This window comes from Streptomyces sp. T39 (assembly GCF_008042045.1).
Classification (GTDB): Bacteria; Actinomycetota; Actinomycetes; order Streptomycetales; family Streptomycetaceae; genus Streptomyces.
The window spans coordinates 2,038,395-2,095,940 of record NZ_RDBP01000012.1; the positions used below are offsets into that span (position 1 = coordinate 2,038,395).

Genomic DNA, 57,546 nt, shown 5'->3' on the forward strand with positions numbered 1-57,546 from the left:
CCCTCGTGCGTACGGGTCCGCGGAATCAGCCGGTGCGCTCCGCCCGGCGCCGGCTCCGGCGCCACAGCGCCTTCTGCACCAGCAGGGTCGCCGTGCCGGCGAGCACGATGCCCGCGAGGTTCAGCAGGAGCTGCTCGGTCGAGCCCCACGCCTGCGCGTACTCGCGGTAGCTGAAGGCGACGGCGGCGTTGGCCGCTGCCGGGACGGTCGTCACCGAGATGGCCACGCCGACCAGGGCGCCCGACTTGGCCGACGTCAGCGAGAGCATGCCGGCCGTTCCGGCGAGGGCGGCGACGACGAAGGAGAAGGCGTCCGGGTCGTAGATGAACCGGGTGTTGGGCCGGTCGCCCTCGACCTGTTCGTCGGTGAACAGGCCGAGCGCGTCCATCAGCAGGCTGAAGCCGACGGTCACCAGCATCGCGGCCGCGAAGCCGGCGAGCAGGGCGATCAGGCAGCGCCAGGCGAGGCGCGGTGTCCGCCGCACCAGGGCCGTGCAGATCCCCGCCAGCGGTCCGAACTCCGGGCCGACGGCCATGGCGCCGACGATGAGGATCGCGTTGTCCAGGACGACGCCGCAGGCGGCGATCATCGTGGCCAGCATCAGGAACGCCAGATAGGTGACGCTGAGCGTCGACTCCTCGTGCGTGGCGTCCGAGAGCTGCTCCCACAGCACCGCGTCGGCGGCCTCCCCGGGCGCATCCTTCTCCGCGCGGTCGGCACGCGCGGACAGGGACAGCCCGATCTCGTCCACGGACACCGAGCCGGACTTGTCGATCCCCATGTTCCGCAGCTCGGACAGGACCGCGTCGCCGGCCTCCCGGGCGACGTCGCACAGCACGAGGTCCCCGCGCGGATCGCGGGCGGCCCCTTCGAGGACCACCAGATGGGCGGTGCCGACGGTCTTCTCCAGCAGTCCGGTCACCTCGGCCGTGAGGTCGGCCGGTGTGATCACTCGCAGGTGCAGCACGCGGGTCCCCCTAGAGCTTGCGCAGCGACAGCCGCTGGACCTTGTGGTCGGGCCCCTTGCGCAGCACCAGTGTGGCGCGTCCCCGGGTGGGGGCCACGTTCTCCAGCAGATTGGGCTTGTTGATGGTGCGCCACATGGTCCGTGCGTAGTCCAGGGCCTCCTCCTCGGAGACCTGGGTGTACTTGCGGAAGTAGGAGAACGGGTTCTGGAACGCCGTCTCGCGCAGCTTGCGGAAGCGGTTCAGGTACCAGGTCTCGATGTCCTCGGGCCGGGCGTCGACGTACACGCTGAAGTCGAAGTAGTCGGCGAGCCCCACCCGGGTGCGGCCGTCCTGGCCGGGCAGCGCCGGCTGGAGGACGTTGAGCCCCTCGACGATCAGGATGTCCGGCCGGCGCACGGTCAGCCGCTCGTCGGGCACGATGTCGTAGATCAGGTGGGAGTAGACCGGCGCGGTGACCTCGTCCTTGCCCGCCTTGATGTCCGCGACGAACCGGGTCAGCGCCCGGCGGTCGTACGACTCCGGGAAGCCCTTGCGCGACATGAGGCCGCGGGCCCGGAGCTCCTTCATCGGCAGCAGGAAACCGTCGGTGGTCACCAGCTCGACGCGCGGGTGCTCCGGCCAGCGGGCGAGCAGCGCCTGGAGCAGCCGGGCCACGGTGGACTTGCCGACGGCCACGGAGCCGGCGACTCCTATGACGAACGGCGTCCCCCGCTGGGCGCCGTGCCCGTTGCCCGCGTCCCCGAGGAAGGTGTTGAGCGCGCCCCGCAGCTCGGCGGTGGCCTGCACGTACAGGTTCAGCAGCCGGGAGAGCGGCAGGTACACGTCCCGGACCTCGTCGAGGTCGATGACGTCGCCCAGGCCCCGCAGCTGCTCGACCTCCTCGGCGGTCAGCGGCAGCGGGGTTTTCTCGCGCAGGGCGCTCCACTGTGCGCGGGTGAGGTCGACGTACGGCGTCGACGGAGGCTCTGCCCGGCGGTGGGAGCTTCGTGGCGGCGAAGAGATCACACGGCCCATTGTCGGGGCTGGGCCCCGGTTGTGGGGGGTGGGCTGGGTCACGCCGGTGCGCCCCTGCCCCGTGCGCGGGGGCGGTCCGGGCGGAATGTCAGTGGCGTGCGTCACGGTTGTGGAAGAGGTGGGCGCCGACCCGCGACGTCCGCGACACCGCGAGGTCACGAGGGGACTCCCATGACGTACGCGATCCAGGCGGAGGGCCTGGTCAAGCGGTTCAAGGACACCGAAGCCCTGGCGGGCGTGGATCTGGCGGCCCGGACCGGTTCGGTGCTCGGCCTCCTCGGCCCGAACGGCGCGGGCAAGACGACGGCCGTGCGGATCTTCGCCACCCTGCTGCCGCCCGACGGGGGCCGCGCCACGGTGGCGGGCCACGACGTGGTCGGCGAGGCGGGCGCCGTGCGCTCCCTCATCGGTCTGACCGGCCAGTACGCGGCCGTCGACGAGAATCTCACCGGCACCGAGAACCTGCTGCTCATCGGCCGTCTGCTCGGAATGGGCCGGCCGGACGCGCGGGCACGCGCCCGGGAACTGCTGGACAGATTCGGTCTCTCGGACGCGGCGGGGCGGGCCGCGAAGACGTACTCCGGCGGGATGCGCAGGCGCCTCGACCTGGCGGCCAGCCTGGTCGGTCGGCCCAGCATCCTCTTCCTCGACGAGCCCACCACGGGGCTCGACCCGCACAGCCGCGGAGAGCTGTGGGACATGCTGCGTGCCCTGGTGGCCGAGGGCACCACCGCGCTGCTCACCACCCAGTACCTGAACGAGGCCGATGTGCTGGCCGACGACATCGTGGTCATCGACAAGGGGCGGGTGATCGCCCAGGGTACGCCCGACCGGCTGAAGAACGAGGTGGGCGGCCAGGTGCTGGAGGTCCGCCCGCTCGCCCCCGGCGACCTCGCCGCCGTGCACGGGCTCGTCGCCCGGGCCGCGGGGCCGGGCACCCGGATCGAGGGCGAGGCGGTCACCGCCCCGGTCAACGATCCGGAGCTGATGCCCGCGGTGGTCCGCCGGCTCGACCGCGAGGGCATCGCGGTCGGCGAACTGGCGCTGCGGCGCTCCTCCCTGGACGAGGTCTTCCTCGCGCTCACCGGCCACCGGGCCGCCCCGCGCGACGGCAACGGGTCCGGTGCGGGGGGCGGGGACGGCGACGCGGACGCGGGGTCCGGCGGTGCGGCGGGCCCGGCGGCGACGGCCCAGGCGGTGGGTTCGCGATGACCGGCGCGACGCTCACCGCCCCGCTCACGGCATCCGGCCGGGTGCGGCCGCTGGCGTGGGCAGGCCAGACCTTGACGATGGCGTGGCGCAGTCTCGTGGCGGTCAAGCACAACCCGCTGGAGCTGGTGGACTACAGCGTCACGCCGATCATGTTCGTCTTCCTCTTCACCTATGTGCTGGGCGGGCAGATGGCCGGCTCGACCGACGCCTATCTGGAGTACGCGCTGCCCGGGATCATCGTGCAGAACACCCTCTTCATGACGGTGTACACGGCGATGGCCCTCAACACGGACCTGACGAAGGGCGTCTTCGACCGGCTGCGCAGCCTGCCCATCGCCCGTTCCGCGCCGCTCATCGGCCGCATCACCGCGGATCTCGCCAAGCACGTGTGGGCCATGCTGCTGATGATCGGCATCGGCGTGCTGATGGGCTTCCGGATCACCGGCGGGTTCGGCGGATTCCTGCTCGGCGCCGTGCTGCTGATCGTCTTCGCGGCGGCCGTCTCCTGGACCGCGGTGCTCATCGGCATGCTCGCCGGCGACGCGGAGAAGGTGCAGGCGTTCGCCTTCACCCTGATCTTCCCCATCACGTTCACCAGCAGCGCGTTCGTCGTCGTCGACACGATGCCGGGCTGGCTCCAGGCGTGGAGCGACGTCAACCCGGTCACCCATCTGTCCGACGCCTACCGGGGTCTGCTCGTCGGCGGCCCGGTGGCGGAGCCGGTGCTGTGGTCGCTGGTCTGGGCCGTGGGCATAGCGGCGGTGTTCTGCCCGCTGGCGATGCGGGCGTACCGCGCCAAGGTCTGAGCCCCCGTCCGTCTCGGTGCCGGGCCGGTCCCCGCGCCGTAGGCTGCCGACATGTGCGGAATCGTGGGTTACGTCGGCGGACAGTCGGCGCTGGATGTGGTCGTCGCGGGTCTGAAGCGGCTCGAGTACCGCGGATACGACTCGGCGGGTGTGGCGGTGCTCGCCGACGGAGGACTCGCCGCGGCGAAGAAGGCGGGCAAGCTCGTCAATCTGGAGAAGGAACTGACGGAACGGCCGCTGCCGGCCGGCTCCACCGCCATCGGGCACACCCGGTGGGCCACGCACGGCGGGCCCACGGACGTCAACGCCCACCCCCACCTCGACAACGCGGGGCGCGTCGCCGTCGTCCACAACGGCATCATCGAGAACTTCGCCGCGCTGCGGGCGGAGCTCGCCGAGCGCGGGCACGACCTGGCCTCCGAGACGGACACCGAGGTGGTCGCCCACCTGCTGGCCGAGGCGTTCTCGTCCGTGGGGGACCTCGCCGAGTCGATGCGCCTGGTGTGCCGGCAGCTGGAGGGCGCCTTCACCCTGGTGGCCGTGCACGCGGACGAGCCCGACGTGGTCGTCGGCGCCCGGCGCAACTCCCCGCTGGTGGTGGGCGTGGGGGAGGGCGAGTCCTTCCTCGCCTCGGACGTGGCGGCGTTCATCGCCCACACCCGGTCGGCCGTCGAACTGGGGCAGGACCAGGTCGTGGAGCTCCGGCGGGACGGCGTGACCGTGACCGGCTTCGACGGGGAGCCCGCGGAGGTGCGGGCCTACCACGTGGACTGGGACGCCTCGGCGGCGGAGAAGGGCGGATACGACTACTTCATGCTCAAGGAGATCGCCGAGCAGCCGAAGGCCGTCGCCGACACCCTCCTCGGCCGCATCGACGCCTCGGGGGCGCTGAGCCTCGACGAGATCCGCATCCCGGCGAACGTGCTGCGCGAGGCGGACAAGATCGTCATCGTCGCCTGCGGCACCGCCTTCCACGCCGGGCTGATCGCCAAGTACGCGATCGAGCACTGGACCCGCCTGCCGTGCGAGGTGGAGCTGGCGAGCGAGTTCCGCTACCGGGACCCGATCCTCGACCAGCGCACGCTGGTCGTCGCGATCTCGCAGTCCGGCGAGACCATGGACACGCTGATGGCGCTGCGCCACGCGCGCGAACAGGGCGCGCGGGTCCTGGCGATCTGCAACACCAACGGCTCGACGATCCCCCGCGAGTCGGACGCGGTGCTCTACACCCACGCCGGGCCGGAGGTCGCCGTCGCCTCCACGAAGGCGTTCCTGACGCAGGTCGTCGCCTGCTATCTGGTCGCCCTGTACCTGGGGCAGGTGCGCGGCACCAAGTGGGGCGACGAGATCCGGGCCGTGATCCGCGACCTGGCGCAGATCTCCGGCGCGGTGGAGCGGGTGCTGGAGACCATGGAGCCGGTGCGGGAGCTGGCGAGGTCGCTGGCCCACAAGAACACGGTCCTCTTCCTCGGCCGCCACGTGGGCTACCCGGTCGCGCTGGAGGGCGCGCTGAAGCTCAAGGAGCTGGCCTACATGCACGCGGAGGGCTTCGCGGCCGGTGAGCTCAAGCACGGTCCGATCGCCCTGATCGAGGAGGACCTGCCGGTGGTGGTGGTCGTGCCGTCGCCGCGCGGCAGGTCCGTGCTGCACGACAAGATCGTCTCCAACATCCAGGAGATCCGGGCCCGTGGCGCACGGACCATCGTGATCGCCGAGGAGGGCGACGAGGCCGTCGTCCCGTACGCGGACCATCTGGTCCGGATCCCGGCGACCCCGACGCTGCTCCAGCCCATGGTGGCCACGGTGCCCCTCCAGGTGTTCGCCTGCGAGCTGGCGACGGCCCGGGGCAACGAGGTCGACCAGCCGAGGAACCTGGCGAAGTCGGTGACGGTGGAATGAGCGACGGCGGAACGAGCGCGGCGACACGCGCGGGAAGGGCGGGGGAGACCGGCTGATGATCATCGGGGTGGGGATCGACGTCGCGGAGATCGACCGGTTCGCCGAGTCGCTCCAGCGCACACCGGCCATGGCCCGGCGGCTCTTCGTCGAGCACGAACTGCTGCTGCCGAGCGGGGAACGCCGGGGGTACGCCTCCCTCGCGGCCCGGTTCGCGGCGAAGGAGGCGCTCGCCAAGGCCCTCGGCGCGCCCGCCGGGCTGCTCTGGACGGACGCCGAGGTCTACGTGGAGGACACCGGCCGCCCCCGGCTCCGCGTCCGCGGCACGGTCCGGGCGCGGGCGGCCGAACTGGGCGTCCGCTCCTGGCACGTGTCGCTCAGTCATGATGCGGGCGTGGCGTCCGCGGTGGTGATCGCGGAGGGGTAGCCGGCCCGGATGCCGCCCCTCCGACGTGCCGGGCCGGGACGCCGCGTCGGCGGCGCCCGGCTGGGGCAGACTCAGGGGCATGCGTAGTGCGTACAGCGTCGAAGCGGTCCGGCACGCCGAGGAACGGCTGATGGCGCGGCTGCCGGAGGGTGCTCTCATGCAGCGGGCCGCCGCCGGCCTGGCCGCTGCCTGTGCCGGGCTGCTGGGCAGGGTGTACGGGGCCCGTGTCGTGCTGCTCGTCGGCAGCGGGGCCAACGGCGGCGACACCCTCTTCGCCGGCGCCCGGCTGGCACGGCGCGGCGCCGGGGTCGCCGCCGTGCTGCTCGCCCCCGAGCGCACCCACGGGGCGGGCCTGGCGGCCCTGCTGGCCGCGGGCGGCCGGGTGGCTGACGACCCGTTCGAGCCGCTGGCCGCGGCCGATCTCGTCCTCGACGGCATCACCGGCATCGGCGGCATCGGCGGACTCCGCCCGGACGCCGTGCCGGTCGCCCGCGCCGCCCGCGGCTCCGACGCCGTCGTCGTCGCGGTCGACCTGCCGAGCGGGGTCGAGGCGGACAGCGGGGAGGTCCGGGGCGAGGCGCTGCGGGCGGATCTGACGGTCACCTTCGGCACCTACAAGCCCGGGCTGCTGGTCGATCCGGCACGGGAGTACGCCGGAGCCGTCCGGCTGGTGGACATCGGCATCGGGGACGAACTGCCGTCCGTCGCCGGTCTGGAGGCGCTCCAGCACGCGGACCTCGCCCGGATGCTGCCGCTCCCGGCGGCCGAGAGCGACAAGTACCGGCGGGGTGTCGTCGGCGTCGTCGCCGGTTCCGCGCGCTACCCGGGCGCGGCCGTGCTGGCGGTGGCGGGCGCGCTGCGGGGCGGAGCCGGGGCCGTGCGCTACGTCGGCCCGGCCGCGGACGCGGTCGTCTCCCGCTTCCCGGAGTGCCTGGTCAGCGCCGGGCCGCCCGGGAAGGCGGGCCGGGTCCAGTCCTGGGTCGTCGGCCCCGGCATCGGCGAGAACGCCGATGCCGTGCGCGAGGTGCTCGCCACCGGCGTACCCGTCCTCGTCGACGCGGACGGGCTGCGCCTGCTGGACGCCGGGGACCTGAGCGGCCGGGAGGCGCCCACGCTGCTGACCCCGCACGCGGGGGAGGCCGCCGCGCTGCTCGGCGTGGCACGCGAGGAGGTGGAGGCCGCCCGGCTCGCCTCGGTGCGGGAACTGTCCGCGCGCTACGGGGCGACGGTGCTGCTCAAGGGCTCCACCACGCTCGTCGCGGACCCCGACGGTCGCGCGCCGGTGCGGGCCAACCCGATGGGATCGCCGTGGCTGGCGACCGCCGGCAGCGGCGACGTGCTCTCCGGGCTGGCCGGCTCGCTGCTCGCCGCCGGGCTGGACGCCCGGGACGCGGGGTCGGCCGCGGCCTACCTGCACGGCCTCGCGGCCCGGCTGGCCGCCGCCCGCGGCACCCCCCTCACCGCCGACGACGTGGCCGCGACGCTTCCTGCCGCATGGCACGACGTCCGGGAGCCCGGAGGGGGCGGGGTCGCCCGGCGCGACGCGCGAGGGGGGTCCTGAGCGGCCGCCTCGGGGGCCGTGGCGGGGTCGGAACGTCCCCGCCACGACCCGGCTCCGACCCGGAGCGGGCGGGGCCACGACGGTGAGATCGCCGGTGCGACGGCCGTGCCGTCACGACCGGTGGACGCGATACGCCCGGCGCGCGCGGGGCTCCGGGGGCGGTCGTTCCGGCCCCCGCCGGGTCCGGATCGCCGGTGTGCGGGCTGCCCTGAGCCCCAGGGGGCCCGGATCGGCTGGTGCGCGCGGCCCGGGAAGTGGTCGCTGCGGCCCCCGCGGGCCTGGAACGCCTGGTGCTCGGGGCTCCGGGGAGCTGTTGTCCGGCTCGCTCGGCCGGGATCGCCCGGTGCGCGCGGCCGGGGGGAAGCGGTCGTTCCGGGCCTCGCCGGGTCCGGATCGCCGGTGTGCGGGCTTCCGCGGGATCGTTGCCCTGAGCCCCAGGGGGCCCGGATCGGCTGGTGCGCGCGGCCCGGGAAGTGGTCGCTGCGGCCCCCGCGGGCCTGGAACGCCTGGTGCTCGGGGCTCCGGGGAGCTGTTGTCCGGCTCGCTCGGCCGGGATCGCCCGGTGCGCGCGGCCGGGGGGAAGCGGTCGTTCCGGGCCTCGCCGGGTCCGGATCGCCGGTGTGCGGGCTCCCGCGGGATCGTTGCCCTGAGCCCCACGGGGCCCGGACCCCGCCCCGGCGGGCGCGGGCCTCGGGGAGCCGTCGTCCCGCCCCCGCCGGGCCCGGCACCCCCGGTGCCGCTGCCTGCCGCGTCGCCGGAATGGCCGAATGGCTCCGTGATGAGCGGGTTGCGGCGTCCTGTGCCGACCGCACCGGACGCCCCGAGCCGGTCCAGCGGGGGTTGGGCAGCGGCTTCTGAGAGACTGGCCGCGATGAGCCAGACACCGCCGCCGCACCCCGCACCGCCACGCGCCCGGGCCGAGATCGATCTCGCCGCGCTGCGCGCCAACGTCCTTGCGCTGCGGGCCCGTGCGCCGCACTCCGCCCTGATGGCCGTGGTGAAGTCGGACGCGTACGGCCACGGCATGGTGCCCTGCGCCCGGGCCGCCCTCGACGCCGGGGCCGGGTGGCTCGGCACGGCGACGCCGCAGGAGGCGCTGGCGCTGCGCGCGGCCGGCATCGGCGGCCGGATCATGTGCTGGCTGTGGACCCCGGGCGACCCGTGGCGCGCGGGCATCGAGGCCGACCTCGACATGTCCGTGAGCGGCCTGTGGGCGCTGCGCGAGGTCACCGCCGCGGCACGGGAGGCCGGCCGGCCCGCCCGGATCCAGCTCAAGGCCGACACCGGCCTCGGCCGCAACGGCTGCCAGCCCGCCGACTGGCCCGCCCTGGTCGCCGCCGCCCGTTCCGCCGAGGACGAGGGCCTGGTCACGGTCACCGGCCTGTGGTCGCACTTCGCCTGCGCCGACGAGCCGGGGCACCCCTCGATCGACCGGCAGCTGCATCTCTTCCGGGACATGGTCGACCACGCCGAGAAGGCCGGTGTGGAACCGGAGGTGCGGCACATCGCCAACTCCCCGGCCACGCTCACCCTGCCGGAGTCCCACTTCGACCTCGTCCGGACCGGCATCGCGATGTACGGCGTCTCCCCGGCCCCCGAACTGGGCACCTCCGCCGAGCTCGGCCTGCGGCCCGTGATGACGCTCGCCGCGTCCGTCGCCCTGGTCAAGCACGTGCCCGCCGGTCACGGGGTCGGCTACGGGCACCACTACGTCACCGACGCGGAGACGACCCTCGGTCTGATCCCGCTCGGTTACGCCGACGGCATCCCCCGGCACGCCTCCGGCCGCGGGCCGGTTCTCGTCGGCGGCGGCTGGCACCGGGTCGCCGGCCGGGTGGCCATGGACCAGTTCGTGGTCGATCTCGGCGGGCAGACGGTCGACGAGGGGACCGAGGCGCTGCTCTTCGGCCCGGGCGACCGGGGCGAGCCGACCGCGGAGGACTGGGCGCAGGCCGCGGGGACGATCGGGTACGAGATCGTCACGCGGATCGGGGCGAGGGTGCCGCGCGTCCATCTCCACGAGCAGCCCCACGACCCGGGCCACGCGCGGCCGGCAGTCGTCGACGAGTAGGAGAGGCACGGTGAGCGAGACCAGCACGGGGGACGCCGTCGTGGCCGCCGCGGCGGCCACGGGCGCCTGGCGCAGGGCGGGAGGCGTCGCCGGCACGGCCATAGGCGTCGTCGCCGCCGGCGCGGCGGCCGGTGTGGCGCTGGAGCGGCTCACCGTGGGCCGGGGCATGCGCAAGAAGGCCCGGCTCGCGCTGGACGCCACCGGCCCGTACGGGTCCCTGCGCGGCGTGCCCGGCACGGCGGTGGCCGACGACGGGACCGAGCTCCACTACGAGGTCGAGGACGTCGACCCCCAGGTGGCCGCTCCGCGCCGCCGGCGGCTGTTCGGACGCAAGTCGCCCGCGCCGGTCACCGTGGTCTTCAGCCACGGCTACTGCCTCGGCCAGGACTCCTGGCACTTCCAGCGGGCGGCCCTGCGGGGTCTGGTGCGCACGGTCTTCTGGGACCAGCGCAGTCACGGGCGTTCGGCACGGGGCGCCGCGCAGTCCGGCCCCGACGCCGTGCCGGTCTCCATCGACCAGCTCGGCCGGGACCTGAAGGCCGTGATCGACGCGGCGGCGCCCGAGGGCCCGCTGGTGCTCGTCGGCCACTCCATGGGCGGCATGACGATGATGGCGCTCGGTGCGCACTACCCCGAGCTGGTGCGCGAGCGGGTGGCCGCCGCCGCCTTCGTCGGGACCTCGGCGGGCCGTCTCGGCGAGGTCAACTACGGACTGCCGGTGGCGGGCGTCAACGTGGTGCGCCGGGTGCTGCCCGGGGTACTGCGGGCGCTCGGCTCCCAGGCGGAACTGGTGGAGCGCGGGCGACGGGCGACGGCGGACCTCTTCGCCGGGCTGATCAAGCGGTACTCGTTCTCGTCGAGGGATGTGGACCCGGCCGTGGCGCGGTTCGCGGAGCGGCTGATCGAGTCGACGCCGATCGACGTGGTCGCCGAGTTCTACCCGGCGTTCACCGAGCACGACAAGTCCGCCGCCCTGCCGGTCTTCGCCGGCCTGCCCGTCCTCGTCCTCGCGGGGGACAAGGACCTGGTCACGCCGACCGCGCACAGCGAGGCCATCGCGGACCTGCTGCCCGAGGCCGAGCTGGTCATCGTGCCCGACGGCGGCCACCTGGTGATGCTGGAGCATCCGGAGGCCGTGACCGACCGGCTGGCGGACCTGCTCGTGCGAGCCGGGGCCGTGCCGGCAGCGGCTAACGTTGGCACGTATGGAAGCACTGCACAGCCCGGGGGCTGAACCGGCCGTCCGTTCCGCCCGTGTGTCCGTCGAATCGCCGCAGCGGATGCAGGACCTGGGGCGCTCCCTCGCCAAGCTGCTGCGCCCCGGTGACCTGGTGATGCTCACCGGTGAACTGGGCGCCGGCAAGACGACCCTGACGCGCGGCCTGGGCGAGGGGCTGGGGGTGCGCGGCGCCGTGACCTCCCCGACCTTCGTGATCGCGCGGGTCCACCCGTCCCTGACGGGCGGCCCGGCGCTGGTCCACGTCGACGCGTACCGGCTGGGCGGGGGCCTCGACGAGATGGAGGACCTCGACCTCGACGTGTCGCTGCCGGAGTCGGTGGTGGTCGTGGAGTGGGGCGACGGCAAGGTGGAGGACCTGACCGACGACCGGCTGCACGTGCTGATCCACCGGGTCACGGGGGACACGGACGACGAACACCGGGACGTGACGCTCCGCGGTCACGGGGCCCGGTGGGCCGGGGTGGACCTGGAGTCGGCCACGGCCTGATCCGGGGCGTCCGGGGGCGTGATCGGGACAGGCGCGCCGTACGTTCCGACAAGACGTCGGGAAAATGTTGCGCGGCCCGCCTCACGCGTGATGACATGGTGCGGAGAGCTGGTTAGGTTCACCTAACCAAGGCGGCCCCCGGAGCCCCCAGGAGGCGTTGATGCCGGCATCCGAGCGCGCAGCACAGTCCGCACAGCCCCGTCAGCCGTCCCCGTCCGCGGGGTCCTCCCCGTCGCCCGCTCCGCTGTCGATGCGCGATCTGCTGGCCTCGTGCGCCGCGGCGAGCGCCGTGTCGACACCGCCGCGCGACGTGCCCCGTGCACCGGTGCGGCACGGCGACCGGACGCCGCGGCAGGACGCCGCGTAGCCGGGGCGTCCGATTCGTACAGCCGTCCCCTTACGGGTACCGGCTGTCCCGGTCCGTCAGGGGGGCATGCGGGCCCGCCCGGACCGGGCGGGGTGGCGACGACGGCCTACGGGACGACGACGACCTTCGCGCCGATCGCCGCGAACTTCCACATCGCGTCCCCGTCGGCCCGCTTCATCCGGACCCCGCCCGTCTTCTTGGAGGGGTCGGGGCTGGCCATCGAGCCGTCCACCGCCGCACTGAAGCCGATGGAGACGCCGCCGACGGTCGCGAAGCGCACGACGTGCTCGATCGGGGTGCCGTCCGAGCCGGGGACCTTGCCGGAACGGGAGGTGACCGCGTAGGTGCCGGGCTTCGGGTGCACCGTCGAGGGCATGACGGCGAAGGTGCGGGGCTCGCCCTTCGCGTCCACCAGCCATACGCGCCGGTCTGCGAGCGCGTACACCACCCGCACGCCGGTGCCCGAGTCGGCCGGGACGGCGAGCGGGTCCGCCGGCTCGGCCTCGGGGCTCCCGGAGGCGCTGACGGTCGGGGCGGCGCTCTGCGAGCTGGGGGCGGCGAGATTGTCGGGGACGTTCGCCGAGGCCTGATAGGCGAGGAACCCGACGGCCGCCAGCGCGGCCGCCGTGAGCCCGGCCACGAGTCCCGAGCTGCTGCGTGCCACCGTGCCCACCCTTCGCATCCGTGTTCCGGTCGTCGTCCCGGTCACGGTGACGTTAGCAGCAGCCGTCCCGTTCGACGGGCACCGTGCCCCTCCCCCGGGAGCCGTAGGCTGTTTGCGTGCTCTTGCTCGCCATGGATACCGCCACTCCCGCCGTCACCGCCGCCCTCCACGACGGCACGTCCGTCGTCGCCGAGTCCAGCCGGGTGGACGCCCGCCGGCACGGGGAGCTGCTGCTGCCCGCCGTCGACCGCGTCCTCGCCGAGGCCGGGGTGGAGCTCGCCGCCGTCACCGGCCTCGTCGTCGGCGTCGGCCCGGGACCGTACACCGGCCTGCGCGTCGGCCTGGTGACGGCGACGACCTTCGCCTCGGCGCTGGGGATCCCCGTCCACGGGGTGTGCACGCTGGACGGACTCGCGTACGCCTCCGGCATCGACGGCCCGTTCGTGGTGGCCACCGACGCGCGCCGCAAGGAGGTCTACTGGGCCCGCTACGACGACGCCCGTACCCGGGCGACCGACGCGGCCGTGGACCGCCCGGACGACATCGCCGAGCAGGTCGCGGGCCTGCCGGCGGTCGGCGCCGGTGCGGTGCTCTACCCGGGGACCTTCCCGGACGCCCGCGGCCCCGAGCACGTCAGCGCGGCGGCGCTCGCTGCGCTGGCCGCCGAGCGGCTGCGCGCGGGCGCGGAGTTCCTGCCCCCGCTGCCCCTGTACCTGCGCCGCCCCGACGCGCAGGTCCCCAAGAACTACAAGGTGGTCACCCCCAGGTGAGCGCCGCCGTCCTGCGCGAGATGCGCTGGTGGGACCTGGAACCGGTGCTGGAGCTGGAGCACGAGCTGTTCCCGGAGGACGCCTGGTCGCCGGGGATGTTCTGGTCCGAGCTCGCCCACTCCCGCGGCCCGCGGGCCACCCGCCGCTACGTGGTCGCCCACACCGCCGGCCGGATCGTCGGCTACGCGGGACTCGCGGCGGCCGGCGGGCTCGGCGACGTGCAGACCATCGCCGTCGAGCGCGGCCAGTGGGGCACCGGGCTCGGCGCACGGCTGCTGACCGACCTGCTCCAGCACGCCACCGCCTTCGAATGCGAAGAGGTCCTGCTCGAAGTGCGCGTGGACAACACCCGGGCCCAGAAGCTCTACGAACGCTTCGGCTTCGAGCCCATCGGCTTCCGCCGCGGCTACTACCAGCCCGGCAACATCGACGCCCTCGTCATGCGACTGACCGTACAAGGAACAGAGACCACTGATGGCTGACGAACCGCTCGTACTCGGCATCGAGACCTCCTGCGACGAGACCGGCGTCGGCATCGTCCGCGGCACGACCCTGCTCGCCGACGCCATCGCCTCCAGCGTCGACACCCATGCCCGCTTCGGCGGCGTGGTGCCCGAGATCGCCTCGCGCGCCCATCTGGAGGCGATGGTCCCGACCATCGAGCGCGCCCTGAAGGAGGCCGGTGTCGGCGCCCGCGACCTCGACGGCATCGCGGTCACGGCGGGGCCCGGGCTGGCGGGCGCGCTGCTGGTCGGCGTCTCGGCGGCCAAGGCGTACGCGTACGCCCTCGGGAAGCCGCTCTACGGGGTCAACCACCTCGCGTCGCACATCTGCGTGGACCAGCTGGAGCACGGCCCGCTGCCCGAGCCGACGATGGCCCTGCTCGTCTCCGGCGGCCACTCCTCGCTGCTGCTCGCCCCCGACATCACGGCCGACGTCCGCCCCATGGGCGCGACGATCGACGACGCGGCGGGGGAGGCGTTCGACAAGATCGCCCGGGTGCTGGACCTCGGCTTCCCCGGCGGCCCGGTGATCGACCGGCTGGCCCGGGAGGGCGACCCGCGGGCCATCGCCTTCCCGCGCGGGCTGAGCGGGGCGAAGGACCCGGCCTACGACTTCTCCTTCTCCGGCCTGAAGACGGCCGTGGCGCGCTGGATCGAGGCGAAGCGGGCGGCGGGCGAGGAGGTCCCGGTCCGGGACGTGGCGGCGTCCTTCCAGGAGGCGGTCGTCGACGTGCTCACCCGCAAGGCCGTGCGGGCCTGCAAGGACGAGGGCGTCGACCACCTGATGATCGGCGGCGGCGTGGCGGCCAACTCCCGGCTGCGCGCGCTCGCCGAGGAGCGGTGCGAGCGGGCCGGCATCCGGCTGCGGGTGCCGCGGCCGAAGCTGTGCACCGACAACGGGGCGATGGTCGCCGCCCTGGGCGCCGAGATGGTCGCGCGCAACCGTCCGGCCTCGGACTGGGAGCTGTCGGCGGACTCCTCCCTGCCGGTGACCGAGTCCCATGTGCCGGGCGGTCACCACCACGGCCACGACCACGTCCACGAGGTGAGCAAGGAGAACCTGTACCCGTGACGGTCGTCGCGCTGATGTGGGAGGCCCGGGCGGCCGACGGCCGGGGGCCCGAACTGCTGGAGTGGGCCCGCTCCCGGGAGCTGGCCCGTGACCCCCTGCGCCGCGAGACGCTGCGGGCGCCGGGGGACAGGGTGCTGGTCATCACGTGGTGGGAGGCGCCGGACACGGCCGCCGAGCTGCCCGAGCTGCCCGAGCCGGCGGCGGACCTGATCACCCGGCCGGTCCACCGCTGGCGCTTCGAGTCGCTCGGCTGACGGGCACCGCCGCGCGGCGCCGCGCGGCGGGCCGCCCGGGACGGGGCCACCAGGGGCCGCGACGCGACGCGCCACGCCGTCCCCGAGCGGCGGGCCCGGCCATCCGGAAAGAATTCCGCGAGAATCCTCGCCGCCCGTGTCGATCCGGCGGTCCGCCGTTCGACGCAGGGGTGAGAGCGGGGAACGGTCCCGCCCGCGCACGATGGAGGAGTCACCATGCCGCGCTTCCTTTCGATGATCCGCATCGACGAGAACGAGATGGCCGGAGCCGAGTTCCCGGAAGGGTTCGACGAGCGGATGGGCAGTCTGCTGGAGGAGATCACCAAGGCCGGCGTCATGCTGGACACGGCGGGGCTGATGCCCACGTCCCAGGGCACCCGGGTGAGCTGGTCCGGCGGCAAGGTGTCGTACACCGACGGTCCCTTCACCGAGACCAAGGAGGTCGTCGGCGGCTACGCCCTGATGCAGTGCAAGGACATGCCCGAGGCCGTCGAGTGGGCCCGGCGCTTCCTCGAGGTCCACCCCGCCGACTGGTCGGTGACCTGCGAGGTCCGCGAGATCCAGGCGGACTGAGTTTGCCCCCGCACGGGGCGGCTGCTCTGATGGGTGGCCGTGACGGCACCAGGAGCGCAGAAGACGGCCGAGACGGTCGAGGCGGTTTTCAGGATCGAGTCCGCGCGGATCATCGCCGGTGTCACCCGGATCGTGCGGGACGTGGGGATCGCCGAGGAGATCGCCCAGGACGCCCTGGTCGCCGCCCTGGAGCAGTGGCCGGAGTCGGGTGTCCCGGACAGACCGGGCGCCTGGCTCATGGCCACCGCGAAGCACCGGGCGATCGATCTCGTGCGCCGCAAGGAGACGTACGCGCGCAAGCTCGCCGAGGTGGGGCGCGCCCTGGAGGACGCGCCGCCGCCGCCCGAGCCCGCCGGGCCGGACGACATCGACGACGACCTGCTGCGGCTCATGTTCACGGCGTGCCATCCGGTGCTGTCGACCGACGCCCGGATCGCGCTGACGCTGCGTCTCCTCGGCGGTCTGACGACCGAGGAGATCGCCCGCGCCTTCCTCGCCGCCGAACCGACCGTCGCGCAGCGCGTCGTGCGCGCCAAGCGCGGTCTCGCCCGGGCCGGCGTCGCCTTCGAGGTGCCGTACGGCGCCGACCGGGACGAGCGGCTGGGATCCGTCCTGGAGGTCGTCTACCTGATCTTCAACGAGGGGTACGCGGCCACCGCCGGCGACGACCTCGTCCGCCCGGCGCTCTGCGAGGACGCGCTGCGGCTGGCCAGGGTGCTCCAGGGCCTGATGCCCGCCGAACCGGAGGTGCACGGGCTGGCGGCCCTGCTGGAGTTCCAGGCGTCCCGCATCCCGGCGCGCACCGGGCCGCGGGGCGAGCCGGTGCTCCTGGCGGACCAGAGCCGCTCGCGGTGGAACCGCCTGCTGATGCGCCGCGGTGTCGAGGCGCTCCACCGCGTCGGCGGCGGCCCGTACGGCCCCTACGCGCTCCAGGCGGCGATCGCGGCCTGCCATGCGAGGGCGGCGCGCTACGAGGACACCGACTGGGTCACGATCGCCGCCCTCTACGGGCAGTTGGCGCGCCTCGTCCCGTCCCCGGTGATCGAGCTGAACCGCGCGGTCGCGCTCTCCATGGCCGAGGGCCCCGAGGCCGGTCTCACGCTGGTGGACGCCCTGACCGGTGAACCGGCCCTGAAGGACTACCACTTGCTGCCGAGCGTCCGGGGCGACCTGCTGGCCCGGCTGGGCCGACTCGACGAGGCGGGCGCCGAGTTCGAGCGGGCCGCCGGGCTGGCCCGCAACGCCCGCGAGAGGGAACTGCTGCTCGACCGGGCCGCCCGCGCCCGCGCGGGGCGGCCCTGAAGCCCGCCGGTCGCGACGGGCCCCGCCGGCCCTGAGGGGCCCGCCCCGGCCCGGGCCGGCCGCCCGCCGGGGTCACGGCGAAGGGCCGTGCACGGGCCCCGATAAGGTCGCCCCATGTCCCGCCGTGATCAGCTGCCGCCTCCGCCGCCGCCCGAGGGAAGCCGCGCGTGGCCGCACCGGTACGCACTGCTCGCCGACCGGGCGCGGGCCCTGGAGGAACTGCACCGGCGGAGCATCGGGGTGTCCGTGCTGGCCGGACTGTGGGCGCTGGCGGGGGGCTTCGCGGCCGGCTGGGTGCTGTTCGCCGTGGCGCTGCGGGTGTACGTCGAGGGCGTGGACCCGCTGAGCGTGCTGTTCGCCGGCGTACTCGCCGTACTGGGCGTCGGGTTCATGGTGCCCACGGGACTGCTGATCGGCTTCGGACTGGCGCGCGACGGCAGGGTGCGCCGCCGGCTGCGGGCGTGGAGCGCGCTGGACGCAGATCCTCCGCGGGATGCCGCGTACGTCACGCCGGGCCTCGGACTGACCTGGCTGCTGCCGTCGTTCGTGCTGTGCGCGTGCGGCCTGTGGCTCTCCTTCGTGGTCCCGGCGACCGCCCGGCGCGGGGAGGACACCCTGCCGGGTGTGGTGCTGCTGATGGGCCTCGGCGCCATCGCCTGGCTCACCGGTCTGATCGGCACGGCCAAGGCGGTCGCCCACTACCGCTGGGCCCTGCGGCTGCTGCCGCGCGCCGTCCGCCCGGACGCCGCGGCGCCCGGGCACTGACCCCGGGGAGCCGCCGGACGGCCCCCGCCGGGGCGAGGACGCCCGGTACGGCGGTCCGCCGCGCCTGCGGAGCCGCCGGACGCCTCCGCCACGAGGGCACACGGTCACGCGGTCACGCGGTCAGTCAGGGCGCCGGGCGATCGACCGGACCGGACGCCCCGGGCCCGGCCGCTCGCACCGGCCGGCCCACCAGCATCGCCGGCGCCCCCTCGACCCGGGTGAGGAACACCGTCGCGGCCTCGGGCCCCTGCGGCTTGACCCTGCGGCGCAGTTCCTCCGGCTCGACCGCCGAGCCGCGCTTCTTGACCGTCAGGTTCCCCACCCGGCGCTCGCGCAGCAGGGCCTTCAGCTTCTTGACGCCGAAGGGGAGTTCGTCGGTGATCTCGTAGGCGGTCGCGAACGGTGTCGGGTGGAGCGTGTCCGAGGTGATGTACGCGATCGACGCGTCGATCAGCCCGCCCGCCACCTCCTGGGCCACCTCGGCGACCAGATGGGACCGGATGACGGCGCCGTCCGGTTCGTAGAGGTAGCGGCCGAGCGGGCGGACGGCGGGGTCGGGCAGCCCGCGGCCGGTCAGCGTGTGCGGGCCCGGCAGGAGGGTCGCCCGGTTCGTGCCCGGGGACGTGCCGAACCAGAGCACCGCCTCCTTCACGTCCCCGCCGTCGGAGATCCACTCCGCCTCGGCGCCCTCGGGGACGGCCTCGTGCGGGATGCCGGGTGCGACCTTCAGGGCGGCGTGCGGGCGGGCGCGGGCTGCCCCGACCGCCCAGGACAGCGGCGGCGAGTACGCCTCGGGGTCGAAGATCCTGCCGCGTCCGCCGCGCCGCGCCGGGTCCACGAACACCGCGTCGCAGCCGGAGGTGTCGACGTCCGTGACGTCCGCGCAGCGGACCTCGATCAGGTCCGCGAGGCCGAGCGCGGCCGCGTTGGCACGGGCGGTCTCGGCGGTGAGCGGGTCGCGGTCGACGGCAAGGACCGCGATGCCCGCGCGGGCGAGGGCCAGGGCGTCGCCGCCGATGCCGCCGCAGAGGTCGGCCACGCTGCGCACCCCGAGCGCCGCGAAGCGCGCGGCACGGTGCTCGGCGACCGTGCGGCGGGTGGACTGCTCGACGCCGTTCGGGGTGAAGAACATCCGCCCGGCGTCCTCGGCGCCGAACTTCGCCGCCGCCCGCTGCCGCAGCCTCGCCTGGCCGAGGGCCGCCGAGACCAGGGCGGCGGGATGGTCGCGGCGCAGCCGGGTGGCGACGGCCAGTTCGTCGGCCGGGTCGTAGGAGGCCAGCGAGGAGAGCAGGGCGCTGCCCTCCTCGGTGCGCAGGGCGGAGAAGGCGGCGAGCGGATCGAGGTCGTTCACCGGGCCATTGTCGGCCAGGCGGGGGACGGACCGCGCCGGGAGGCGGTGTCTGCGGAGCCGCGAGGGGGTCGCGCTGACAGGATGCGACGCCATGCAGCTAGTAGGACAAAAGGTAAATGTGGGAGCGCGTCGCATCCGTGTGATCGTCGCCGCGCTCGTGGTCGCCGCCCTCGGTGCGGGCTGTGCCGCCGAGGGCTCGGGGGGCACGCGCCCCGCGAGTCCCTCGGCGGACGCGGGGGCGGCACGCGGTCCGGGTGCGCAGGAGGACGCCGGCACGTCCGGCGCCCTTGCCGCGTACGTGGAGAAGGTCCGGCGCACGCAGGCCCTGCGCGCCGCCGCCGCCAGGAAGTGGGGCCTGGCGAGGACGCCGCTCGCCGCACCCCCGCCGCCGGCGGTGAAGCCGAGGATCACCACCCGCAAGGGCTTCGAGGTCAAGGGCGGCGAGAACCTGCCGCCCGTCTTCACCACCGTGCCCACCAAGGAGAAGATCGTCTTCCTGACGATCGACGACGGTGCGGAGAAGGACCCCGAGCTGCTGCGGATGATGACCGAACTCCGGATCCCGTACAGCGCCTTCCTCAGCGACTACGTCATCGACGACGACTACGGATACTTCGCGAAGATGCGGGACAGCGGGGTGGCGCTGCACAACCACACGCTCAACCACCGCTATCTGCCGGGCCTCTCCTACGCCCAGCAGCAGCGGGAGATCTGCGGTCAGCAGGAGAAGCTCCAGAAGCGCTACGGCACCAGGCCCCGGCTGTTCCGCCCGCCGTACGGCAACTACAACGGCGACACGCTGCGCGTGGCCAGATCCTGCGGTGTCGAGGCGGTGCCGCTGTGGGCGTCCGAGGCGTTCCCCGACCACATGGAGTGGCGCGAGTGGGACCGCGACCTGCACCCCGGCGACATCATCCTGACCCACTTCCGCGGCAAGGACGACTGGAAGGGCAGCATGCCGGACATGATCCGGCGGGTGATGAAGACCGTGACGGAGAAGGGTTACGCCGTCGCGAAGCTGGAGGACTACGTGTGAGGCCGGCCGCCGCGCCCGCGGAACCCCGGACGGCGTGACCGCGTCGTCCGGGCGGGCGCGCGACACCCTCGCCGGAGGGGGTCGGCGGGGGGTCGGCGGGGGGCCGGATCAGGACGGCGCGCGCGGCCGGATTGGCACTCCGCTTGACCGAGTGCTAATCGCGGTCATAGTCTCGCTCCTGGCACTCACCACTGGAGAGTGCCAACACAGCGACGGGCAGGTCCGGCACCCGCGACGACGGATCCACCTGGTCGCCACCTCAGACAGTTAACCCCGTGAGATCTCCGAAGGGGGAGGTCGGATCGTGACGACCGCCAGCTCCAAGGTTGCCATCAAGCCGCTCGAGGACCGCATCGTGGTCCAGCCGCTCGACGCCGAGCAGACCACGGCCTCTGGCCTGGTTATTCCGGACACCGCCAAGGAGAAGCCCCAGGAGGGCGTCGTCCTGGCCGTTGGCCCGGGCCGCTTCGAGAACGGCGAGCGTCTTCCGCTCGACGTGAACGTCGGCGATGTCGTGCTCTACAGCAAGTACGGCGGCACCGAAGTGAAGTACAGCGGCGAGGAGTACCTCGTCCTCTCGGCTCGCGACGTGCTCGCGATCGTCGAGAAGTAATTCACCGATTTACATCGATCTGCGCCCCTGGTCACCCTGCTAGTTGCCGGGCGGCGAGGGGCGCAGTTCGTTTCGAGAGGACTTGAGAAGCTCCATGGCGAAGATCCTGAAGTTCGACGAGGACGCCCGTCGCGCCCTCGAGCGTGGCGTCAACAAGCTTGCCGACACGGTCAAGGTGACGATCGGCCCCCGCGGCCGCAACGTCGTCATCGACAAGAAGTTCGGCGCTCCCACCATCACCAACGACGGTGTCACCATCGCCCGTGAGGTCGAGGTCGAGGACCCGTACGAGAACCTTGGCGCGCAGCTGGTGAAGGAGGTGGCGACCAAGACCAACGACATCGCGGGTGACGGTACGACCACCGCCACCGTGCTGGCCCAGGCCCTGGTCCGCGAGGGTCTGCGCAACGTCGCCGCGGGTGCCTCCCCGGCCGCCCTGAAGAAGGGCATCGACGCCGCCGTCAAGGCCGTCTCCGACGAGCTGCTCGCGACCGCGCGTCCCATCGACGACAAGAGCGACATCGCCGCCGTCGCCGCGCTCTCCGCGCAGGACCAGCAGGTCGGCGAGCTCATCGCCGAGGCGATGGACAAGGTCGGCAAGGACGGTGTCATCACCGTCGAGGAGTCCAACACCTTCGGTCTGGAGCTGGACTTCACCGAGGGCATGGCCTTCGACAAGGGCTACCTGTCCCCGTACATGGTGACCGACCAGGAGCGTATGGAGGCCGTCCTCGACGACCCGTACATCCTGATCCACCAGGGCAAGATCTCCTCGATCCAGGACCTGCTGCCGCTGCTGGAGAAGGTCATCCAGGCCGGTGGCTCCAAGCCGCTGCTGATCATCGCCGAGGACGTCGAGGGCGAGGCCCTGTCGACCCTGGTGGTCAACAAGATCCGCGGCACCTTCAACGCGGTGGCCGTCAAGGCCCCCGGCTTCGGCGACCGCCGCAAGGCGATGCTGGGCGACATGGCCACCCTCACCGGTGCCACCGTCATCGCCGAGGAGGTCGGCCTCAAGCTCGACCAGGCCGGTCTGGACGTGCTGGGCAGCGCCCGCCGCGTGACCGTCACCAAGGACGACACCACCATCGTCGACGGCGGCGGCGACTCCGCCGACGTGACCGGCCGTGTCAACCAGATCAAGGCCGAGATCGAGTCCACCGACTCCGACTGGGACCGCGAGAAGCTCCAGGAGCGCCTCGCGAAGCTCGCCGGCGGCGTGTGCGTGATCAAGGTCGGCGCCGCCACCGAGGTGGAGCTGAAGGAGAAGAAGCACCGTCTGGAGGACGCCATCTCCGCGACCCGCGCCGCGGTCGAGGAGGGCATCGTCTCCGGTGGTGGCTCCGCGCTCGTCCACGCCGTCAAGGTCCTCGAGGGCAACCTCGGCAAGGAGGGCGACGAGGCCACCGGTGTCGCCGTCGTCCGCCGCGCCGCCGTCGAGCCGCTGCGCTGGATCGCCGAGAACGCCGGCCTCGAGGGCTACGTCATCACCTCCAAGGTGGCGGAGCTCGACAAGGGCAACGGCTTCAACGCCGCGACCGGCGAGTACGGCGACCTGGTCAAGGCCGGCGTCATCGACCCGGTCAAGGTGACCCGCTCCGCCCTGGAGAACGCCGCCTCCATCGCCTCCCTGCTGCTCACGACCGAGACCCTGGTCGTCGAGAAGCCGGCCGAGGAGGAGGCCGACGGCGGTCACGGCCACGGCCACAGCCACAGCCACTGACGCGACGCCGGTGCGGCACGCCGCACCGGTACCGGGCCCCCTGTTCCCGCGGTCACGCGGGGGCGGGGGGTCCGGTGCGTTCCGCGCCGAAGGGCCGGCGCCCTTCGTGCCGTCCGCGGGCCGGGGGTTCAGGCCGCGCCGAGCTGCTTCATCAGCCCGAGCAGGTCGAAGTGCCACCAGCCTTCCCGGATCTTCCCGCCCTCGAAGCGGAAGACCGTCGTCCCGGTCATGGTGCACTCGTCACCGCTCGCCGGGATGCCCATGAAATCGGCCTTGTGCTTGCCGTTCCAGGTCCAGAGGAGCACCACGTCGTCGCCCTCGCACACCTGCCGGTCCAGCTCGAAGGTGAAGTCGAAGGCGTCGCGCCACATGCCGACGTCGCGGCGGATCACGTCGGGGCCGGTCTCGGCGGCCGCCTCGCTGGCGACGTCGTGGTCGGTGTAGTCGGCGGCGAACATCTCGCCGATCGCGTCCATGTTCCCGCCGACGGCGACCTCGTGGAAGAACCGCCGCGCCACCGCCGCGTTGAGCTGCTCCTCGCGGACGACGTCCAGGTCGGTGAAGGACGGCATGCCGTCGCAGAGCGCCACCATCTCCTGGAACATCGTGTCCGTCTCGGGGAGGTGGGAGTTCTCCATCGCCTCCTCGTAGGAGTTGAACTCCACGATGTCGACGTAGTGCCTGCTGTCGGTGCGGTCCTTGCCGGTGACCGCGTGGCCGGTGGTCCGCTTCCCCCTGGTCTGCTCGACCCACCGCTCCATCACGCTGTTCATGCCGTCGAAGTCGGCGGTCTTGTAGTCGATGATCTGCACGAATTTCATGGCGCCTCCCGCCACAGGGGATGCCTCCATTTTAGTGACGCAGATCACATGTGCCCGGCCGTCTCACCGCGGGCCGTACTTGCGCCCCGTCCGTGACGTCAGCCCGCCCAGCAGCCCGCGCGGCGTCAGTTTCACCACGCCCATCAGCGCCTTGTACCGCGGGTCCGGGATGGAGAGCGTCCGGCCCCTCGCCAGGTCCGCCAGCGCCGCCGACACCAGCTTGTCGGCGTCCAGCCACATCCAGCCCGGGATGTTGTCCGTCCCCATCCCGGCGCGCTCGTGGAACTCGGTCCGCACGAAGCCGGGGCAGAGCGCCATCAGCCGCACGCCCGACCCCGCCATGTCGCGCGCCGCGCCCTGCGTGAACTGCACGACCCACGCCTTGGACGCGCCGTAGGTGCCGCGCGGGACGAACGCGGCGACCGAGGCCACGTTCACCACGCCGCCGCGCCCGCGCTCCCGCATCGGCCCGGCCGCCGCGGCGGTCAGCCGCAGCACCGCCTCGCAGTGCACCTTCAGCATCGTCAGCTCGTCGGCCATGGTGACCTCGAGGAAGCGGCCCTTGTTCCCGAAGCCGGCGTTGTTGACGAGCAGGTCCACCGGGTGCCGCGTGTCCCCGAGGCGCTGCTCGACGGCCCGGATGCCCTTCTCCGCCGACAGGTCGGCGGTCAGGACCTCCGCCTCGATGCCGTGCCGGTCGTGCAGCTCGGTCGCCTGTTCCCGCAGCCGCGCCGTGTCACGGGCGACCAGTACGAGGTTGTGCCCGTCGGCCGCGAGGCGCCGCGCGAACGCGGCGCCGATGCCCGCGGTCGCTCCCGTGATCAGTGCAGTCGTCATGGACGGCACGTTAGTGGTCCCCGCGCGGGCGCCGCGTACGGGCCTCCCCGCTGCGGGGCCTCAGGCCGCCCCGGCGCCGTCGCCCGCCCCGTACTTCTCCACGTAGGCGAGCGCGTCCCGCAACTGCTCCGGATGGAGCGCGTCACCCGCCGCGAGCACCCGGGGCAGCAGCGAACGCTCGACCGTCTCCGCACGGAAGGACATCGCGACGGTGACGTCGTGCGCGGGGCGGTGCACGATCTCGACCGGGTCGCCGGTGCGGATCTCGCCGGGCGTGATCACCCGCAGATACGCACCGGGGGCCGCGGCCCGGGTGAAGCGCCGCACCCACCCGCGCTCGCCGAGGTGGCCGCCGAAGGTCCGGCACGGTATGCGGCCGCTGGTCACCTCCAGCACCAGATCGGCGCCGACGCGCCACCGCTCGCCGATCAGGGCCCCGGTCACGTCGAGTCCACCGGTGGTGAGGTTCTCGCCGAACGCGCCGTTCGCCAGCGGCCTGCCCAGTTCGCGCTCCCAGGCGTCCAGGTCCTCGCGGGCGAAGGCGTACACCGCCTGGTCGCTGCCGCCGTGGTGGCGCAGGTCGGAGATCTCGTCGCCGGCCAGTCCGCTGCCGCCGCTGCCCTTGGGGCCGGGATCCGTCACCAGGACGGGGCCGTCGGCCGGTCGCTTGTCGATGCCGGTGGTACCGGTGGCGGCGTGTTCGGACGGGGTGAGGAGACCGGTGTTCACGGACAGAAGCTTCATGGCCGCACGCTAACCCGGCCGAGCCCAAAGCAACCATCGATTATGTCACCCCTCCTCCAAGCCTGCCTTATGCTCGAAGGGTGATCGAGGCTCGTCATCTCCGTGTCCTGCGCGCCGTCGCCGCCACCGGTTCCTTCTCCGCCGCCGCCCGCGACCTGGGCTGCACCCAGCCCGCGGTGAGTCAGCAGATGAAGGCGCTGGAGGGTTCGGCGGGCACCCCTCTGCTCATCCGCACCGGCCGGGAGATGCGCCTGACCCAGGCCGGTGAGGCCCTGGTCCGCCACGCCTCCGGCATCCTCGCGGGGCTCACCGCGGCCGAGGAGGAGATCGCGGCCATCGCCGGGCTGCGGGCCGGCCGGGTGCGGCTGGTGTCGTTCCCGAGCGCCAGCTCCACGCTGGTCCCGGCGGCGCTCGCCGCCCTGCGGGCCGCGCACCCCGGCACGCGGGTCTCCCTGGTCGACGCGGAACCGCCGCGATCGGTGGAGATGCTCCGGGACGGGGACTGCGACATCGCCCTCGCCTTCCGCTACGGCCCGTCCGGAAGCGAGTGGGACGACCTGACCGTCCGGCCGCTGTTCACCGACCGGCTGGTGGGCCTGGTGCCCGAGGGGCACCGGCTGGCCGCCGAGGAGACCGTGGCCATCGGCGACCTCGGCGACGAACCGTGGATCGCCGGCTGTCCACGCTGCCGGCGGCAGCTCGTGGACGTGTGCGAGGAGGCCGGCTTCACGCCGCGGATCGACTTCGCCACCGACGACTATCCGGCGGTGATCGGGCTGGTCGGCGCCGGGCTCGGGGTGGCGGTCCTGCCCGAGCTCGCGCTGGACTCGGTCCGCCCGAGGGGCGCGCGCACCGTCACGGTGGAGCCGCCGGTGCGCCGCGAGATCGTCGCGCTCACCCTGCCCGACCTGGCCCAGGTCCCCGCCGTCGCCGCCACCCTCGACGAACTCTCCCGCGCGTCCGCTGACCCGCTGACGCCTTCGACGAACTCTCCCGCGCGTCCGCTGACCCACTGACGCCTTCGACGAATACTCCCGCGCGCCCGCTGACGCCTTCGACGAGCACTCCCGCGCGCCGCGGCCCGCCGACACCCTCCGCTCCCGCCGCGGCCGCTCCCGCGCAACGCGCGAGGAGCGCCGCCCCCCGGAAAGCAGCCGCCGGTCCCGGCGGCTTCGCCGGGACCGGCACGGGGTGCCCTTCCGGATCGCGCCTCCGCGCATCCTGTGCAGGAACGTTTCTTCGATTGCTGTTCCGGGCCTCAGCCCCTCACCGTGCCGCCCGCGCTCGTCGCGGGGATCAGGCGGTGACGGGCACGGCCCATGAGCTCCTCGCGCTCGTCCTCCGTCAGTCCGCCCCAGACGCCGTACGGCTCACGGACGGCCAGCGCGTGCGCCGCGCACTCCGCCCGCACCGGGCACCTCATGCAGACCTCTTTCGCCGAGTTCTCGCGCGCGCTGCGCGCTGCGCCGCGCTCACCCTCCGGATGGAAGAAGAGCGAGCTGTCGACCCCGCGGCATGCCGCGAGGAGCTGCCAGTCCCACAGATCGGCGTTGGGTCCGGGAAGGCGAGAGAAATCTGCCATAGCGCATGTCCCCTTGAAACCGTGCTGGGTGGATGGTCCTGGGTGGAACAGGACCGCTACGAACGGGCCGGCCCGCGGGCCGGTGGTCGCCCGGGTCAGGCATCCCACGCTGTGCCAACGACCGTACATCTCCTGTGTAAGTAGATGTAAATATGACTCATTGCGAATCTAGCCAAAGACACCAGCGAAAGGGAAGAAAAGCGTCTGAATGGGGCATGACTGCCGAGTACGGGCGAGGTGACCTGCGACGCTCCCCTCCGCGCACGTACGCTCACGCTGGGTGCGAAGACCCTCGCTCCCCCCGTAACTCTTTCGAGTGACCATCGTTGAGAGTGCGGAGGCGGTTGAAGAGACAAGCTCTCGGGCACATGTCCGACGGCGTTCAACCGCTCAGGTGACGACACGTACTCAGCCTGGAGGCACAAGGTGACGCGCAACAGCTGTGCGAGTCACGGAGGTCAGTCATGACATCCGTCCTCGTCTGCGACGACTCCCCGCTCGCCCGAGAAGCGCTGCGCCGCGCGGTCGCGACCGTGCCCGGTGTCGAACGCGTGACGACCGCGGCCAACGGCGAGGAAGTCCTCCGCCGCTGGGGTGCGGATCGCTCGGACCTCATTCTCATGGACGTGCGCATGCCCGGTCTGGGCGGCGTCGAGACCGTGCGCCGGCTGCTGTCGGCCGACCCCGGCGCGCGGATCATCATGCTGACCGTGGCCGAGGACCTGGACGGCGTCGCGCTCGCGGTCGCCGCGGGGGCCCGCGGCTATCTGCACAAGGACGCCTCGCGCGCCGAACTCCGCGCGACCGTCACCCAGGCGCTCGCCGACCCGACGTGGCGGCTCGCCCCGCGCCGGCTGCGGTCGGCCGAGATGGGGGCGGCGCCCACGCTCACCGCGCGGGAGATCCAGGTGCTCGAGGGCATGAGCCACGGCCGGTCCAACGCGGAGATCGGCCGCGAGCTGTTCCTCTCCGAGGACACGGTGAAGACGCACGCCAGGAGGCTGTTCAAGAAGCTGGGCGCCTCGGACCGGGCGCACGCGGTGGCCCTCGGATTCCGCTGGGGCCTGGTCCGCTGACGGGTCCGGCACGGGGTGACGGATGCCCGAGGGCATCCGTTTCCCGCGCAATGCCGCATCCTTGAGGTGTGGAGTTCCTCGGGGACGATTCGGTCGAGCGGGAGGGGAGGGCGCAGGAGATGAGTTCCGGCGCACCTGCTCATAACGCTTCGGTGCACAACATGGGACGCGGTGCCGCGGACGCTCCGTCGCCAGGGCACCATGGACCGATGCGTGACGACGAGGCGACGACCGCCCAGGGGGCCATCGGTGCACTCGTCCACCGTGCCGTCGACGGCGACGAGCAGGCCACGCACGACCTGCTCGCGCACGTCCATCCGCTGGCCCTGCGCTTCTGCCGCTCCCGCCTCAACCGGCTGCCCGGCGACGCGCGCCACTTCGCGGACGACCTCGCGCAGGAGGTGTGCGTGGCGGTGCTGATGGCGCTGCCGCGCTACCGGGACACCGGCCGCCCCTTCGAGGCGTTCGTCTTCGCCATCGCCTCCCACAAGGTCGCCGATCTCCAGCGCGCCGCCATGCGGCACCCCGGCTCCACGGCGGTGCCGTCGGACGAGATGCCGGAGCGCCCGGACGACTCCCTCGGGCCCGAGGAGCGCGCGCTGCTCAGCGACGACGCGGAGTGGGCCAAGAAGCTGCTCGCCAATCTCCCGGAGAACCAGCGCGAGCTGCTGGTGCTGCGGGTCGCGGTGGGGCTCACCGCGGAGGAGACCGGCCAGATGCTGGGCATGTCACCGGGTGCCGTCCGGGTCGCGCAGCACCGTGCGCTGAGCCGTCTGCGGGCGCTCGCCGAGCAGTGAGCGCCCGCCCCCGGCGTCTCCCGTACGAAAACACAAAGCTGCTCGACGATCTTGATCGTGGAATGAGACGGCCCGAGAGGCCGTTAGCATGGACATCCGCACCGATCAAGGCCATTGGGGAAGGTGTCATGACCAACGTCGACGGAGTGCCCGAGAAATTCGCGACACTCGGGCTGACCTACGACGATGTGCTGCTGCTGCCGGGGGCCTCCGACATGGCTCCCGACCAGATCGACACCTCCTCGTACATCTCGAAGAACGTGCGGGTGAACATCCCGCTGCTGTCCGCCGCCATGGACAAGGTCACCGAGTCGCGGATGGCCATCGCCATGGCCCGCCAGGGCGGCGTCGGTGTCCTGCACCGGAACCTCTCGATCGCCGACCAGGCCAACCAGGTCGACCTGGTCAAGCGCTCCGAGTCCGGCATGGTCACGGACCCGATCACGGTCCACCCCGACGCCACCCTCGCCGACGCCGACCGGCTGTGCGCCAAATTCCGCATCAGCGGCGTGCCGGTCACCGACGCGGGGGGCAAGCTGCTCGGCATCGTCACCAACCGCGACATGGCCTTCGAGTCCGACCGCACGCGCCAGGTGCGCGAGGTCATGACGCCGATGCCGCTGGTCACGGGCAAGGTCGGCATCTCCGGCGTGGACGCCATGGAACTGCTGCGCCGCCACAAGATCGAGAAGCTCCCGCTGGTCGACGACGCGGGCATCCTCAAGGGCCTGATCACGGTCAAGGACTTCGTCAAGGCGGAGAAGTACCCGAACGCGGCCAAGGACAAGGAGGGCCGCCTGCTCGTCGGTGCGGCCGTCGGTGTCGCGGGCGACGCGTTCGAGCGTGCCCAGGCGCTGGTCGAGGCGGGCGTCGACTTCATCGTCGTCGACACCGCCCACGGTCACTCCCGGCTGGTCGGCGACATGGTCGCCAAGATCAAGTCGAACGCGGCGGGTGTCGACGTCATCGGCGGCAACATCGCGACCCGGGACGGCGCCCAGGCGCTGATCGACGCCGGTGTGGACGGCATCAAGGTGGGGGTGGGTCCCGGCTCCATCTGCACCACCCGTGTGGTCGCCGGCATCGGCGTCCCCCAGGTCACCGCCATCTACGAGGCCGCGCTCGCCGCGAAGGCCGCCGGCGTCCCGGTCATCGGTGACGGCGGCCTCCAGTACTCCGGCGACATCGCCAAGGCGCTGGTCGCCGGTGCCGACACGGTGATGCTCGGCTCGCTGCTCGCCGGCTGCGAGGAGTCCCCGGGCGAGCTGATGTTCATCAACGGCAAGCAGTTCAAGTCGTACCGGGGCATGGGCTCGCTCGGCGCGATGCAGTCCCGCGGCGACCAGCGCTCCTTCTCCAAGGACCGCTACTTCCAGGAGGGCGTCGCCTCCGACGAGAAGCTGGTGCCCGAGGGCATCGAGGGCCAGGTGCCGTACCGGGGTCCGCTCTCCGCGGTCGTCCATCAGCTGGTGGGCGGGCTGCGCCAGTCCATGTTCTACGTCGGCGGGCGCACCGTGCCGCAGCTCCAGGAGAACGGCCGCTTCGTGCGGATCACGTCCGCGGGCCTCAAGGAGAGCCACCCGCACGACATCCAGATGACGGTCGAGGCGCCGAACTACAGCAGGAAGTAGTCCGCACACCTCCTCACACGTCCTCTCCACGTCCATGGGGCGGTCCCGGGTCGCCGGGGCCGCCCCTGGCATGTGTCGGGGATACTGGTGGGGCAGACGTAGAGGGAAAGGCCACACATCGTGACTGAGATCGAGATCGGGCGCGGCAAGCGCGGCCGCCGGGCGTACGCGTTCGATGACATCGCCGTCGTACCGAGCCGGCGCACCCGGGACCCGAAGGAGGTCTCGATCGCCTGGCAGATCGACGCCTACCGCTTCGACCTGCCCTTCCTGGCCGCCCCGATGGACTCCATCGTGTCCCCGGCGACCGCCATCCGGATCGGCGAGATGGGCGGGCTCGGTGTCCTGAACCTCGAAGGCCTGTGGACCCGCTACGAGGACCCGCAGCCGCTGCTCGACGAGATCGCGGAGCTCGACCCGGAGACCGCCACGCGCCGTCTCCAGGAGATCTACGACGCTCCGATCAAGGAGGAGCTGATCGGGCAGCGCATCAAGGAGGTGCGCGACTCGGGCGTCGTGACCGCCGCCGCGCTCTCCCCGCAGCGCACCGCGCAGTTCTCCAAGGCGGTCGTCGACGCCGGCGTCGACATCTTCGTCATCCGCGGCACCACCGTGTCGGCCGAGCACGTCTCGGGCGCGGCGGAGCCGCTCAACCTCAAGCAGTTCATCTACGAGCTCGACGTCCCGGTCATCGTCGGCGGCTGCGCCACCTACACCGCTGCGCTGCACCTGATGCGCACCGGCGCGGCGGGCGTGCTGGTGGGCTTCGGCGGCGGCGCCGCCCACACCACCCGCAACGTGCTGGGCATCCAGGTCCCGATGGCGACCGCGGTCGCCGACGTGGCCGCGGCCCGCCGGGACTACATGGACGAGTCCGGCGGCCGGTACGTGCACGTCATCGCCGACGGCGGCGTGGGCTGGTCCGGCGACCTGTCGAAGGCCATCGCGTGCGGTGCCGACTCCGTCATGATCGGCTCCCCGCTGGCCCGCGCGAGCGACGTGCCGGGCAAGGGCCGTCACTGGGGCATGGAGGCCGTCCACGAGGACGTGCCGCGCGGCAAGCTGGTCGACCTCGGCGTCGTGGGCACCACGGAGGAGGTGCTGACCGGCCCGTCGCACTCCCCGGACGGTTCGATGAACTTCTTCGGCGCCCTGCGGCGTGCCATGGCCACGACCGGCTACAGCGAGCTCAAGGAGTTCCAGCGCGTCGAGGTGACGGTGGCGGACTCGCAGCACAGCCGCTGACCGCCGCGGACCGCACGACAGGGCCCCGGCACCGAGAGGTGCCGGGGCCCTGTCGTGGGCCGGTGCCGGGATCAGCCGTTGGCCTTCTTGGCGCCCGCGAAGGCGGTGATCGCGCCGATCGCCAGGAAGACGTAGGTCATGCCGTCGGCGACCTCCGACCAGGCCTCGGTCAGCAGGCTGAACTGGTCGACGAACACGTCCGTGAAGGACCCGCCCAGCTCGTCCGCGACGATCATGGCCATGCCGACGAGCTGGCCCAGGTACACCGCGCCCACGGCGAGCGCCGCGCTGACGATCGGGAGCACCGGGTTGGGACCGCCGGTCTTGGCGGCGGCGAAGCCGATGAGGAAGCCGACGGCGACGGCCGCGTAGCCGACCTCGGCCTCGATGGCACCGGCGAGCGCGCCGTACGCGCCGGCGGCGACCAGGGCCGTGACGACCGCGACGATCAGGCCCAGCCCGATGTTGTTGCGGACCGGGGCGGGCGGCGGGGCCGGGGCGAAGGGGTTGCCCGGCGTGCCCGGGGTTCCCTGGGCGTACGGGTTGCCGGAGGGCGGCGGTACGGGCTGGGACATGAGAAAGTTCCCCCTGAAGGCGTGAGATGCGTCGCACGAGCGTACGAGCGGTTTCGGACAGTAGCAGCCCGGTCGGACAGAACGCCCCTCGGTTACCCGACCGTTGCACGCCTGGGATACGTCTCACAGCCGGTGCGCCGCGCCCGCGGGCGTCGCCCCCCTTGTGTCCAGCAGGAGTTGGGCCTTCACGGCGAGCCCCTGGAGGTCGTAGGTGCGGTGGTGCTGGAGCAGCACCGTCAGGTCGGCTCTGGCGGCGGCCTCGTAGAGGGAGTCCGCGCGGGGGACGGGCACATGGCCCACGCGCCAGTCCGGCACGTGCGGGTCGTGGTAGCTGACGGCCGCGCCCATGTCCATCAGGCGCCGGGCGATCTCGGGGGCGGGGGAGCCCTGGAGGTCGGCGAGGTCGGGCTTGTAGGTGACGCCGAGGAGCAGGACGCGGGCGCCCCGCGCGGACTTGCCGTGCTCGTTGAGGAGCGTGGCGCAGCGCTGGATCACGTACTGCGGCATGCGGGTGTTGATGTCCTGGGCGAGGCCGACCATCCGCAGGGTGCGGCCGGTCGGCGGGAGGACGCCCGGGTCGAGCGGTACGCCGTGGCCGCCGACCCCGGGGCCGGGGCGGAACGCCTGGAAGCCGAAGGGCTTGGTCTCGGCGCAGCGGATGACGTCCCACAGGTCGATGCCCAGGCCGTGGCAGAGCACGGCCATCTCGTTGACGAGGGCGATGTTGACGTGCCGGAAGTTCGTCTCCAGGACCTTGACGGTCTCCGCCTCGCGCAGCCCCCGGGCGCGCACCACCTTGTCGGTGAGCCGGCTGTAGAAGGCGGCGGCGGACTCGGTGCAGGCGGGCGTGAGGCCGCCGATCACCTTGGGGGTGTTGGCGTAGCCGTGGTCGCGGTTGCCGGGGTCGGTGCGGCTGGGGGAGTAGGCGAGGTGGAAGTCGCGGCCGGCGCGCAGACCGGAGCCCTCCTCCAGCAGCGGACGCAGGAACTCCTCGGTGGTCCCGGGCTGCACCGCCGACTCCAGGATGACGGTGGTGTGCGGGCGCAGCCGGGACGCCAGGGCGCGTGCGGCGTCGGCGAGGGCCGTGAGATCGGGCGTGCCGTCGGGGCCGGGCGGGGTCGGTGCGCAGACGACCGCCGTGCGCACCCGGCCCAGTTCCGCGGGATCGGTGACGGTGCGGAAGCCGGCGGAGAGCATGCGGCGGATCTCCGCCGCGGTGATCCCCGCCGCCGGTTCGGCCGGGTGGCGACTGCCGGGGTCGTAACCGATGGTCTCGATGCGTGCGGCGACGGCGGCCTGGGCGAGGGGCAGACCGAGGTGGCCGAGGCCGACGACGGCGAGATCAGCGGGCATGGCGGGCCGTCCTTCCCATAACCGGAGGTGACACAGGACGCAAGCCCTGTGGGCGGAACGGGCGTGCGCAATGTCAGACTAGGCGTAAATATGACCGTGATGTCGGATTGTGGCCGCGTGGCTCACGGGGTGTTATCCACAGGCAGTGGCTGAAGTCCGTGACTGCGGACAGAATCGACTGTGTGAGCCCGACCGCAGGGGACGTAGGGGGCGACGGGAGGCAGCAGTGAGGACAGCGACACTGGGACCCGAGGAGCGCGCCGCGGCGCTCGCCGGGATGGCCGAGCGCGAACTGGACGTGCTGGTGGTCGGCGCGGGGGTGGTCGGTGCCGGTACCGCCCTGGACGCTGCGACCAGAGGGCTGGCCACCGGCCTCGTCGAGGCGCGCGACTGGGCGTCGGGCACGTCGAGCCGGTCGAGCAAGCTGATCCACGGCGGCCTGCGGTATCTGGAGATGCTCGACTTCGCCCTCGTCAGAGAGGCGCTCAAGGAGCGCGGTCTGCTGCTGGAGCGGCTGGCCCCCCACCTCGTCAAGCCGGTGCCGTTCCTCTATCCCCTCCAGCACAAGGGCTGGGAGCGGTGGTACGCCGGGTCCGGTGTCGCCCTGTACGACGCGATGTCGGTCTCCTCGGGCCACGGGCGCGGCCTGCCCCTGCACCGCCACCTCTCCCGGCGGCGCGCACTGCGCGTGGCGCCCGCGCTGAAGAAGGACGCCCTCGTGGGCGCCCTCCAGTACTACGACGCGCAGATGGACGACGCCCGGTTCGTCACCACCCTGGTCCGCACCGCCGCCTCCTACGGAGCGCAGGTGGCGAGCAGGGCACGGGTCGTCGGCTTCCTCCGGGAGGGCGAGCGGGTCGTCGGGGCCCGGGTGCTGGACGTCGAGGGCGGTGGCGAGTACGAGATCCGCGCACGCCAGGTCGTCAACGCCACGGGCGTGTGGACGGACGACACCCAGGCGCTGATCGGGGAACGCGGCCAGTTCCACGTGCGCGCCTCCAAGGGCATCCACCTCGTGGTGCCCAAGGACCGCATCCACTCCACGTCGGGGCTGATCCTGCGGACCGAGAAGTCCGTGCTCTTCGTGATCCCCTGGGGCCGGCACTGGATCGTCGGCACCACCGACACCGGCTGGGACCTCGACAAGGCGCACCCGGCGGCGTCCAGCGCCGACATCGACTACCTGCTGGAGCACGTCAATTCGGTCCTCGCCGTGCCGCTCACCCGCGACGACGTCCAAGGGGTGTACGCGGGGCTGAGGCCGCTGCTCGCCGGGGAGTCGGACGCCACCAGCAAGCTCTCGCGCGAGCACACGGTCGCCCATCCCGTGCCGGGCCTCGTCGTCGTGGCCGGCGGCAAGTACACGACGTACCGGGTGATGGCCAAGGACGCGGTGGACGAGGCCGTGCACGCCCTCGACCAGCGGGTGGCGGCGTGCGTCACCGAGGACGTCCCCCTGCTCGGCGCCGAGGGCTACCGCGCCCTGTGGAACGCCCGGGCGAGGATCGCCGCCCGGGTGGGGCTCCATGTCGTCCGGATCGAGCACCTGTTGAACCGGTACGGATCCATGGCCGAGGAACTGCTGGATCTCATCGCGGCCGACCCGGGGCTCGGCGAGCCGGTCGGCGGCGCGGACGACTATCTGCGGGCCGAGATCGTCTACGCGGCCTCCCACGAGGGCGCGCGCCACCTGGACGACGTCCTGACGCGCCGCACCCGGATCTCGATCGAGACCTTCGACCGGGGCACCCGCTCGGCCCGGGAGTGCGCCGAGCTGATGGCCCCGGTGCTCGGCTGGGAGAAGGCCCATGTGGAGAAGGAGATCGAGCACTACGAGAAGCGGGTGCAGGCGGAGCGTGAGTCCCAGCGCCAGCCCGACGACCTGACGGCGGACGCGGCCCGGCTGGGGGCGCCGGACATCGTTCCCCTCTGACCCACGGCCGTGCGGCGGGCACGCCCGCCGCACGGGGCCCGGCTCCCGGGAGCGGGACCGGGGCTGTGATACTCCGACGGCACGGGCCCGGCTTCCCCCGCGTTGATGGCATGGTGGGGGGTGGCATCGGTGCGCAGGTGCGCGGGCGCCCGGTGGCCCCGGGAACAGCACCGGTCCCGTGGTGAGGGACAATGGTCGCTCTGCCAGGGCGGGTTACCGCATCGAGCGGGAAGCGGCAGCGCGGGCGAAGATCAGGATCGCAGAGGGGACGCATGTCGGAGGCTGAGCAGGCGCGGGGGCCCCAGCGGAACGAGGCCGAGGGGGCCGGGTCCGCGGGCAAGGGTGAGGACTCCGTCAGCGACGAGCGCATGTCCGGTGCGGCGGACGGCGGCGCCCCGGGCACCGGGGACACGCACGGCGCGGCGGGCGCGAAAAGCGCGCCGGGGACCGGCGCGGTGACGGCCGCTCAGGACGCCGGRCACGACGACGAGGACGCCGCGGACGCCCGGCGCGGCGAGGACCGCCCCGCGGCCGACGCTCCCGCACCGGAGCCGACGTCCGCTCAGGACGGCTCCCCGGCCGGGGGCCGTGCCCCCGCGGAGGACGAGGGGGCGTCCGGTGGCGGCGTGCCCGGCAGGGATGCGGCCCGGGACGGCGCGTCCGGCGCCGTCACGTCAGGCAAGGGTGCGACCGGCGGAGCCTCGTCAGGTGACGCCGCGACCGGCGACGGTGCGGCCGGGGGAGCCTCGCCCGGCAGGAGTGCGGCCGGCGGAGTCTCGTCCGGCGAGGGTGCCGTGAGCGACGCGGCCGGGCGCGCGGACGGGGCGGCGGCCGGCAGCGGTCGGCGTGCCGAGCAGGCGGACGCCCCCGCGGACCGTGCCCCCGGCGACGGCGCCCCGCGCTCCCGCGCGGAGGCGCCCGCGGCAGGCGCCGCCCGCCCCGCCGCATCCGCGGCGCCGCGACGCGGCGCGGAGAAGACCGCCCCCAGGACCGAGGAACGTCTGCTCGCCGGGCGTTACCGGCTCGGCGGCGTCCTCGGGCGCGGCGGCATGGGCACCGTGTGGCGTGCGGTCGACGAGACCCTCGGCCGCACCGTCGCCGTGAAGGAACTCCGTTTCCCGAACGCCATCGACGAGGACGAGAAGCGCCGCCTCATCACGCGGACGCTCCGCGAGGCGAAGGCGATCGCGAGGATCCGCAACAACAGCGCGGTCACCGTCTTCGACGTCGTCGACGAGGACGACCGGCCCTGGATCGTCATGGAGCTCGTCGAGGGCAAGTCCCTCGCCGAGGTCGTGCGCGAGGACGGGGTGCTGACGCCCCGTCGCGCCGCCGAGGTCGGTCTCGCCATCCTCGACGTGCTGCGGTCCGCGCACCGGGAGGGCATCCTCCACCGTGACGTGAAGCCGTCCAACGTCCTGATAGGCAAGGACGGCCGGGTCGTCCTCACCGACTTCGGCATCGCCCAGGTCGAGGGCGACCCGTCGATCACCTCGACCGGCATGCTCGTGGGCGCGCCCTCCTACATCTCGCCGGAGCGCGCCCGGGGCCACAAGCCCGGCCCCGCCGCCGACCTCTGGTCGCTGGGCGGTCTGCTCTACGCGAGCGTCGAGGGCAGCCCGCCGTACGACAAGGGTTCGGCGATCGCGACGCTGACCGCCGTCATGACCGAGCCGCTCGACCCGCCGAAGAACGCCGGTCCGCTGGAGGAGGTCATCTACGGCCTGCTCGCCAAGGACCCGGCCCAGCGGCTCGACGACGCGGGCGCACGCGCCCTGCTCACCCGTGTCGTCAACGCGCCCACCGAGCCCGAGACGCCGGCGGAGCCCGAGCCGTCGCCCGAGCAGACCCGGGTCATCATGCTCCCGCCCGCGCCGCCCGCCCCGCCGGCGGCGCCGCGGCGGCCGGTCTCCCCGCCGAAGGACCCGGCCGCGGCGGACCGGGTGCGCGGAGCGCTGCGTTCGGTGCGCAACGCGGCGGCGGCCGCCAAGGCCGACAACCGTTCCCCGGAGCGCACGGCGGCGTCCCGGGCCGACGCCCAGGACTCCGGCCGGCGGCCCGCCGCGGTGCGCGCGTCGATCACCGACGTGGTGCCCCGCCGCACGCTGGTGATCATCGCGGTCGTCGCCGCGCTCGCCGTGCTGTCCACGATCCTCGTCCTCTCCCTCGGCGACGACGGGGAGAAGAAGGCCGACGGCGCGGGCACGGGCGGCGACGACAGGACGGCGTCGGCGGGCGCCTCCCAGGGCGGCGACCCGGAGGCGACCGGCGGTGCGGGCACCGGCGCGAGCCCCGACAGCGGCGAGGAGACCGCCCAGGACGGCGGCACCGGCGACGGCGCGCAGCCCGGCCAGGACGGCGGCACCGGCGACGGCGCGTCCCCCGGTGGCGAGAACGGCGGAGGCGACGGCGGCGGCACCGGGCAGGCCGCCCTGCCCGCGGGTTACGCGATGGTGTCCAACGACCGCTGGCACTTCACCATGGCCATGCCGTCGGGCTTCAAGCTCACCGGTGTCGCGGGCCAGAACTCGGGCGGCAAGTTCAGCGTCGACGGCGGAGTGCCGCGGGTCCAGGTCGACTTCAACAGCAGCCCGAAGGACGACGCCGCGGCCGCCTGGGCGGCGGCCGTCGCCGCGGTCAGCGCCAGCAGCAACGGGTACAAGCACATCGGCATAGCGAAGACGGAGTACAACGGCTATCCGACCGTCGCCGACTGGCAGTTCGAGCGCCGGGAGCGGGGCCAGGTGGTCCGCATCCTGAACAGGGGCTTCAAGGTCGACGCCAAGCGCGGCTACTCGATCATGATCACCTGCAAGGCCGACGAATGGGACGGCGAGGAGTGCGAGACCCTGCGCCGGACGGCGTTCGCGACGTTCAGCCCCAAGGACTGACCGGGGCCACGTATCGTGAGTAGTCGTGGACGATACGGAGCCGTAAAGGGGCCGTTGGACGACCGGATGTGACGGCTTCGCACGGGTTTCCCTGAGCGGCCGGGACAGCGCGCTGTGGGGAGGCGTCGTGGAGGACTACGCGGGAAGGGTGCTCGCCGACCGCTACCGCCTGCCGTTGCCGCCGTCCGACGAGTTCGAACTGGCCGAGACGCGTGCGTTCGACACGTACAGCGGTCATGAAGTCCTCGTGCGGCAGGTGCCGTTGCCCGAGGTCGTGGACGCCGAGGTGCTCGACGGCGACGGCCTCGCGGGGGCGGCCGTGCCGCGCCGCGCGTCCGGCAGGGCGACCCGGCGGCCCTCGGACCCCGCGGTGCTCCGCGCGGTCGAGGCGGCCCAGGCGGCCGCCCGCATCCCCGATCACCCGCGCCTCGACCAGGTCTTCGACGTCTTCGCCGAGGACGGTTCGCTCTGGATCGTGAGCGAGGTGGTGGACGCCCGCCCGCTGGCCGCGATGCTCGCGGAGCGGCCGCTCAGCCCGTACCGGGCCGCCGAGGTCGCCGCCGACGTGCTCGCCGCCCTGCGGGTGCTGCACGCCCATGGGTGGACCCACCGGAACATCACCGTCCGCACGGTGCTCGTGTGCGAGGACGGCCGTGTGGTCCTCACCGGCCTGGCGTCGGGCGCCGCCGAGGAGGCGCTCTGCGGCTACGCCCCCGTGCCCGAGGACCCGGACCGGCCCGCGCACCAGCCGCCCCACCGGACCGACCCCGACCCCGACCCCGGCGGGGCCCAGGACCACCCCGGACAGGCCGGCGCCGGCCGGGACCCGGGCCAGGGTCTGCTCCCCGCCGCCCGGAGCGGCACGGAGCACCGTCCGGACCCGGCGCACGGCGCCGGACCGGGGGCCGCGGAACTCGCCCCCGCGCGACAGCCCCTGCTGCCCCCGCCGGTCCGCCCGGCCGAGGCCGGCGGCCCGCCGGCCCTGCCGCGCCAGGGCGGTGAGGGGAGCGGGCCGGCCCCGGACGTGCGGGCCGCGCGGGCGGGGGCCATCGCCGCCTATCGCGCGGGAGCGCGCGCCGCGGCCCGGATCCAGGACGAGCAGCGCTCCGGCTCGGTGCCGGCGGTGGAGCGCCCGTCCGGCGAGCGCCCCGTGCAGGACGGCGTCGACCCCGACTGGTGGGCGCAGGATCCCGCCGAGCGGTACGCGGCGGTGTACGACGACGACACGGACGACGGCCACGACGACGACCCGGACGACGACGCGCACGACGGCCGGGAGGGCCCCGGCCGGGCCCGTCTCGCCGGTGTCTGGCGCGACGGCCCGGCACCCGGCCACGACGGCCCCGCTCCGCTGCCCGCGGGCGGCGGCCGCCCCGCCCTGCCCGCGGCCCGCYCCGCCGCGGACTCCGCCACGGACGACGCGTACCGCGACGACCCCTACGGCGTGCGCCGGGCCGCAGCCGACCGGGACTCCGGCCGGGGCGGATCCGGCCGGCCCGCCCTGCCGCCCGCCCGCCCGGGCGGCGGCTCCACCGGCAGCTGGACCAGCGGGAGCGACGCGCTGCGCGCCGACTCGCAGCGGCGCCCGGTGTCCGGCCCGGCGGGCCCTGCCGCGCCACCGCCCGGCCGCTGGGACGAGGTCGTGGCCGCGGCCCCCGCCGCGGTCTTCCGCGGCCCCACCACGCCGCTGGCGGCGGAGCGGGCACGCCAGGCCAGGATCGCGGTCGTGGGAGCCGTCACCGAGCGGTGGGCCCCGGAGCAGGCCGGGCCGGTCCACGACAACTGGCAGCTGGCCGCGCCGGTCGGGCCCGCCACGGACCTGTGGGCGCTGGGGGCGCTGCTGTACCGGGCGGTCCAGGGCCACGCCCCGTACCCGGAGGACAGCGCGCACGAACTCGTGCAGCTGGTGTGCTCGGAGCCGCCCGCGTTCGCCGAGGAGTGCGGCCCGCTGCGTCCGGTCGTGGAGTCGCTGCTGCGCCAGGACCCGACCGAGCGGCCCGAGTTCGAGGAGCTGAGCGGCTGGTTGCGGTCGCTGGTGCGGTCCGCGCCCGAGCCGGAGGCGGGCGTGGACGTGGTCCCGGTGCCGTCCGGCCCGGTGGACCCGGCGCTGCTGCCCATCGTGCGGCGGCGCGGGGAGCTGGTGCGCCGGCGCAGGTTCGGCGGCCGGGAGGCGGCGCACGGCCGGCACCGCCAGAAGAAGTCCCGCGCAGCGGCGCGCCCGGTGCGCACCGAGCGGCCGCCCGTCCCGAGGGCACGCGAGGAACGTCCGCCGCGCGGTGCGGAGCGGGGCGGGGCGCCGCGCGCCCTCGGCCGTACGCTGCTGGTGCTGATCCTGCTGCTGCTGGCCGCTGCCGTGGCCTACGCCTTCCTGTTCATGCCCAAGGCGGACGAACAGGGGCCGTCGCAGGGTGCGGACACCGGGAGCCGGCCGTCCGCGGAGGCGTCGCCCGGCCCCTCGGGAGGCGGCGAGCCGTCCCCCGGGCGGACGCCCGGATCGCAGCAGCCCCAGACGTCCGCACCGGCGGCGGATCTGCCGGACGGCTATGTGCTGCGCAAGGACGTCGAGGGCTTCCAGCTGGCCGTCGACGAGACCTGGCAGCGGCGGCCGATCAACGACGCCGGCCAGGTCCGTTACGTGGGCGGGGACTTCACCCTGATCGTGGTCCCCGGCCGGGACTCGGTGGCGGCCAACGGCGACGACCCGCTGACCTACCAGCGGGACAAGGAGCGTGAGCTCCAGCCCTTCCGTGACTCCTCGTGGGCCAGCGCGACCGGGCTGCGGCGCATCGACGTGGGCCGGCAGTCCATGGCGGAGGGTCAGTTCACCTGGCAGGACAGCACCGGCCGCGAGGTCTTCGTGCGCAATCTCGCGCTGATCGTGGACGGTGCCTATCACGTGGTGCAGGTGATCGGACCGGCCGACCGGAAGGAGAAGGTCACCGAGATCCACCAGCAGGCCACGTCCACCTACCGCTTCACGGGCTGACGCGCGGTCGCCGCACTCCGTCCGCCGGGCTCGGCGTGGCCTGCCGCACGGCGTCCGCTCGCCCCATCACGCATCACGGTGCGGTCACTTGAGCGTTCCCGGGTTCCGTGCGCGTACTTCTGCTCCGTAACCTGTCACTTCAGGAAACGGGGCGGGGTACGTGGAACACACTCACAGCACGGGCACGGGGCTGCTGCTCGCGGGGCGCTATCGGCTCGGCGAGAGCATCGGCCGGGGCGGCATGGGCAAGGTCTGGCGCGCCCATGACGAAGTGCTCCACCGGGTCGTCGCGGTCAAGGAACTGACGGCTGGTCTGTACGTCGCCGAGGCGGACCGTCTGGTCCTGCACGCACGCACCCAGAAGGAGGCGCGCGCCGCGGCACGGATCAGCCATCCCGGTGTGGTCACCGTGCACGACGTGCTGGAGCACGACAACCGTCCGTGGATCGTCATGCAGTACGTCGACGGGCCCTCGCTCGCCGACGCGGCCAAGGAGCCCGGCGCCATCGACGCCCTCCGGGCGGCCCGGATCGGCCTGGACGTGCTGCGGGCGCTGCGCGCCGCGCACGCGGCCGGGGTGCTGCACCGGGACATCAAGCCCGCCAACGTGCTGCTCGGCGACGACGGCAGGGCGCTGATCACGGACTTCGGCATCGCGGCGATAGAGGGCGACTCGACGATCACCCGGACCGGGGAGATCGTGGGCTCGATCGACTACCTGGCGCCCGAGCGGGTGCGCGGCCACGACCCCGGGCCGGCGTCGGACCTCTGGTCGCTGGGGGCGAGCCTGTACACGGCGCTGGAGGGCGAGTCGCCGTTCCGGCGCTCGTCGCCGCTGTCGACCATGCAGGCCGTGGTGTCCGACGAACCGCCGGCGCCCCGGCGGGCGGAGGACCTCGCCCCGGTCATCATGGCGCTGCTCCGCAAGGACCCCGCGGCCCGGCCGTCGGTCGCCGAGACGGAACGCATGCTCACCGACGTGCTGGAGGGCCGGGCCACCGCCTCGGCGACCCGCCCCGTGCCGGCGCCGAGCGTGACCCTGCGGACGGCGTACCCGCCGGCCGCCACCGCGCCCCTCCACGGCGGGGGCGGCTTCGCCCCCGCGTACCCCGGTCCGGGCGGTGCACCCGCCGCGGGGGCGGGCACCGGCCGTCTCCCCGGCGGAGCGCCCGCCGCCCCGCCGCGGCGCGGGGCACGGCTGCGCCGGCTCGCGGTCGTCGTCGTCGCGGCCGCCGTGATCGGGGCCGGGGCGGGATTCGCGGTCCTGCAGCACGCGGGAGACGAGGACGGCGGGAGGGGCTCGGGCGCCACGCCGAGCGCGTCCGGCACCCCCGGCGGCGTGACGGCGGATCCGGGCGGGCAGGCCGGGAAGGACGTTCCCGACGGGTGGCACCGGGTGCAGGACCCGTCGGGCTTCGCCCTCTGGGTGCCGGACGGCTGGGTCCGCCAGACCGACGGCGACCAGATCGACTACACCCCGGACAACGGACGGCACCGCATCCGGATCAGCGTCGATCCCTCTCCGGACTTCGAGAACCCGTACATGCACATGCTCGACATGGAGGAGGGGCTGGCGGAGCGGCTGCCGCAGTACGAGCGGATCAAGCTGCGGCCCAACACCTTCCGCGACCAGACGCAGTCGGCGCTGTGGGAGTTCCGCTGGACCGAGCGGAAGGAGCACCCGGGGCCGCGCCGGGCGATCGACCAGATGTACTACGGGGACGACGGCACCGAGTATGCGCTCTACATGTCGGGGCCGGCCGAGGACTGGCCGGTGACCCGGGAGCAGTTCGACACCATGCTGCGCGGCTGGCGGCCGCCCCCGGGGTGACCCGCGGGAGGGGGACCGCGCCGGAACGACCCGTTCCGTGCGGCCCGCGAGGTGGGTCCCTCTCCACGTCCGCACCACCTTCCGGGCGGCCGGTCCGGGCCGCGTGACGGTGACAAGCCGCTGATCAGGGCTTATGTGCCAGTGATCGCTGGCGCGATGGTGAGGGCCCGGTAAAAGCTGTTACCGACGGGTACCCAAAGCGGTGATTGCGGCATACCCTCGCCCCCATGACGGACACGCAGGCCACCGCCACCGCCACCGCCACCGCCACCGCCCTCGGTACCAATCCCACCGCCGCCGCTCCCGCCGGTGTGCGCACCGCCGCAGACGTCGTGACGCCCGATCTGGTCGCCCGGCTGACCAAGGGCGTGACCGGCTCCGGCCGCACCGTGAACCACGCGCCGTTCACCGGCGAGAAGCTGGCGGACCTGCCCGAGTCCACCCCCGCGGACGTGGCCCTCGCCTTCGAACGGGCGAGGGCCGCCCAGCGCGTGTGGGAGGCCACGCCGGTCCGGACGCGGGCCGCCGTCCTGCTGCGCTTCCACGACCTGGTGCTGGAGCGGCAGGCCGAGGTGCTCGACCTGATCCAGCTGGAGACCGGCAAGGCGCGGCTGCACGCCCACGAGGAGGTGCTGGCCGTCGCCGTCTCGGCCCGCCACTACGGGCGCAAGGCCCCCTCGTACCTGCGCCCCAAGCACCGCACCGGTGTCGTCCCGGTCCTCACCAAGACCACCGAACTGCGGCAGCCGCGCGGTGTGGTGGGCCAGATCGCGCCCTGGAACTATCCGCTGGAGCTGTCCGTCGGCGACGCGCTGCCCGCCTTCGTCTCCGGCAACGCCGTCGTCATGAAGCCCGACACCGAGACCGCGCTCACCGCCCTGTGGGCGCGCGACCTGCTGATCGAGGCGGGGCTGCCGGCCGGGGTGTTCCAGGTCGTCATCGGCGACGGCCCGGTCGTCGGACCGGAGGTCGTGCGGCACGCCGACTACGTCTCGTTCACCGGCTCCACCCGCACCGGCCGGGAGGTGGCCCAGGGCGCGGCCGCCCGCCTGGTCGGGGTCTCCCTCGAACTCGGCGGCAAGAACGCGATGCTGGTGCTGCACGACGCCGACGTGGAGAAGGCCGCCGCCGGCGCCGTGCGGGCGTGCTTCTCCTCGGCCGGCCAGCTGTGCATCTCCATCGAGCGGCTCTACGTGCACGAATCGGTCGCCGACGACTTCGTCGCCCGCTTCGCCGCCCGCACCAGGGCGATGCGCCTCGGCAACTCCCTCGCCTACGGCGCCGACATGGGCTCCCTGGTGGGACCCCGTCAGCTGGAGACCGTCACCCGGCACGTCGAGGAGGCCGTCGCCAAGGGCGCGAAGCTCGTCGCGGGCGGCGTCGCCCGTCCGGACATCGGCCCGTACTTCTTCGAGCCCACGATCCTCGACGGCGTCGAGGCGCCGATGGCCGTCTGCGGCGAGGAGACCTTCGGGCCCGTGGTCGCGATCTACCGCTTCTCCGACGAGGAGAAGGCCGTCGAGCTGGCCAACGCCACCGCCTACGGGCTCAATTCGAGCGTGTGGACCAAGGACGGCAGGCGGGGTCACGCGATCGCGGCGAAGCTGCGCACCGGCACGGTCAACATCAACGAGGGATACGCCCCCGCCTACGGAAGCGTCCAGGCACCGATGGGCGGCATGAAGGACTCCGGTCTCGGCCGGCGCCACGGCTCCGAGGGGATCCTCAAGTACACCGAGGCCCAGACCGTCGCCCAGCAGCGCCTGATGCCACTGGCGCCGTCGTTCGGCATGGACGACGAGAAGTACGCGGCGTTCATGAGCCTCAGCCTGAAGGCGATGAAGGCCCTGCGCCTGCGCTGAGGATGCCCGGCCCCACCCGCTTCCGCCCGCACATCTGACGAGGAGAGCCATGTCCGAGGTACCCCCTGCCCGCAACCAGGACACGGACGACGACGCGTACGACTACGACGTGCTCGTCGTGGGCTCCGGCTTCGGCGGTTCCGTCTCCGCCCTGCGGCTGTCGGAGAAGGGATACCGCGTCGGCGTCCTGGAGGCCGGCCGCCGCTTCACCCGGGAGACGCTGCCGAAGAGTTCCTGGGACCTGCGCAACTACCTGTGGGCTCCCGCGCTCGGCCTCTTCGGGATCCAGCGCATCCATCTGCTCGGCAAGGTGATGGTGCTGGCGGGCGCGGGCGTCGGCGGCGGTTCGCTCAACTACGCCAACACCCTCTACGTGCCGCCCGCGCCCTTCTTCAACGACCCGCAGTGGAAGGACATCACGGACTGGCAGGACGAGCTGGCGCCGTACTACGACCAGGCCAGGCGCATGCTCGGTGTCCGGCTCAACCCGACGCTGACGCCCTCGGACGTGCACCTGAAGGCGACCGCCCAGGCGATGGGCGTCGGGGACTCCTTCCACATGGCGCCCGTCGGGGTCTTCTTCGGGGACGGCGACGACGCCGACGGCGCGGCGAGGGCCCGGCCGGGCCAGGAGGTGGCGGACCCGTACTTCGGCGGCGCGGGACCTGCGCGCAGGGCGTGCACGGAGTGCGGCGAGTGCATGACCGGCTGCCGCCACGGCGCGAAGAACACCCTCAACGAGAACTACCTCTATCTCGCCGAGAAGGCGGGCGCCGAGGTCCACCCGATGACGTCCGTCGTGTCGGTCACCGAGGACGCGCGCGGCGGCTTCGCGGTGGAGACGCTGCCCAGCGACAAGCGGCGCAAGGGCAGGGGCCGTACGTTCACCGCACGCCGGGTCGTCGTCGCGGCCGGCACCTACGGGACGCAGGCCCTGCTGCACCGGATGAAGGACACCGGGCTGCTGCCGCGGCTGTCCGCCCGGCTCGGCGAGCTGACCCGCACCAACTCCGAGGCGCTGGTCGGCGCCCAGACCGACAACCGGCGCTACCGCAAGCGCCACGGCGCGCCGAAGGTCGACTTCACCCGCGGCGTGGCGATCACGTCGTCGATCCACCCGGACGCCAACACCCACATCGAGCCGGTCCGTTACGGGCGCGGGTCGAACGCCATGGGCGGCATGACCGTCCTCCAGGTGCCGTACCGGGTCACGGGCCGGGTGGCGGGCTGGTTCGGCAACATGGCCCGGCACCCCTGGCTCGCGGTCCGCGCGCTGTCCAACCGGCGGTGGTCGGAGCGGACGATCATCGGCCTCGTCATGCAGTCGCTGGACAACTCGCTGACGACGTACCGCAAGCCGAAGGGCATCGGCAAGGGCCTGCTCACCGCCCGCCAGGGCCACGGCGCGCCGAACCCGACGCAGATCCCCGAGGCGACGCTCGCCGCGACCCTGCTCGCCGAGGAGATCAACGGCTTCGCGGGCTCCAACATCGGTGAACTGATGGGCACCCCGCTGACCGCCCACTTCCTCGGCGGCTGCCCGATCGGCGCGGACGCGGCCTCGGGCGTCATCGACCCGTACCACCGGCTCTACGGCCACCCCGGGATCACGGTGGTGGACGGCTCGGCCGTCTCCGCCAACCTCGGTGTCAATCCCTCGCTGACCATCACCGCGCAGGCGGAGCGGGCGATGTCGTTCTGGCCGAACAAGGGCGAGGCGGACCCGCGGCCGGAGCAGGGCGCGGTGTACGAGCGGCTGGCGCCGGTGACGCCGCGGTCGCCCGCCGTCCCGGAACAGGCGTTCGGGGCGCTCAGGCTGCCGTTCCTCGGCATGCCGGCCGTGCCGCCCCGGAAGGCGGAGGAGCGGCAGGGGAGCCCGCTGCCGGAGCCGGTGCAGAAGGAGCCCGTCCGGCAGACGTCCGAGCCCGCGCGGCAGACGTCGGAGCCCGCCCGGCAGACGTCGGAGCAGGAGGCCTGACCCGCCCGGCGGACGTCGGAGCAGGAGGCCTGACCGGCCCGGCCGGCCTCACGGGTCCTGCCGGACCGCGCCGTGGCCGGGACGCACGAAGGCCGCTGCACCCCCCTCCGAGTGCAGCGGCCCTGTGGCCTGCGTACGGCCCCGTGCGCGTGGCGTCCAGGAGACCGTTGTTACGCATGCATGACCTGTGACCAGTGGGAAGGGTTGTCCTCCGGAACGCGATTCGTCGTGTGACGTGAGTCACGTCGAGGCGGGGGCGGATCCGGGACGCCGCCGCGGCACGAAGAGGAGAGACCGAAGGGCCCCGCGGGCAGTGGCCGCGGGGCCCTTCGTCCGGCACCGGCGTCAGGGCAGCGCCGGTGCCGGAGCGCGGCGCCGGGGGGTGACGCCGCGAGGGGAGGGCCGCTGTCCGGGCGGACCGGAAGCGCTGCGGAAGCGGCCGATGGCTGGTGCGGTGGTGCGGTGGTGCGGTGGTCGCGCGGAGCGGGGACGCCGGCGCAGGGACTCGGTGGTACGGACCGGATGCGGCCGGCGCCGGGCGTCCCCGGGCCGACCGCTCTTGGGGTGACCGGGCTGCTGTCCCCTGCCGACCGGTCACGCACGCTGGTGCGAGGTCCCACGGCGCACCGTCCGGTGCGCCACACGCTCCAGCGGAGCCACGCGTGGTTTCCTGCGAGACCCGCGCCTGGATGGCACGGACATCCGGACCAACGAAGACCGGCCCGGCGCGTCACGCGCCGTACGGGTGAGGTCGCACCCGAACGCAGGTGCGCGGCGTACGCCCTGCCCGGCCGGTCAGGGCGTACGCCGGGAGTTCAGACCCGGCCGCGGCAGAGCTCCAGCATCGTCATCGCGAGCGAGGTGCCCGGCTTGCCGAGCGCGTCCCGGTAGTGGGCGAGGACCTCCATCTCGCGGGCCAGGTTCACCCGGCGGCCGCCGGAGGCGATGCGGGCGTCCTGGATGACGGCCGAGACCGCCATGCGTTCCTGGATCAGGCCGATGATCCGGTCGTCGAGCGCGTCGATGCGCTCACGGGCGCCGGTGATCACCTGGGCGGCGCCGTCGGTCCGGGCGCCGGTCCTGTCGAGTACCTCGGTCACGGGGGTCTCCTCTGTGCTCGGGAGGGGCCGCGGACCGGCAGGACCCGGAAAAGCCGAAGCGCCCCGGGCCTTGTCGGCCCGGGGCGCCTGGGAAGTCGCTGTCTGAAGCTAGGCAGCACGACCATGGCAGCCGGACGGGCCGGTGCCATAGGTAAAGACGAAGGTCAGCTGCGTGTGCATGCGCACAGTATGGACCCGGCCCCGCGGCGGGCCAAAAGCCGGTTCGGATGGTGAGACGAAAAGAGGACACGGGACCCCCGGTAGAATCGACAAATAACGACCCTCACTCCCACCGCCGGAAGGCCGCCAGTGTCATCAGCGTCTCCCGCTGCCGCGCCCGCATCCAACCCGGACACCGTCCTCGTTGTCGACTTCGGCGCCCAGTACGCACAGCTCATCGCCCGCCGCGTCCGCGAGGCCCGGGTCTACAGCGAGATCGTCCCGTCCACGATGCCCGTGGAGGAGATGCTGGCCAGGAACCCCCGCGCGATCATCCTCTCCGGCGGCCCGTCGTCCGTGTACGCGGAAGGCGCCCCGCGCCTCGACAGCGCGATCTTCGAGGCCGGTGTCCCGGTCTTCGGCATGTGCTACGGCTTCCAGCTGATGGCGACCACGCTCGGCGGCACCGTCGACAACACCGGCGCCCGTGAGTACGGCCGGACCCCGCTGCACGTCAGCAAGCCGGGCTCCACCCTCTTCGAGGGCACCCCGGCCGAGCAGCCGGTGTGGATGTCCCACGGCGACGCCTGCTCCGCGGCGCCCGAGGGCTTCACCGTCACCGCCTCCACCGACGTGGTCCCGGTCGCCGCCTTCGAGAACGACGAGAAGAAGCTCTACGGCGTCCAGTACCACCCCGAGGTGCTGCACTCCACCCACGGCCAGCAGGTCCTGGAGCACTTCCTGTACCGCGGTGCCGGCATCGAGCCCAGCTGGACCACGGGCAACGTCATCGAGGAGCAGGTCGCGGCCATCCGCGCCCAGGTCGGCACCAAGCGGGCCATCTGCGGTCTCTCCGGCGGCGTCGACTCCGCCGTGGCCGCAGCGCTCGTCCAGAAGGCCATCGGCTCGCAGCTGACCTGTGTGTACGTGGACCACGGCCTGATGCGCAAGGGCGAGACCGAGCAGGTCGAGAAGGACTTCGTCGCCTCCACCGGCGTCAACCTCAAGGTCGTCGACGCACAGGAGCGCTTCCTGGACGCCCTGGCCGGCGTCTCCGACCCGGAGGCCAAGCGCAAGATCATCGGCCGTGAGTTCATCCGCGTCTTCGAGCAGGCGCAGGCCGAGATCGTCGCCGAGGGCGCGGCCGACGGCGAGCAGGTCGCCTTCCTCGTGCAGGGCACCCTCTACCCGGACGTCGTCGAGTCCGGCGGCGGCACCGGCACGGCCAACATCAAGTCCCACCACAACGTCGGCGGTCTGCCCGAGGACCTCGAGTTCGAACTCGTCGAGCCGCTGCGCCAGCTGTTCAAGGACGAGGTCCGGATGGTCGGCCAGGAGCTCGGTCTGCCCGACGAGATCGTCCAGCGCCAGCCGTTCCCCGGCCCGGGCCTCGGCATCCGGATCGTCGGCGAGGTCACCAGGGAGCGCCTGGACCTGCTGCGCGAGGCGGACGCCATCGCCCGGGAGGAGCTCACCGCGGCCGGTCTCGACCGGGAGATCTGGCAGTGCCCGGTCGTTCTGCTCGCCGATGTGCGCAGCGTGGGCGTCCAGGGCGACGGCCGCACCTACGGCCACCCGATCGTGCTGCGGCCGGTCTCGTCCGAGGACGCCATGACCGCGGACTGGACGCGGATGCCGTACGAGGTGCTGGCGCGGATCTCGACCCGCATCACCAACGAGGTGGCCGACGTGAACCGCGTCGTGCTGGACGTCACGAGCAAGCCGCCGGGCACCATCGAGTGGGAGTGACCTCCCCGTTCCGGTCCTGACCGACGCCGCCGTTCCGATGCCCGGAGCGGCGGCGTCGCCGTCGGCCGCGGCCCCCTTCTGTCCCGGGCGCCCCGGCGGTACGGTCCGTGTCACGGACCGTGGCGCAACCGCTGGTGAGCGGCGCCGCCTGCCCGTACGTATGGTCGGTTGACGGGTCGACTGAAGGCGGGACCAGCGATGACACACTCGTACCGGACGGCATCGGCCGACGGCGCCACCGGCGACGGTCCGCGCGGCTGGAAGGCGTGGGCCACGGCCAACGCCCTGCTGCCGCTGCGGCTCTTCCTCGGGATCACCTTCGTCTACGCGGGCATCGACAAGCTGACCGACAGCGCGTTCATGTCCGCCGCCGGCCCCGGTTCCATCGGCGCGCTGATGGAAGGCGTGCGCGACGGCTCCGCCGTGCCGGGTCTGGTCGACCTCGCGCTGAAGAATCCCGAGGGCTTCGGCTACGCGATCGCCCTCGGGGAGCTGGCCGTCGGCATCGGCACCCTCGTCGGCCTGCTGGCGCGGGTGGCCGCGCTCGGCGGCGCGCTGATCTCGCTGAGCCTGTGGCTGACCGTGAGCTGGCAGAGCGACCCGTACTACTACGGGAACGATTTGGCCTATCTGATGGCCTGGCTGCCGCTCGTGCTGGCCGGCGCCGACCGGTTCTCGGCCGACGCCCTCCTGCGCGCCCGGCGGCGCCGCACACCGTAGTGCAGGGACCCCACACACCCGGCCAGGCACAGACCGCCGAGGACGACCGGCAGGGCGGTGAACCAGGGTGTGTGCCATGCGCCCGTGGCGTCCCCTCCGTACAGCGCCGCGCAGGCCAGCACGGACAGTCCCGCGATCAGCCTGCCGGGCCGGAACCCGTGCAGGAACTCATGGTGCGGCACGTTCCACCTCCACCTGTCCGACGCTCACGTCCAGCTCCAGTTCCAGCGTCCCCGACGGCTCGGTGCCCCGGGGCGGCGCCAGGGTCTCGCGCACCGTCAGGTCCGGTCCCGCGGCGCCGCCCGCGGTCCCCGCGGGCAGCCGGACGTTCCCGAGGCCGACGTCGGCCTCCAGCACGACCGTGGCGTCCCGGGGCACGACGACCCTGAGCAGACCGAGGCCGACCTCGGCCCGGGTGGACACCGTCGTGCCGGGCGCCGGCTCCAGGGCGCCGAGGTCCAGGGTGGCCGAGCCCGAGCCCAGTTCGTGGGAGGGCGCCAGGGCCGCGGCCGACGCGGGGCGCCAGGTCCGCTCGCCGAACGTGGTGCTGATGTTCTCGGGCAGGGCCGACGCCCCCGCCAGCAGGCAGGCCGTCACCATCGTCATCAGCATCGTGCCGAAGCCGGTGCGGCCGACGACGCTGCTGACCACGAGCCCCGCGCCGAGGACGGCCAGGGCGGCGACCAGGCCGATCTGGAGACTCGCGCCCAGCGGCCGGCCGTCCCAGCTCGCCGCCGTGCCCACGGCCCCCGCGACGAACGCCAGGGTGACGACCGTGCCGCCGATGCCGCGCCGCCCCCAGGGCTGCGGGGGCACCGCCGGGCGGCGTCCGCGGTCCCCCGCGGCGGGCCCGGACGCGACCGCGTCCGCGGGGCCCCACAGATAGCCGGCCGCCACCGGCCCCGTGGTGCCGTCCTTCAGGATCGGGTCGCGCCACCACGAGGGACCGTCGGGCGCGGGCGGGGCCTTGGTCTCGGGCGGGGCCTCGGCCACCGTCTGCGCGGTCACCGGGTCCAGCGGGGCGCCGTCGGGGGAGGCGGCCCTGCGACGCAGCGACCACACGGCCACCCCCGCGGTCGCCAGCGACAGCATGGACGCGAAGGCCAGCATGTCCGCGTTGCTCAGCGTGGTGAGGAGCAGACCGCTCCCGATCAGGGCCAGCAGGACGGCGCTCAGCGAGGCGCGGTCGACCCGCCCCGACAGCATCCGGCGGAATTCGTTCTCGTCCTCGTCGTCGGCGGGGAGCAGCAGCCAGGCGAAACCGTAGAAGATCAGCCCGACGCCCCCGGTCGCGGAGAGCACGGCGACCACGATGCGGAAGATCACCGGATCGACGTCGCAGTGCCGGCCGAGTCCGCCGCAGACGCCCGCCACCATCTTGGAGCGCGGTGTGCGGCGCAGCGCCTGCGGCTCGTCCGGCTCCTGCGGCGGGAGGGGCGGTGCGGTGGTCGGCTGGCTCATGTCTCCATGGTGACGGCCCGGCGGCCCCGGGGGCAGCCGCCCCGACCCTGGCCGTTCCCTGATATTGCCCCCCGGGAGCGGCTCGCGCCGCGCACCCCGGGCCGGTCGTCTCCCCTTTCCCCGGGGCGGTTCCAGGCCCCCAGGGGCGGACACCGGCTTCTCAGGGTCGGAATGAGGGACTGCCCTGATGTCCGCGCCCCCGCCGCCGTGTGACGATCGGGGCATGCCAGTCGCCACCCGTCCGCCCGAGGCCGAAGAGCCGGCGGTCCGCAAGCTGTACCGCAGCGCCGACGGGCGGCTGCTCGGCGGTGTCGCGCGCGGTCTCGCCGGACATCTGGGACTGCCGGTCATCTGGGTGCGCCTGGTGTTCCTGGTGCTGTTCATGGCGGACGGGCTCGGAGCCCTGCCGTACGCGGTGTTCTGGATCGTCGTCCCGCTCGGAGTCGGCGGCCGCGGAGCGCAGGGCCGCTCGCTCTTCGAGGTCACGCCCGACGGCCGGCGGCGGCTGCGCAAGCCGGACAAGGGCCAGGTGCTGGCCCTCGGGGCCCTGTTCGTCGGCGGCGCGATCTTCGTCGACAACCTGGAGCGCAACAGCAGCAACCGCTACGTCGTGCCCATCCTGCTGATCGGCGCCGGTGTGGTGCTGGTCTGGCGGCAGGCGGACAACGCCCGCCGGGCCAGCTGGACGTCCCCGGCGTCCGGGGCCGGGCCGCACCGTCTGATCCCCGCGGCCCGGGTCCTCGCCGGTGTCGGGCTGGCCGTCACCGGGCTGACGGTCTTCGTGGTGGTGCGCGGCTCGGCCGCGCAGCTCGGCTCCGTCCTGACCGCGGTCATCGCCGTCGTGGCCGGTGTCGCCCTGCTCGCCGGTCCCTGGCTGGTGCGGATGACCCAGGACCTCTCCGAGGAACGGACGATGCGCATCCGGGCCCAGGAGCGGGCCGAGGTCGCCGCCCATGTGCACGACTCCGTCCTGCACACCCTCACCCTGATCCAGCGCAGCGCCGAGGACCCCGGCGAGGTGCGCCGCCTCGCCCGCGCCCAGGAACGCGAGCTGCGGAACTGGCTCTACCGCCCCGAGGGCACGGGCAGGGACGACGAGGAGGAGCCGGACACGCTCGCCGAGGCGGTGAAGCGGACCGCGGCCGAGGTCGAGGACAAGCACGGCGTGCCCGTCGAGGTCGTCGTCGTCGGCGACTGCCCCCTGGACGAACGGCTGACGGCGCAGATGCAGGCCGCGCGCGAAGCGATGGTCAACGCCGCCAAGTACGGTGGTTCGGGAGGCGCCGTGCAGGTTTTCGCGGAGGTCGAACCGCGGTCGGTCTTCGTCTCCGTCCGGGACCGGGGGCCGGGCTTCGACCTGGACGCGGTCCCCGGTGACAGGATGGGCGTACGAGAATCGATCATCGGCCGGATGCAGCGCAACGGCGGTACGGCACGGCTCCGCGCGGTGCCCGGCGGGGGGACCGAGGTGGAGCTCGAGATGGAGAGGGCTGACGGATGACCGAGGCTGCTGGAGAGACCGCCGAGCGGCGGGTACGGGTGGTGCTCGTCGACGACCACCGGATGTTCCGCGCGGGGGTGCAGGCCGAGATCGGGCAGACGGCGGCCACGGGCGTCGAGGTCGTCGGCGAGGCCGCCGACGTGGACCAGGCCGTCACCGTCATCACCGCGACCCGTCCCGAGGTCGTGCTGCTGGACGTGCATCTGCCCGGCGGCGGCGGGGTGGAGGTGCTGCGCCGCTGCGCCACGCTGATGGCCGCCGCGCAGAACCCGGTGCGTTTCCTCGCGCTCTCCGTGTCCGACGCGGCGGAGGACGTGATCGGCGTGATCCGCGGCGGTGCCCGCGGCTACGTCACCAAGACCATCACGGGCACGGACCTGGTGGACTCGATCTTCCGGGTGCAGGAGGGGGACGCGGTCTTCTCGCCGCGGCTGGCCGGCTTCGTGCTGGACGCCTTCGCGTCGACCGACGCGGTCCCCGTGGACGAGGACCTCGACCGGCTGACCCAGCGCGAGCGGGAGGTGCTGCGGCTGATCGCTCGCGGATACGCGTACAAGGAGATCGCCAAGCAGCTGTTCATCTCGGTGAAGACGGTCGAGTCCCATGTCTCGGCGGTGCTGCGGAAGTTGCAGCTCTCCAACCGGCACGAGCTGACCCGCTGGGCGACGGCGCGGCGGCTCGTCTGAGCACACCGGGCCCCCGGGGGCTCAGCCGACGCGGGTGGCGCCGGCGAACGGCATCTCGTCGATCGGCGCGATCCGGATCGGCGCGCCCGGCCGCGGTGCGTGGATCATCCGCCCGTCGCCGATGTAGAGGCCGACATGGGTGACACCGGAGTAGAAGAACACCAGGTCGCCGGGGGCCAGTCGGGAGCGCGGCACCCGCTGTCCCGCGTCGATCTGGGTGTAGGTGGTGCGCGGCAGCGAGACTCCGGCGGCCTTCCACGCCGCCTGGGTCAGTCCCGAGCAGTCGTAGGCGCCGGGCCCGGTGGCGCCCCAGACGTAGGGCTTCCCCAGCGCGCCGTAGGCGTAGGCGACGGCCTTCGCCGCCCTGCTGCCCGGCGCGGCGGCCGGGCCGCGGTGCGGGCCCGAGCGGTCGGCGCGGGCCGGTTCGGCGGTGCCGCGCTCGTAGGCCGCTCGCTGCTCGGCGGTGAGCCGCGCCAGCAGGCGCTCCGCGGCGGCGAGCCGGTCCTGCACGGTGGACTTGTGGCGCAGGAGCTCGCGGCGGCGCTCCTCCAGCTCCGCCACCCGCTTGCTGCCCTCGGCCCGCAGAACGGCGATGCCGGCGATCCGGCGGCGGACGTCGGCGACGGCCCGCGCCTGCCGGTCCCCGACCCGTTCGGCGAGCGCCGCCTGTTCCAGGTAGGCGTCGGGTGCCGAGGTCAGCGCGAGCTGCAGCCCGGGGTCCATGCCCCCCGCGCGGTACTGGGCGGTCGCGAAGGAACCGAGGGCGTCGCGGGAGGCGTTCAGCTGCTCGGTGCTGCGGGCCGCCCGGTCGCGGAGCGCGTCGAGTGCCTCGCGGGCCGTGTCCGAGCGCTCCTTGGCGCCGTTGTACTTCTCGGTGGCCGCTTCCGCCTGCTGGTACAGGGCGTCGACGCGGGCCTTGATCTGTGCGGGCGTGAGGCGCGGCTCGGCGTGGGCGAGACCGCCCGCCGCGGTGGCCGCCGCGCCCGCGAGGGCCAGGGTGGCCGCGGTGCGGGCGGCCGGCCCCGCGAGCGGACGCTGCGGCGCCTTTCGGTGCGGGCTGCGGTGCGGCTTTCGGTGGGCTGCCACGGTGGCGCCGTTCCTTCCGTCGTCCGTCCGCCGGTCCTGACGGTCCGGCGGCACACCGCACGGGGGAGCGGGCATGCCGCCGGACCTTCGGCGGGGGTGGCCGTGCCGCCCGGCTGCACGGCGGCGGTGGGAGCGGCCACCTGGTGCGAGACGCTAGCCCCGGCCGTTACCGGAGCGAGACATGAGGAACACAACTGTCCGAATCTGCCCGCCCGTGCCCGTTTTCGGCGGCTCTGTCGTCCGGTGGAAGGCCCGGTCCGTCCCGCCCCTGACCGAAGTCCGCGAGGAGGGGGACCTGCGGCCGGACCGGTGATATGGCAGGCATAGGCTCCGCAGCATGGACGTACTCATCAATGTCTTCGTGGCCCTGCACATCATCGGCATCGCCTCACTGCTGGGTGGCTTCCTGACCCAGATGAAGGCGATGGGTGCGGGGACGGCCCGCTTCACCCCCGCGATGCTGCACGGCGCGCTGACGATGCTGGTCACCGGCGTCGCGCTGGTGGGCCTCAACCAGGCCGACGACCAGGCGGTGAACAACCTCAAGATCGGCATCAAGCTCGCGGTGCTGGTGGTCGTCCTCGGCCTGGTGTACGTGAAGCGGGACGAGGAGCACGTCGACAAGGCCGTCTTCGGCGCGGTCGGGGGCCTGACGGTCGCCAACATCTTCATCGCGACGCTCTGGACCTGAGGGCGGCGGACCGCCTCGCGCGCAGGGGGCGGCGGCGGCCGGTGAGGCCGCCGCCGCCCCCTGTCGTACGGGCGCCGGGTCCGCAGCCGGGTCAGACCGGGCGGACGCTGCCGTAGATCGGCATGTAGTAGATCGACTCCTCGCGCACGTTGGCCCCCGGCTTCGGGGCGTGGATCATCATGCCGTCGCCGATGTAGATGCCGACGTGGCTGATGTCGTCGTAGAAGAAGACCAGGTCACCGGGGAGCAGATCGGCCGTGGCCACCCGCTTGCCGACCTCCACCTGGTCCCAGGTGGTGCGCGGCAGGTCGACACCGGCCGCCTTCCACGCGGCCTGCGTCAGCCCGGAGCAGTCGTACGAGCTCGGCCCGGTGGCCCCCCAGACGTACGGCTTGCCGATCTGGGCGCGGGCGAAGGCGAGCACCTTGTCGGCCTTGGCCGCATAGCTGCCGTCGGCCGCACCGGTGCCGGTGCCGGTCCCGCCCGACGGCGGCTGCTCCTGCTGCCGCTCCCTCTCCTGCCGGGCCGCCTCGGCCTCGGCGGCGGCGCGGGCCTCGGCCTCCGCCCTGGCCTTCTCCTCCGCCTTCCGCCGCGCCTCCTCCTCCTTCTTCCGCTCGGCGGCCGCGAGCCGGGCCCTCTCCTCGGCCGTGAGCCGGTCGAGGAGGGTGCGGGCCTCGGTGAGCTTGGCCTGCACGGTCCGCTTGCTGGTGCGCAGCGCCTGCTGGGACTCGGTGAGCGACTGGAGCTCCTTGCTCGCCTCCGCCCGCTGCACGGCCGCCGCCGCGCGCTCGTCCTCGTAGTCCCTGACCGCCGTCCGCTGCTGGTCGGTCATGCGGTCCATCAGCTGCGTCTGGTCGAAGTAGGCCTGCGGGCTGTCGGCGAACATCAGCGCCGCGGTCGGGGTGACCGCACCGGTGCGGTACTGCGCGGCGGCGAAGGTGCCGAGCGCGCGACGGGACTCGTTGAGCCGCTCGGCGCGGGTGGCCGCCTCGTCGAGCAGGGTGTCGACCTCGCGCTGCTGCTGGGCCGTGGACTCCTTCGCCCTGTTGTACTCCTGGGTCGCGCTGCCGGCCTGCCGGTAGAGGTCGTCGACCTTCTTCTGCACCTCCTCGATGGAGGGCTTGGGGTCGTTCGGCGAGGCGGTGGCGCTCTGTGTCGACAGGAGGGTCACCCCGGCGAGGGCGGCCGTCGTGAACCCGACGGCGGGGGAGGTCCTGGTGGTGCGACTGCGGATCCTGCGATGCGACGCCAAGGCCGGCATCTCCTTCTTCCGTGGACCGCCTACCGGGTTAGCTGTCGGGTTCGGGCGAACGGAAGGTGCCCTACGGGCCGTGCGGACACGGCCCGATTCACCCCGGTGGTGCTCGTGTGGGTCCCCGGTTCCGAACTGCCCAGCGGTCAGCACGGATTCGGCGCAGTCGACCCGTTCGGCGCGGTTCGCCGGGAGGGGTGCGGGCCGTCTGGTCGAGCACGCTAGCCAATTCGTGCGCGTGCTGTGAAGGTTGATGTTCGATATGTCCGATACATTTTCGTGACCTTCCTCTCCGGGTCCGGTGCGATGGCGTCCCGGAACCAC

At 73.5% G+C, this 57,546-nt stretch carries 49 protein-coding genes and 1 riboswitch; of the genes, 35 read left to right on the forward strand and 14 right to left on the reverse strand.

Going from position 1 to position 57,546, the window contains the following annotated elements; all coding sequences use genetic code 11:
- Positions 1-25 precede the first annotated feature (25 nt).
- Entirely contained in the window at positions 26-967 is a 942-nt protein-coding gene (locus tag EAO77_RS10290) for a DUF389 domain-containing protein (RefSeq protein WP_147987701.1), read from the reverse strand.
- A 10-nt stretch (positions 968-977) separates the two neighbouring features.
- Positions 978-1,973, reverse strand: a complete 996-nt coding sequence (gene coaA / locus EAO77_RS10295; RefSeq protein ID WP_147987702.1) for a type I pantothenate kinase — start codon at positions 1,971-1,973, stop codon at positions 978-980.
- Positions 1,974-2,153: 180 nt separating this feature from the next.
- Here coaA and EAO77_RS10300 point away from each other — a divergent pair, with 180 nt between their 5' ends.
- From EAO77_RS10300 to EAO77_RS39900, 9 genes are all read left to right on the forward strand, one after another.
- Positions 2,154-3,194: an ATP-binding cassette domain-containing protein gene (locus EAO77_RS10300; RefSeq protein WP_147987703.1), complete on the forward strand. Its 1,041-nt coding sequence runs from the start codon at positions 2,154-2,156 to the stop codon at positions 3,192-3,194.
- A complete protein-coding gene (locus EAO77_RS10305) occupies positions 3,191-4,000 on the forward strand; it encodes an ABC transporter permease (protein WP_147987704.1) in 810 nt (269 codons plus the stop codon). The genes EAO77_RS10300 and EAO77_RS10305 overlap by 4 nt, the downstream gene beginning before the upstream one ends.
- Before the next feature lie 51 nt (positions 4,001-4,051).
- The gene (gene glmS / locus EAO77_RS10310; protein WP_147987705.1) at positions 4,052-5,899 is read left to right on the forward strand and encodes a glutamine--fructose-6-phosphate transaminase (isomerizing); all 1,848 of its coding nucleotides are present in this window, start codon (positions 4,052-4,054) and stop codon (positions 5,897-5,899) included.
- A 55-nt stretch (positions 5,900-5,954) separates the two neighbouring features.
- Positions 5,955-6,323: a holo-ACP synthase gene (locus EAO77_RS10315; protein WP_187283175.1), complete on the forward strand. Its 369-nt coding sequence runs from the start codon at positions 5,955-5,957 to the stop codon at positions 6,321-6,323.
- A 79-nt stretch (positions 6,324-6,402) separates the two neighbouring features.
- The gene (locus EAO77_RS10320) at positions 6,403-7,884 is read left to right on the forward strand and encodes an NAD(P)H-hydrate dehydratase (protein WP_147987707.1); all 1,482 of its coding nucleotides are present in this window, start codon (positions 6,403-6,405) and stop codon (positions 7,882-7,884) included.
- An 871-nt stretch (positions 7,885-8,755) separates the two neighbouring features.
- Positions 8,756-9,955, forward strand: a complete 1,200-nt coding sequence (alr, locus tag EAO77_RS10325) for an alanine racemase (protein ID WP_147987708.1) — start codon at positions 8,756-8,758, stop codon at positions 9,953-9,955.
- A 10-nt stretch (positions 9,956-9,965) separates the two neighbouring features.
- On the forward strand, positions 9,966-11,189 hold the full coding sequence (locus tag EAO77_RS10330) for an alpha/beta fold hydrolase (protein WP_147987709.1): 1,224 nt from the start codon (positions 9,966-9,968) through the stop codon (positions 11,187-11,189).
- The gene (gene tsaE, locus EAO77_RS10335) at positions 11,161-11,682 is read left to right on the forward strand and encodes a tRNA (adenosine(37)-N6)-threonylcarbamoyltransferase complex ATPase subunit type 1 TsaE (RefSeq protein ID WP_147987710.1); all 522 of its coding nucleotides are present in this window, start codon (positions 11,161-11,163) and stop codon (positions 11,680-11,682) included. The genes EAO77_RS10330 and tsaE overlap by 29 nt, the downstream gene beginning before the upstream one ends.
- Positions 11,683-11,842: 160 nt before the next feature.
- A complete protein-coding gene (locus tag EAO77_RS39900) occupies positions 11,843-12,049 on the forward strand; it encodes a hypothetical protein (protein ID WP_147987711.1) in 207 nt (68 codons plus the stop codon).
- A 106-nt stretch (positions 12,050-12,155) separates the two neighbouring features.
- Here EAO77_RS39900 and EAO77_RS10345 read toward each other — a convergent pair whose 3' ends face one another.
- Positions 12,156-12,731 carry a hypothetical protein gene (locus tag EAO77_RS10345; RefSeq protein ID WP_147987712.1) on the reverse strand — a complete coding sequence of 192 codons (576 nt, stop codon included), beginning with the start codon at positions 12,729-12,731 and terminating at the stop codon, positions 12,156-12,158.
- A 98-nt stretch (positions 12,732-12,829) separates the two neighbouring features.
- Between EAO77_RS10345 and tsaB the strand changes: the two genes are divergently transcribed.
- From tsaB to EAO77_RS10380, 7 genes are all read left to right on the forward strand, one after another.
- Positions 12,830-13,483 carry a tRNA (adenosine(37)-N6)-threonylcarbamoyltransferase complex dimerization subunit type 1 TsaB gene (gene tsaB, locus EAO77_RS10350; RefSeq protein WP_147987713.1) on the forward strand — a complete coding sequence of 218 codons (654 nt, stop codon included), beginning with the start codon at positions 12,830-12,832 and terminating at the stop codon, positions 13,481-13,483.
- Positions 13,480-13,965 carry a ribosomal protein S18-alanine N-acetyltransferase gene (gene rimI, locus EAO77_RS10355; protein WP_147987714.1) on the forward strand — a complete coding sequence of 162 codons (486 nt, stop codon included), beginning with the start codon at positions 13,480-13,482 and terminating at the stop codon, positions 13,963-13,965. Before tsaB ends, rimI begins: the two co-directional genes overlap by 4 nt.
- The gene (gene tsaD, locus EAO77_RS10360; protein ID WP_147987715.1) at positions 13,958-15,058 is read left to right on the forward strand and encodes a tRNA (adenosine(37)-N6)-threonylcarbamoyltransferase complex transferase subunit TsaD; all 1,101 of its coding nucleotides are present in this window, start codon (positions 13,958-13,960) and stop codon (positions 15,056-15,058) included. Before rimI ends, tsaD begins: the two co-directional genes overlap by 8 nt.
- Positions 15,055-15,312 carry a hypothetical protein gene (locus tag EAO77_RS10365; RefSeq protein ID WP_187283176.1) on the forward strand — a complete coding sequence of 86 codons (258 nt, stop codon included), beginning with the start codon at positions 15,055-15,057 and terminating at the stop codon, positions 15,310-15,312. The genes tsaD and EAO77_RS10365 overlap by 4 nt, the downstream gene beginning before the upstream one ends.
- A 216-nt stretch (positions 15,313-15,528) precedes the next feature.
- On the forward strand, positions 15,529-15,885 hold the full coding sequence (locus tag EAO77_RS10370; protein ID WP_147987716.1) for a YciI family protein: 357 nt from the start codon (positions 15,529-15,531) through the stop codon (positions 15,883-15,885).
- A 33-nt stretch (positions 15,886-15,918) separates the two neighbouring features.
- The gene (locus tag EAO77_RS10375) at positions 15,919-17,187 is read left to right on the forward strand and encodes an RNA polymerase sigma factor (protein WP_147987717.1); all 1,269 of its coding nucleotides are present in this window, start codon (positions 15,919-15,921) and stop codon (positions 17,185-17,187) included.
- A gap of 114 nt (positions 17,188-17,301) precedes the next feature.
- Positions 17,302-17,952: a hypothetical protein gene (locus EAO77_RS10380; RefSeq protein ID WP_147987718.1), complete on the forward strand. Its 651-nt coding sequence runs from the start codon at positions 17,302-17,304 to the stop codon at positions 17,950-17,952.
- Positions 17,953-18,076: 124 nt separating this feature from the next.
- On the opposite strand, the gene EAO77_RS10385 is transcribed toward EAO77_RS10380, so the two are convergent.
- Complete coding sequence (locus EAO77_RS10385; protein ID WP_410088367.1) at positions 18,077-19,303, reverse strand: THUMP-like domain-containing protein; 1,227 nt, start codon at positions 19,301-19,303, stop codon at positions 18,077-18,079.
- Between the two features lie 91 nt (positions 19,304-19,394).
- Here EAO77_RS10385 and EAO77_RS10390 point away from each other — a divergent pair, with 91 nt between their 5' ends.
- From EAO77_RS10390 to groL, 3 genes are all read left to right on the forward strand, one after another.
- Complete coding sequence (locus tag EAO77_RS10390) at positions 19,395-20,339, forward strand: polysaccharide deacetylase family protein (protein ID WP_147987720.1); 945 nt, start codon at positions 19,395-19,397, stop codon at positions 20,337-20,339.
- Positions 20,340-20,643: 304 nt separating this feature from the next.
- Complete coding sequence (gene groES / locus EAO77_RS10395; RefSeq protein WP_147987721.1) at positions 20,644-20,952, forward strand: co-chaperone GroES; 309 nt, start codon at positions 20,644-20,646, stop codon at positions 20,950-20,952.
- Between the two features lie 94 nt (positions 20,953-21,046).
- Positions 21,047-22,675, forward strand: coding sequence for a chaperonin GroEL (gene groL / locus EAO77_RS10400; RefSeq protein ID WP_147987722.1), 1,629 nt, complete (start codon positions 21,047-21,049; stop codon positions 22,673-22,675).
- A gap of 128 nt (positions 22,676-22,803) precedes the next feature.
- Here groL and EAO77_RS10405 read toward each other — a convergent pair whose 3' ends face one another.
- The 3 genes from EAO77_RS10405 to EAO77_RS10415 form a co-directional block, all read right to left on the reverse strand.
- Positions 22,804-23,496: an ester cyclase gene (locus tag EAO77_RS10405; RefSeq protein ID WP_147987723.1), complete on the reverse strand. Its 693-nt coding sequence runs from the start codon at positions 23,494-23,496 to the stop codon at positions 22,804-22,806.
- A 63-nt stretch (positions 23,497-23,559) separates the two neighbouring features.
- Positions 23,560-24,333, reverse strand: a complete 774-nt coding sequence (locus EAO77_RS10410; RefSeq protein ID WP_147987724.1) for an SDR family NAD(P)-dependent oxidoreductase — start codon at positions 24,331-24,333, stop codon at positions 23,560-23,562.
- A gap of 60 nt (positions 24,334-24,393) precedes the next feature.
- Positions 24,394-25,077, reverse strand: coding sequence for an MOSC domain-containing protein (locus EAO77_RS10415; RefSeq protein ID WP_147987725.1), 684 nt, complete (start codon positions 25,075-25,077; stop codon positions 24,394-24,396).
- Between the two features lie 80 nt (positions 25,078-25,157).
- Here EAO77_RS10415 and EAO77_RS10420 point away from each other — a divergent pair, with 80 nt between their 5' ends.
- Positions 25,158-26,093 (forward strand): LysR family transcriptional regulator, encoded by a 936-nt coding sequence (locus EAO77_RS10420; RefSeq protein WP_147987726.1) that lies wholly within the window; start codon positions 25,158-25,160, stop codon positions 26,091-26,093.
- Positions 26,094-26,335: 242 nt separating this feature from the next.
- Here EAO77_RS10420 and EAO77_RS10425 read toward each other — a convergent pair whose 3' ends face one another.
- Positions 26,336-26,659, reverse strand: coding sequence for a WhiB family transcriptional regulator (locus EAO77_RS10425; RefSeq protein ID WP_147987727.1), 324 nt, complete (start codon positions 26,657-26,659; stop codon positions 26,336-26,338).
- Between the two features lie 464 nt (positions 26,660-27,123).
- On the opposite strand from EAO77_RS10425, the gene EAO77_RS10430 reads away from it, so the two are divergent.
- From EAO77_RS10430 to EAO77_RS10445, 4 genes are all read left to right on the forward strand, one after another.
- Positions 27,124-27,735, forward strand: coding sequence for a response regulator transcription factor (locus EAO77_RS10430; RefSeq protein WP_003948568.1), 612 nt, complete (start codon positions 27,124-27,126; stop codon positions 27,733-27,735).
- A 209-nt stretch (positions 27,736-27,944) separates the two neighbouring features.
- Positions 27,945-28,532, forward strand: coding sequence for a sigma-70 family RNA polymerase sigma factor (locus EAO77_RS10435; protein ID WP_147987728.1), 588 nt, complete (start codon positions 27,945-27,947; stop codon positions 28,530-28,532).
- A gap of 128 nt (positions 28,533-28,660) precedes the next feature.
- Entirely contained in the window at positions 28,661-30,163 is a 1,503-nt protein-coding gene (gene guaB, locus EAO77_RS10440) for an IMP dehydrogenase (protein ID WP_147987729.1), read from the forward strand.
- 120 nt (positions 30,164-30,283) lie between these two features.
- Positions 30,284-31,408, forward strand: a complete 1,125-nt coding sequence (locus EAO77_RS10445; protein ID WP_147987730.1) for a GuaB3 family IMP dehydrogenase-related protein — start codon at positions 30,284-30,286, stop codon at positions 31,406-31,408.
- Positions 31,409-31,479: 71 nt separating this feature from the next.
- Here EAO77_RS10445 and EAO77_RS10450 read toward each other — a convergent pair whose 3' ends face one another.
- Positions 31,480-31,983: a hypothetical protein gene (locus EAO77_RS10450; RefSeq protein ID WP_147987731.1), complete on the reverse strand. Its 504-nt coding sequence runs from the start codon at positions 31,981-31,983 to the stop codon at positions 31,480-31,482.
- Positions 31,984-32,106: 123 nt separating this feature from the next.
- Positions 32,107-33,336, reverse strand: a complete 1,230-nt coding sequence (locus EAO77_RS10455; protein WP_147987732.1) for a nucleotide sugar dehydrogenase — start codon at positions 33,334-33,336, stop codon at positions 32,107-32,109.
- Positions 33,337-33,562: 226 nt separating this feature from the next.
- Here EAO77_RS10455 and EAO77_RS10460 point away from each other — a divergent pair, with 226 nt between their 5' ends.
- The 6 genes from EAO77_RS10460 (at position 33,563) to EAO77_RS10485 (ending at position 46,817) form a co-directional block, all read left to right on the forward strand.
- On the forward strand, positions 33,563-35,269 hold the full coding sequence (locus EAO77_RS10460; protein ID WP_147987733.1) for a glycerol-3-phosphate dehydrogenase/oxidase: 1,707 nt from the start codon (positions 33,563-33,565) through the stop codon (positions 35,267-35,269).
- 272 nt (positions 35,270-35,541) lie between these two features.
- Positions 35,542-38,160, forward strand: a complete 2,619-nt coding sequence (locus EAO77_RS10465; protein ID WP_261993854.1) for a serine/threonine protein kinase — start codon at positions 35,542-35,544, stop codon at positions 38,158-38,160.
- A gap of 127 nt (positions 38,161-38,287) precedes the next feature.
- Entirely contained in the window at positions 38,288-41,146 is a 2,859-nt protein-coding gene (locus tag EAO77_RS10470) for a protein kinase (protein WP_147987734.1), read from the forward strand.
- A 160-nt stretch (positions 41,147-41,306) separates the two neighbouring features.
- Positions 41,307-42,977, forward strand: a complete 1,671-nt coding sequence (locus tag EAO77_RS10475) for a serine/threonine-protein kinase (RefSeq protein WP_147987735.1) — start codon at positions 41,307-41,309, stop codon at positions 42,975-42,977.
- A 227-nt stretch (positions 42,978-43,204) separates the two neighbouring features.
- Positions 43,205-44,839, forward strand: coding sequence for a succinic semialdehyde dehydrogenase (locus EAO77_RS10480; protein WP_147987736.1), 1,635 nt, complete (start codon positions 43,205-43,207; stop codon positions 44,837-44,839).
- A gap of 49 nt (positions 44,840-44,888) precedes the next feature.
- Positions 44,889-46,817 carry a GMC oxidoreductase gene (locus EAO77_RS10485; RefSeq protein WP_261993855.1) on the forward strand — a complete coding sequence of 643 codons (1,929 nt, stop codon included), beginning with the start codon at positions 44,889-44,891 and terminating at the stop codon, positions 46,815-46,817.
- Between the two features lie 815 nt (positions 46,818-47,632).
- Here the strand turns inward: EAO77_RS10485 and EAO77_RS10490 are convergent.
- The gene (locus tag EAO77_RS10490; protein WP_147987737.1) at positions 47,633-47,917 is read right to left on the reverse strand and encodes a chorismate mutase; all 285 of its coding nucleotides are present in this window, start codon (positions 47,915-47,917) and stop codon (positions 47,633-47,635) included.
- 309 nt (positions 47,918-48,226) lie between these two features.
- Here EAO77_RS10490 and guaA point away from each other — a divergent pair, with 309 nt between their 5' ends.
- Both guaA and EAO77_RS10500 read left to right on the forward strand, forming a co-directional pair.
- Complete coding sequence (gene guaA, locus EAO77_RS10495) at positions 48,227-49,825, forward strand: glutamine-hydrolyzing GMP synthase (protein ID WP_147987738.1); 1,599 nt, start codon at positions 48,227-48,229, stop codon at positions 49,823-49,825.
- Between the two features lie 198 nt (positions 49,826-50,023).
- Positions 50,024-50,545: a DoxX family protein gene (locus tag EAO77_RS10500; RefSeq protein ID WP_147987739.1), complete on the forward strand. Its 522-nt coding sequence runs from the start codon at positions 50,024-50,026 to the stop codon at positions 50,543-50,545.
- 168 nt (positions 50,546-50,713) lie between these two features.
- On the opposite strand, the gene EAO77_RS10510 is transcribed toward EAO77_RS10500, so the two are convergent.
- The gene (locus tag EAO77_RS10510; protein ID WP_147987741.1) at positions 50,714-52,006 is read right to left on the reverse strand and encodes a PspC domain-containing protein; all 1,293 of its coding nucleotides are present in this window, start codon (positions 52,004-52,006) and stop codon (positions 50,714-50,716) included.
- A gap of 223 nt (positions 52,007-52,229) precedes the next feature.
- Between EAO77_RS10510 and EAO77_RS10515 the strand changes: the two genes are divergently transcribed.
- Both EAO77_RS10515 and EAO77_RS10520 read left to right on the forward strand, forming a co-directional pair.
- A complete protein-coding gene (locus tag EAO77_RS10515; RefSeq protein WP_147987742.1) occupies positions 52,230-53,507 on the forward strand; it encodes an ATP-binding protein in 1,278 nt (425 codons plus the stop codon).
- Positions 53,504-54,193 (forward strand): LuxR C-terminal-related transcriptional regulator, encoded by a 690-nt coding sequence (locus tag EAO77_RS10520; RefSeq protein ID WP_147987743.1) that lies wholly within the window; start codon positions 53,504-53,506, stop codon positions 54,191-54,193. Before EAO77_RS10515 ends, EAO77_RS10520 begins: the two co-directional genes overlap by 4 nt.
- A gap of 21 nt (positions 54,194-54,214) precedes the next feature.
- Here the strand turns inward: EAO77_RS10520 and EAO77_RS10525 are convergent, their stop codons facing one another.
- Entirely contained in the window at positions 54,215-55,279 is a 1,065-nt protein-coding gene (locus EAO77_RS10525) for a C40 family peptidase (protein ID WP_147987744.1), read from the reverse strand.
- Between the two features lie 337 nt (positions 55,280-55,616).
- On the opposite strand from EAO77_RS10525, the gene EAO77_RS10530 reads away from it, so the two are divergent.
- The gene (locus tag EAO77_RS10530; protein ID WP_147987745.1) at positions 55,617-55,970 is read left to right on the forward strand and encodes a hypothetical protein; all 354 of its coding nucleotides are present in this window, start codon (positions 55,617-55,619) and stop codon (positions 55,968-55,970) included.
- Positions 55,971-56,061: 91 nt separating this feature from the next.
- Here the strand turns inward: EAO77_RS10530 and EAO77_RS10535 are convergent, their stop codons facing one another.
- Positions 56,062-57,231: a C40 family peptidase gene (locus EAO77_RS10535; RefSeq protein ID WP_147987746.1), complete on the reverse strand. Its 1,170-nt coding sequence runs from the start codon at positions 57,229-57,231 to the stop codon at positions 56,062-56,064.
- Between the two features lies 1 nt (position 57,232).
- Positions 57,233-57,395, reverse strand: a riboswitch (cyclic di-AMP (ydaO/yuaA leader).
- Positions 57,396-57,546 lie beyond the last annotated feature (151 nt).

Coding starts and splice junctions, on each gene's coding strand:
- tsaE (WP_147987710.1), top strand. CDS start 11,161: ATGGAAGCACTGCACAGCCCGGGGGCTGAACCGGCCGTCCGTTCCGCC.
- EAO77_RS10500 (WP_147987739.1), top strand. CDS start 50,024: ATGACACACTCGTACCGGACGGCATCGGCCGACGGCGCCACCGGCGAC.
- guaB (WP_147987729.1), top strand. CDS start 28,661: ATGACCAACGTCGACGGAGTGCCCGAGAAATTCGCGACACTCGGGCTG.
- EAO77_RS10530 (WP_147987745.1), top strand. CDS start 55,617: ATGGACGTACTCATCAATGTCTTCGTGGCCCTGCACATCATCGGCATC.
- EAO77_RS10480 (WP_147987736.1), top strand. CDS start 43,205: ATGACGGACACGCAGGCCACCGCCACCGCCACCGCCACCGCCACCGCC.
- EAO77_RS10485 (WP_261993855.1), top strand. CDS start 44,889: ATGTCCGAGGTACCCCCTGCCCGCAACCAGGACACGGACGACGACGCG.
- EAO77_RS10435 (WP_147987728.1), top strand. CDS start 27,945: ATGCGTGACGACGAGGCGACGACCGCCCAGGGGGCCATCGGTGCACTC.
- EAO77_RS10455 (WP_147987732.1), bottom strand. CDS start 33,336: ATGCCCGCTGATCTCGCCGTCGTCGGCCTCGGCCACCTCGGTCTGCCC.
- groL (WP_147987722.1), top strand. CDS start 21,047: ATGGCGAAGATCCTGAAGTTCGACGAGGACGCCCGTCGCGCCCTCGAG.
- EAO77_RS10315 (WP_187283175.1), top strand. CDS start 5,955: ATGATCATCGGGGTGGGGATCGACGTCGCGGAGATCGACCGGTTCGCC.
- EAO77_RS10425 (WP_147987727.1), bottom strand. CDS start 26,659: ATGGCAGATTTCTCTCGCCTTCCCGGACCCAACGCCGATCTGTGGGAC.
- EAO77_RS10450 (WP_147987731.1), bottom strand. CDS start 31,983: ATGTCCCAGCCCGTACCGCCGCCCTCCGGCAACCCGTACGCCCAGGGA.
- EAO77_RS10520 (WP_147987743.1), top strand. CDS start 53,504: ATGACCGAGGCTGCTGGAGAGACCGCCGAGCGGCGGGTACGGGTGGTG.
- EAO77_RS10515 (WP_147987742.1), top strand. CDS start 52,230: ATGCCAGTCGCCACCCGTCCGCCCGAGGCCGAAGAGCCGGCGGTCCGC.
- EAO77_RS10410 (WP_147987724.1), bottom strand. CDS start 24,333: ATGACGACTGCACTGATCACGGGAGCGACCGCGGGCATCGGCGCCGCG.
- EAO77_RS10430 (WP_003948568.1), top strand. CDS start 27,124: ATGACATCCGTCCTCGTCTGCGACGACTCCCCGCTCGCCCGAGAAGCG.
- EAO77_RS10510 (WP_147987741.1), bottom strand. CDS start 52,006: ATGAGCCAGCCGACCACCGCACCGCCCCTCCCGCCGCAGGAGCCGGAC.
- EAO77_RS10390 (WP_147987720.1), top strand. CDS start 19,395: ATGCAGCTAGTAGGACAAAAGGTAAATGTGGGAGCGCGTCGCATCCGT.
- alr (WP_147987708.1), top strand. CDS start 8,756: ATGAGCCAGACACCGCCGCCGCACCCCGCACCGCCACGCGCCCGGGCC.
- EAO77_RS10535 (WP_147987746.1), bottom strand. CDS start 57,231: ATGCCGGCCTTGGCGTCGCATCGCAGGATCCGCAGTCGCACCACCAGG.
- EAO77_RS10305 (WP_147987704.1), top strand. CDS start 3,191: ATGACCGGCGCGACGCTCACCGCCCCGCTCACGGCATCCGGCCGGGTG.
- EAO77_RS10345 (WP_147987712.1), bottom strand. CDS start 12,731: ATGCGAAGGGTGGGCACGGTGGCACGCAGCAGCTCGGGACTCGTGGCC.
- EAO77_RS10415 (WP_147987725.1), bottom strand. CDS start 25,077: ATGAAGCTTCTGTCCGTGAACACCGGTCTCCTCACCCCGTCCGAACAC.
- EAO77_RS10300 (WP_147987703.1), top strand. CDS start 2,154: ATGACGTACGCGATCCAGGCGGAGGGCCTGGTCAAGCGGTTCAAGGAC.
- EAO77_RS10380 (WP_147987718.1), top strand. CDS start 17,302: ATGTCCCGCCGTGATCAGCTGCCGCCTCCGCCGCCGCCCGAGGGAAGC.
- EAO77_RS10320 (WP_147987707.1), top strand. CDS start 6,403: ATGCGTAGTGCGTACAGCGTCGAAGCGGTCCGGCACGCCGAGGAACGG.
- EAO77_RS39900 (WP_147987711.1), top strand. CDS start 11,843: ATGCCGGCATCCGAGCGCGCAGCACAGTCCGCACAGCCCCGTCAGCCG.
- glmS (WP_147987705.1), top strand. CDS start 4,052: ATGTGCGGAATCGTGGGTTACGTCGGCGGACAGTCGGCGCTGGATGTG.
- EAO77_RS10370 (WP_147987716.1), top strand. CDS start 15,529: ATGCCGCGCTTCCTTTCGATGATCCGCATCGACGAGAACGAGATGGCC.
- EAO77_RS10405 (WP_147987723.1), bottom strand. CDS start 23,496: ATGAAATTCGTGCAGATCATCGACTACAAGACCGCCGACTTCGACGGC.
- tsaD (WP_147987715.1), top strand. CDS start 13,958: ATGGCTGACGAACCGCTCGTACTCGGCATCGAGACCTCCTGCGACGAG.